This is a genomic window from Paraburkholderia sp. J8-2 (genome assembly GCF_905220195.1).
GTDB lineage: Bacteria > Pseudomonadota > Gammaproteobacteria > Burkholderiales > Burkholderiaceae > Paraburkholderia.
In genome coordinates this window covers 57672-113364 of record NZ_CAJMZA010000023.1, presented here as the reverse complement: position 1 = coordinate 113364, position 55693 = coordinate 57672, and the positions used below count along the sequence as shown (strand labels likewise).

Annotated in this window: 54 protein-coding genes and 1 pseudogene (2 of these 55 only partly in view); 33 read left to right on the top strand and 22 right to left on the bottom strand. The window is 64.2% G+C overall.

The features are described 5' to 3' along the window. Positions 1 to 910, bottom strand: partial view of a LysR family transcriptional regulator gene (locus tag U5A52_RS32470; RefSeq protein WP_321937983.1) — the 5' portion only. It extends 26 nt beyond the left edge of the window; only the first 910 of its 936 coding nucleotides appear in the window; its start codon is at positions 908 to 910; the stop codon falls past the left edge of the window. 87 nt (positions 911 to 997) lie between these two features. Between U5A52_RS32470 and U5A52_RS32465 the strand changes: the two genes are divergently transcribed. The 9 genes from U5A52_RS32465 (at position 998) to U5A52_RS32425 (ending at position 10269) form a co-directional block, all read left to right on the top strand. Then, on the top strand, positions 998 to 1834 hold the full coding sequence (locus U5A52_RS32465) for an MFS transporter (protein ID WP_321937981.1): 837 nt from the start codon (positions 998 to 1000) through the stop codon (positions 1832 to 1834). A gap of 49 nt (positions 1835 to 1883) precedes the next feature. Further along, positions 1884 to 2429: a hypothetical protein gene (locus U5A52_RS32460; protein ID WP_321937980.1), complete on the top strand. Its 546-nt coding sequence runs from the start codon at positions 1884 to 1886 to the stop codon at positions 2427 to 2429. Positions 2430 to 2545: 116 nt separating this feature from the next. Continuing rightward, positions 2546 to 2974, top strand: a complete 429-nt coding sequence (locus U5A52_RS32455) for a YybH family protein (protein ID WP_321937977.1) — start codon at positions 2546 to 2548, stop codon at positions 2972 to 2974. 528 nt (positions 2975 to 3502) lie between these two features. Further along, the gene (locus U5A52_RS32450) at positions 3503 to 4471 is read left to right on the top strand and encodes an AraC family transcriptional regulator (protein ID WP_321937974.1); all 969 of its coding nucleotides are present in this window, start codon (positions 3503 to 3505) and stop codon (positions 4469 to 4471) included. Between the two features lie 131 nt (positions 4472 to 4602). Then, positions 4603 to 5661: a sugar ABC transporter substrate-binding protein gene (locus U5A52_RS32445; RefSeq protein ID WP_321913643.1), complete on the top strand. Its 1059-nt coding sequence runs from the start codon at positions 4603 to 4605 to the stop codon at positions 5659 to 5661. Positions 5662 to 5721: 60 nt separating this feature from the next. Next, on the top strand, positions 5722 to 6552 hold the full coding sequence (locus U5A52_RS32440; RefSeq protein WP_321913642.1) for an ATP-binding cassette domain-containing protein: 831 nt from the start codon (positions 5722 to 5724) through the stop codon (positions 6550 to 6552). Positions 6553 to 6563: 11 nt separating this feature from the next. After that, on the top strand, positions 6564 to 7847 hold the full coding sequence (locus U5A52_RS32435) for an ABC transporter permease subunit (protein ID WP_321913641.1): 1284 nt from the start codon (positions 6564 to 6566) through the stop codon (positions 7845 to 7847). Positions 7848 to 7893: 46 nt separating this feature from the next. Then, a complete protein-coding gene (locus U5A52_RS32430) occupies positions 7894 to 8622 on the top strand; it encodes an SDR family oxidoreductase (protein WP_321937973.1) in 729 nt (242 codons plus the stop codon). Between the two features lie 18 nt (positions 8623 to 8640). Next, positions 8641 to 10269: an FGGY-family carbohydrate kinase gene (locus U5A52_RS32425; RefSeq protein ID WP_321937970.1), complete on the top strand. Its 1629-nt coding sequence runs from the start codon at positions 8641 to 8643 to the stop codon at positions 10267 to 10269. Between the two features lie 16 nt (positions 10270 to 10285). Here the strand turns inward: U5A52_RS32425 and U5A52_RS32420 are convergent, their stop codons facing one another. Continuing rightward, positions 10286 to 11554 (bottom strand): multidrug effflux MFS transporter, encoded by a 1269-nt coding sequence (locus tag U5A52_RS32420; RefSeq protein WP_321937968.1) that lies wholly within the window; start codon positions 11552 to 11554, stop codon positions 10286 to 10288. 253 nt (positions 11555 to 11807) lie between these two features. Between U5A52_RS32420 and U5A52_RS32415 the strand changes: the two genes are divergently transcribed. From U5A52_RS32415 to U5A52_RS32405, 3 genes and pseudogenes are all read left to right on the top strand, one after another. Continuing rightward, positions 11808 to 12071 carry a DUF6723 family protein gene (locus tag U5A52_RS32415; RefSeq protein ID WP_321913637.1) on the top strand — a complete coding sequence of 88 codons (264 nt, stop codon included), beginning with the start codon at positions 11808 to 11810 and terminating at the stop codon, positions 12069 to 12071. Positions 12072 to 12247: 176 nt separating this feature from the next. Further along, positions 12248 to 13417 (top strand): annotated as a pseudogene (locus tag U5A52_RS32410) (cysteine desulfurase family protein); the annotation flags it as partial. Between the two features lie 52 nt (positions 13418 to 13469). Continuing rightward, on the top strand, positions 13470 to 14276 hold the full coding sequence (locus tag U5A52_RS32405; protein ID WP_321937966.1) for a sulfite exporter TauE/SafE family protein: 807 nt from the start codon (positions 13470 to 13472) through the stop codon (positions 14274 to 14276). Between the two features lie 18 nt (positions 14277 to 14294). On the opposite strand, the gene gcvA is transcribed toward U5A52_RS32405, so the two are convergent. Continuing rightward, positions 14295 to 15203 (bottom strand): transcriptional regulator GcvA, encoded by a 909-nt coding sequence (gene gcvA / locus U5A52_RS32400; protein WP_321937964.1) that lies wholly within the window; start codon positions 15201 to 15203, stop codon positions 14295 to 14297. A gap of 178 nt (positions 15204 to 15381) precedes the next feature. Here gcvA and U5A52_RS32395 point away from each other — a divergent pair, with 178 nt between their 5' ends. The 3 genes from U5A52_RS32395 (at position 15382) to U5A52_RS32385 (ending at position 17748) form a co-directional block, all read left to right on the top strand. Then, entirely contained in the window at positions 15382 to 16185 is an 804-nt protein-coding gene (locus tag U5A52_RS32395; protein WP_321937962.1) for a hypothetical protein, read from the top strand. 158 nt (positions 16186 to 16343) lie between these two features. Further along, a complete protein-coding gene (locus tag U5A52_RS32390) occupies positions 16344 to 16613 on the top strand; it encodes a MoaD/ThiS family protein (protein ID WP_321913633.1) in 270 nt (89 codons plus the stop codon). A 16-nt stretch (positions 16614 to 16629) separates the two neighbouring features. After that, positions 16630 to 17748 carry an exo-alpha-sialidase gene (locus U5A52_RS32385; RefSeq protein ID WP_321937960.1) on the top strand — a complete coding sequence of 373 codons (1119 nt, stop codon included), beginning with the start codon at positions 16630 to 16632 and terminating at the stop codon, positions 17746 to 17748. A gap of 43 nt (positions 17749 to 17791) precedes the next feature. Here U5A52_RS32385 and U5A52_RS32380 read toward each other — a convergent pair whose 3' ends face one another. After that, a complete protein-coding gene (locus tag U5A52_RS32380) occupies positions 17792 to 18709 on the bottom strand; it encodes a LysR family transcriptional regulator (RefSeq protein WP_321913631.1) in 918 nt (305 codons plus the stop codon). A 139-nt stretch (positions 18710 to 18848) separates the two neighbouring features. On the opposite strand from U5A52_RS32380, the gene U5A52_RS32375 reads away from it, so the two are divergent. From U5A52_RS32375 to U5A52_RS32350, 6 genes are all read left to right on the top strand, one after another. Next, complete coding sequence (locus tag U5A52_RS32375; RefSeq protein WP_321937959.1) at positions 18849 to 20138, top strand: MFS transporter; 1290 nt, start codon at positions 18849 to 18851, stop codon at positions 20136 to 20138. Between the two features lie 52 nt (positions 20139 to 20190). Continuing rightward, the gene (locus U5A52_RS32370; RefSeq protein WP_321937957.1) at positions 20191 to 21693 is read left to right on the top strand and encodes a M81 family metallopeptidase; all 1503 of its coding nucleotides are present in this window, start codon (positions 20191 to 20193) and stop codon (positions 21691 to 21693) included. 220 nt (positions 21694 to 21913) lie between these two features. Beyond that, the gene (locus U5A52_RS32365; protein WP_321937955.1) at positions 21914 to 22234 is read left to right on the top strand and encodes a DUF4148 domain-containing protein; all 321 of its coding nucleotides are present in this window, start codon (positions 21914 to 21916) and stop codon (positions 22232 to 22234) included. Between the two features lie 134 nt (positions 22235 to 22368). Next, positions 22369 to 22770: a PPC domain-containing DNA-binding protein gene (locus U5A52_RS32360; protein WP_321937953.1), complete on the top strand. Its 402-nt coding sequence runs from the start codon at positions 22369 to 22371 to the stop codon at positions 22768 to 22770. A gap of 175 nt (positions 22771 to 22945) precedes the next feature. Further along, entirely contained in the window at positions 22946 to 23389 is a 444-nt protein-coding gene (locus U5A52_RS32355) for a hypothetical protein (protein WP_321937951.1), read from the top strand. Positions 23390 to 23478: 89 nt separating this feature from the next. Continuing rightward, positions 23479 to 25602 (top strand): phosphocholine-specific phospholipase C, encoded by a 2124-nt coding sequence (locus U5A52_RS32350; RefSeq protein ID WP_321937949.1) that lies wholly within the window; start codon positions 23479 to 23481, stop codon positions 25600 to 25602. Positions 25603 to 25685: 83 nt separating this feature from the next. Here the strand turns inward: U5A52_RS32350 and U5A52_RS32345 are convergent, their stop codons facing one another. Next, the gene (locus U5A52_RS32345; RefSeq protein ID WP_158762576.1) at positions 25686 to 25976 is read right to left on the bottom strand and encodes a hypothetical protein; all 291 of its coding nucleotides are present in this window, start codon (positions 25974 to 25976) and stop codon (positions 25686 to 25688) included. Between the two features lie 46 nt (positions 25977 to 26022). After that, positions 26023 to 26505, bottom strand: coding sequence for a Spy/CpxP family protein refolding chaperone (locus U5A52_RS32340; RefSeq protein ID WP_321937946.1), 483 nt, complete (start codon positions 26503 to 26505; stop codon positions 26023 to 26025). A 162-nt stretch (positions 26506 to 26667) separates the two neighbouring features. On the opposite strand from U5A52_RS32340, the gene U5A52_RS32335 reads away from it, so the two are divergent. After that, positions 26668 to 28044, top strand: a complete 1377-nt coding sequence (locus U5A52_RS32335; protein ID WP_321937943.1) for a phospholipase A — start codon at positions 26668 to 26670, stop codon at positions 28042 to 28044. 43 nt (positions 28045 to 28087) lie between these two features. Here the strand turns inward: U5A52_RS32335 and U5A52_RS32330 are convergent, their stop codons facing one another. Beyond that, positions 28088 to 28228: a hypothetical protein gene (locus U5A52_RS32330; protein WP_321937942.1), complete on the bottom strand. Its 141-nt coding sequence runs from the start codon at positions 28226 to 28228 to the stop codon at positions 28088 to 28090. Between the two features lie 224 nt (positions 28229 to 28452). Here U5A52_RS32330 and U5A52_RS32325 point away from each other — a divergent pair, with 224 nt between their 5' ends. Then, positions 28453 to 28713 carry a DUF2934 domain-containing protein gene (locus tag U5A52_RS32325; protein WP_321913620.1) on the top strand — a complete coding sequence of 87 codons (261 nt, stop codon included), beginning with the start codon at positions 28453 to 28455 and terminating at the stop codon, positions 28711 to 28713. A gap of 50 nt (positions 28714 to 28763) precedes the next feature. Here U5A52_RS32325 and U5A52_RS32320 read toward each other — a convergent pair whose 3' ends face one another. Beyond that, the gene (locus U5A52_RS32320; RefSeq protein ID WP_321913619.1) at positions 28764 to 29027 is read right to left on the bottom strand and encodes a hypothetical protein; all 264 of its coding nucleotides are present in this window, start codon (positions 29025 to 29027) and stop codon (positions 28764 to 28766) included. Between the two features lie 274 nt (positions 29028 to 29301). Here U5A52_RS32320 and U5A52_RS32315 point away from each other — a divergent pair, with 274 nt between their 5' ends. Continuing rightward, a complete protein-coding gene (locus U5A52_RS32315) occupies positions 29302 to 30090 on the top strand; it encodes a hypothetical protein (protein ID WP_321913618.1) in 789 nt (262 codons plus the stop codon). 33 nt (positions 30091 to 30123) lie between these two features. On the opposite strand, the gene U5A52_RS32310 is transcribed toward U5A52_RS32315, so the two are convergent. The 4 genes from U5A52_RS32310 to U5A52_RS32295 form a co-directional block, all read right to left on the bottom strand. Further along, positions 30124 to 31794: a tannase/feruloyl esterase family alpha/beta hydrolase gene (locus U5A52_RS32310; protein ID WP_321937941.1), complete on the bottom strand. Its 1671-nt coding sequence runs from the start codon at positions 31792 to 31794 to the stop codon at positions 30124 to 30126. After that, positions 31791 to 32699: an OpgC domain-containing protein gene (opgC, locus tag U5A52_RS32305; RefSeq protein WP_415774085.1), complete on the bottom strand. Its 909-nt coding sequence runs from the start codon at positions 32697 to 32699 to the stop codon at positions 31791 to 31793. Before opgC ends, U5A52_RS32310 begins: the two co-directional genes overlap by 4 nt. Positions 32700 to 32717: 18 nt before the next feature. Next, positions 32718 to 33194 carry a VOC family protein gene (locus U5A52_RS32300; RefSeq protein ID WP_321913616.1) on the bottom strand — a complete coding sequence of 159 codons (477 nt, stop codon included), beginning with the start codon at positions 33192 to 33194 and terminating at the stop codon, positions 32718 to 32720. 77 nt (positions 33195 to 33271) lie between these two features. Then, the gene (locus U5A52_RS32295; protein WP_321937991.1) at positions 33272 to 34189 is read right to left on the bottom strand and encodes an AraC family transcriptional regulator; all 918 of its coding nucleotides are present in this window, start codon (positions 34187 to 34189) and stop codon (positions 33272 to 33274) included. 195 nt (positions 34190 to 34384) lie between these two features. Between U5A52_RS32295 and U5A52_RS32290 the strand changes: the two genes are divergently transcribed. The 4 genes from U5A52_RS32290 to U5A52_RS32275 all read left to right on the top strand — a co-directional run bounded on the left by U5A52_RS32290 (position 34385) and on the right by U5A52_RS32275 (position 38622). Then, positions 34385 to 35284: a DMT family transporter gene (locus U5A52_RS32290; RefSeq protein WP_321913615.1), complete on the top strand. Its 900-nt coding sequence runs from the start codon at positions 34385 to 34387 to the stop codon at positions 35282 to 35284. An 877-nt stretch (positions 35285 to 36161) separates the two neighbouring features. Continuing rightward, positions 36162 to 36551, top strand: coding sequence for a hypothetical protein (locus U5A52_RS32285; protein WP_321913614.1), 390 nt, complete (start codon positions 36162 to 36164; stop codon positions 36549 to 36551). Between the two features lie 199 nt (positions 36552 to 36750). After that, positions 36751 to 37257 carry a DUF2844 domain-containing protein gene (locus tag U5A52_RS32280; RefSeq protein ID WP_321913661.1) on the top strand — a complete coding sequence of 169 codons (507 nt, stop codon included), beginning with the start codon at positions 36751 to 36753 and terminating at the stop codon, positions 37255 to 37257. 21 nt (positions 37258 to 37278) lie between these two features. Continuing rightward, positions 37279 to 38622: a DUF3443 family protein gene (locus U5A52_RS32275; protein WP_321937939.1), complete on the top strand. Its 1344-nt coding sequence runs from the start codon at positions 37279 to 37281 to the stop codon at positions 38620 to 38622. Between the two features lie 111 nt (positions 38623 to 38733). Here U5A52_RS32275 and U5A52_RS32270 read toward each other — a convergent pair whose 3' ends face one another. Further along, the gene (locus U5A52_RS32270; RefSeq protein ID WP_321937937.1) at positions 38734 to 39606 is read right to left on the bottom strand and encodes a LysR family transcriptional regulator; all 873 of its coding nucleotides are present in this window, start codon (positions 39604 to 39606) and stop codon (positions 38734 to 38736) included. Positions 39607 to 39710: 104 nt separating this feature from the next. Between U5A52_RS32270 and U5A52_RS32265 the strand changes: the two genes are divergently transcribed. Beyond that, positions 39711 to 40784 carry an alkene reductase gene (locus tag U5A52_RS32265; RefSeq protein WP_321937936.1) on the top strand — a complete coding sequence of 358 codons (1074 nt, stop codon included), beginning with the start codon at positions 39711 to 39713 and terminating at the stop codon, positions 40782 to 40784. A gap of 79 nt (positions 40785 to 40863) precedes the next feature. Here the strand turns inward: U5A52_RS32265 and U5A52_RS32260 are convergent, their stop codons facing one another. The 7 genes from U5A52_RS32260 to U5A52_RS32230 all read right to left on the bottom strand — a co-directional run bounded on the left by U5A52_RS32260 (position 40864) and on the right by U5A52_RS32230 (position 48857). Then, positions 40864 to 42027, bottom strand: a complete 1164-nt coding sequence (locus U5A52_RS32260) for an aromatic ring-hydroxylating dioxygenase subunit alpha (RefSeq protein ID WP_321913507.1) — start codon at positions 42025 to 42027, stop codon at positions 40864 to 40866. Positions 42028 to 42036: 9 nt separating this feature from the next. After that, the gene (locus U5A52_RS32255) at positions 42037 to 42810 is read right to left on the bottom strand and encodes a siderophore ferric iron reductase (RefSeq protein ID WP_321913506.1); all 774 of its coding nucleotides are present in this window, start codon (positions 42808 to 42810) and stop codon (positions 42037 to 42039) included. Positions 42811 to 42812: 2 nt separating this feature from the next. Beyond that, positions 42813 to 44705, bottom strand: coding sequence for an IucA/IucC family protein (locus tag U5A52_RS32250; protein WP_415774084.1), 1893 nt, complete (start codon positions 44703 to 44705; stop codon positions 42813 to 42815). 21 nt (positions 44706 to 44726) lie between these two features. Continuing rightward, a complete protein-coding gene (locus U5A52_RS32245; protein WP_321937934.1) occupies positions 44727 to 45326 on the bottom strand; it encodes a GNAT family N-acetyltransferase in 600 nt (199 codons plus the stop codon). After that, positions 45316 to 46539, bottom strand: a complete 1224-nt coding sequence (locus U5A52_RS32240; RefSeq protein ID WP_321937932.1) for an MFS transporter — start codon at positions 46537 to 46539, stop codon at positions 45316 to 45318. Before U5A52_RS32240 ends, U5A52_RS32245 begins: the two co-directional genes overlap by 11 nt. After that, entirely contained in the window at positions 46536 to 47891 is a 1356-nt protein-coding gene (locus U5A52_RS32235; protein ID WP_321913503.1) for a lysine N(6)-hydroxylase/L-ornithine N(5)-oxygenase family protein, read from the bottom strand. The genes U5A52_RS32240 and U5A52_RS32235 overlap by 4 nt, the downstream gene beginning before the upstream one ends. A gap of 498 nt (positions 47892 to 48389) precedes the next feature. After that, positions 48390 to 48857, bottom strand: a complete 468-nt coding sequence (locus U5A52_RS32230; RefSeq protein ID WP_321937930.1) for a YaiI/YqxD family protein — start codon at positions 48855 to 48857, stop codon at positions 48390 to 48392. A gap of 186 nt (positions 48858 to 49043) precedes the next feature. On the opposite strand from U5A52_RS32230, the gene arcD reads away from it, so the two are divergent. Further along, the gene (gene arcD / locus U5A52_RS32225; protein WP_321913501.1) at positions 49044 to 50507 is read left to right on the top strand and encodes an arginine-ornithine antiporter; all 1464 of its coding nucleotides are present in this window, start codon (positions 49044 to 49046) and stop codon (positions 50505 to 50507) included. Positions 50508 to 50542: 35 nt separating this feature from the next. On the opposite strand, the gene U5A52_RS32220 is transcribed toward arcD, so the two are convergent. Both U5A52_RS32220 and U5A52_RS32215 read right to left on the bottom strand, forming a co-directional pair. Next, positions 50543 to 51133 (bottom strand): dimethylsulfonioproprionate lyase family protein, encoded by a 591-nt coding sequence (locus tag U5A52_RS32220; RefSeq protein ID WP_321937928.1) that lies wholly within the window; start codon positions 51131 to 51133, stop codon positions 50543 to 50545. A 36-nt stretch (positions 51134 to 51169) separates the two neighbouring features. Next, positions 51170 to 52096, bottom strand: coding sequence for a LysR substrate-binding domain-containing protein (locus U5A52_RS32215; protein ID WP_321913499.1), 927 nt, complete (start codon positions 52094 to 52096; stop codon positions 51170 to 51172). A 220-nt stretch (positions 52097 to 52316) separates the two neighbouring features. Here U5A52_RS32215 and U5A52_RS32210 point away from each other — a divergent pair, with 220 nt between their 5' ends. From U5A52_RS32210 to U5A52_RS32200, 3 genes are all read left to right on the top strand, one after another. Continuing rightward, positions 52317 to 53576, top strand: a complete 1260-nt coding sequence (locus U5A52_RS32210) for an aromatic ring-hydroxylating oxygenase subunit alpha (RefSeq protein ID WP_321937926.1) — start codon at positions 52317 to 52319, stop codon at positions 53574 to 53576. Positions 53577 to 53628: 52 nt separating this feature from the next. Beyond that, positions 53629 to 54720: a hybrid-cluster NAD(P)-dependent oxidoreductase gene (locus tag U5A52_RS32205; protein WP_321937924.1), complete on the top strand. Its 1092-nt coding sequence runs from the start codon at positions 53629 to 53631 to the stop codon at positions 54718 to 54720. A 550-nt stretch (positions 54721 to 55270) separates the two neighbouring features. Then, positions 55271 to 55693, top strand: the 5' portion of a protein-coding gene (locus U5A52_RS32200; protein ID WP_321913496.1) for a glycine betaine/L-proline ABC transporter ATP-binding protein. It continues 867 nt past the right edge of the window; 423 of the gene's 1290 nt are visible here — the first part of the coding sequence; its start codon is at positions 55271 to 55273; its stop codon lies beyond the right edge, outside the window.

Genomic DNA, 55693 nt, shown 5'->3' with positions numbered 1-55693 from the left:
CCGCCTTGCGGCTCTTCACATGGTCGATGAATGCGCGCAGCTTCGGCATGATCTGCCTGCGGCTGGGATAGCAGAGGAACACGCCGGGCAGCATGGGTGCATACGCGTCGAGCACGCGCACGAGTTTTCCCGCTTTCACTGCATCGGAAACCATCGGCTCGGGTAGCTGGGCGAGGCCTATGCCTTCCAGCGCCGCGCCCATCATGGTCGGAAAATCGCTCGCGATCAGCGGTCCGGAGACAGCGATCTCCAGGGAGTGGCCGTTGTCGTCGAATGACCATGAGGCCAGCGCGCCGGTGGAGCGGCGCCAGCGCAAGCAGGCGTGCTGACGCAGATCGTCCGTGTGGCGAGGCTTTTTTCTTCCGGAAAAATAGGCAGGGCTGCCGACCACAACGAGGCGAAACGGCGGTGTGAGCGGCACGGCCACCATGTCGGCGGCAACGAGCTGGCCTAGCCGGATGCCGGCGTCGAAGCCCTCCGCCGCGAGATCCACCACTTCCTTGCTCACGGCGATTTCCACCTCGACCTCGGGATAAGCCTGGCAGAACGAAGCGAGCAGGGGTTCCAGCAGAAGCGGGACGACCGCGCGCGGCACGGAAAGCCGCAATAAACCCGTGGGGCGCTGGCCGAGTTCGCGCGCCACTTCGCTTGCGGCGACCAGTTCTTCGAAGGCGGGCTTGGCGCGCGAAAGAAACCGTTCACCGGCCTCCGTCAGGCCGACGCTGCGGGTGGTGCGCACGAAAAGCGCCGCGCCAATGCGTTCTTCGAGTACGCGCACCGCCTGGCTGATGGCCGAAGGCGTCACCCCGAGGTCGGCCGCCGCCTTGCGAAAGCTGCGATGCCGGGCAACGCTCAGGAACGCCTCCACGCCATCGAGCGCACCCTGCCTGACTGTGAAGTTCTGCTTCATGGCGCATCAACATTGTGATGAATAGTCGCTCGCGGGAAACGATGGTACACCTAACGTGAAGCTCCCTCTTCATCTGGAGAACCGTTGATGAGCACACCCGCCGTTCCCGTTGGCATGACTCCACCGCGCCCGGCCTGGCGCAGCCTGCGCTGGATCGCACCGTTCACGCTCCTGTGGATTGCGGTGATTTACTGGTTGCCCGTGATCCCCGGTAGCGGCTTTCAAACCACCGCGCACCAGCTTGTCGCGCAGCTGTTCATGGCGGTCGGCTTGTGGCTCGGACTCGAACGTACGGACCTGACGCTTCGTCAGCGCCGCGCGACCTGGCTGGCAATGCTCGGTACGCATGCGCTTTGGTTTGCAGTCGTCTGGAGCGCGGCGATCCACGGCGTTTTTCGGCTGAGTGCCTCACCGCCGCCGTTGCCGTGGCTGCCGTTGGCGATTTTCCTTCCGGTGATCGCTGGCGCGCCGCTATTGCTGCTGTCGCGGCGGGTGGGGCTTGTGCTCGACGCGATGCCCGCCGCCTGGCTCATCGCGCTGCAGTTCTACCGCGTGTTCGGCAGCTGGGCGATCGCGGCGTGGCTGCACGGCGCGATGGCCGGCGTCGACGCGTTGCCCGCGGGAACGGGCGATTTGCTGACCGGCCTGTTCGCCGTTCCCGCGGCCATTGCAGTGGCGAGCGGCACGGCGCAGGGGCGCAAGGCCGCCATCGCCTGGAACGTTTTCGGGCTCGCCGATTTCGCCGTCGCGGTGACGTTGGGGATGATCACGGCGCCAGGCCGATTCCAGTTGATTGCTCCGGAGATGCCGAGCCTCAACGCAGGCACCTATCCCTATGTGCTGACGCCCGCGTTCGTCGTGCCCAGTTCGATCTTGCTGCACGCGTTGTCGCTGCGCCAGTTGTTCCGGCGTCGCGCCGGGTGAACGCTATTCATTCCATCCACACGTTGGAAAACACCTTGCAGGAGGCAACATGTCGCCGGAATCGATCTTCCGTTTGCATCTCGTTCTCGGGTATGTCGCGTGGCTTCTTTGTTTCACCGTGTACATCTGGCCCAGGCTCAAGGCGATGGACCCCTTCGACGCGCAACGCGCCATCGCCACGCTGCATAGCTTCCGCTTCTTCGGGCTAGTCTTCGTGCTGCCGGGCGTCGTGAGTCCCGACTTGCCCGCAAGTTTCGCCGTGCCTACGGCCTATGGCGACCTCGCCACCGGCGTGCTGGCCATGCTGGCGCTGCTCACGGCAAGAAAACGTCCGGTTTTCTGGTTCTTCGTCGTGGCGTTCAATCTCGTGGGCGCGGTGGACCTGATTCTCGCCTACTACCACGCTATCCAGGCCGGCGTTCCCGTGCATGCGGGAGAACTGGGGGCGACGTACGTGATTCCCGTGATCTATGTGCCGCTATTGGCGATTACGCACGGCGCCGCTTTCTATCTGTTGCTGCGTGCGCAGCGCAAGGTTGCCGCGCATAGCGATCGTGCCGCGAGCGACGCATTGTTTCGAAGGAGCGCCCGCTAAACCTTCGTTCACCTGAAAGGCATTTCGGGGCAATTTCACTGGACAGGGGCCGAGAGACGTTGCTTTAATAAGCAGCCGTTCATCCGCCAACGCAACCTGATTCGGGAGACAACACAGTGGACAAAGCCGCCGATCCGATCCTGCAGGTCTTGCACGACTATCAAGCCGCGGTATATGCGAAAGACGTCGATGCATTCGTCGCGCTATACGCCCCGGACATATTGGCTTTCGACATGTGGGGCGCCTGGACGTACGAGGGCATTGCGTCCTGGCGCAACATGGTGGAGGGCTGGTTCGGATCGCTGGGCGCCGAGCGCGTGGTGGTCGAATTCAGCGAAGCGCAGACTGCCATGTCACAGGACCTCGCTGTGCTGCACACCTTTGTGACGTACAAAGCGGTGACGGTGGACGGCGAGGAATTACGCTCGATGGACAATCGTATTACCGCAACGCTCAAACAAACGGGCGAGGGGTGGAAGATCTTCCACCAGCATTCTTCGTCGCCGATCGATCCTGCCACGACGAAGGTCATTTTCAAACGTTAGTCGCGGCAACGAAACATGAAGGGCCATCCAGGCCCTTCATGCCGTTACCGTTGGGCTTTCCCTGGCACCTGTTGCCCGCGCAACGAACATGCCATCGCGCTCGAGCGATCAAGTTGCTTCCGTCAATTTCCGGCTCCGACGTCATAGAACGCTTTCGCATCGGGACTTTCCCTGCATACGCATCGCGGCTGGCCGTGTCGGTGGCCGGCTTTGGCCGCTCTGACCGTTATTGGGCTGCGTGGCTGTGCGGTCGTCGGCAACATTTGCCGTTTTTCCGGCGATCCAGGTGTTTCGGGGCGCGCTCACGAAAACTGTTGCTATGCACAAAAGTTGACTTCTGGCACGCAGGAATGGGCCCAGGACTAACCCGAATGCAAGAAAGTATCAGTCTGCGGTCTGATTTTCAGTGGTGGATCCGTGCCGCGCCTGGTACTTTTCAGTCATGGCGGCGCGGCCGTTGAGCCAGGTGCAGCGTAGGCGCGAGCAGCCGTCGCAGAACAAGAAAAGATCCGTGCAGGAGGAGTCGAGATGCAAACCCTTGGGGCAGCCACGGCGCGCGCAGGTGCGCCACGCGCCACACATTCCCAGCCTGACCTCGAACTGGTCGCCGTACCGCGCGACGAGTCGTTCAAGGTCTGGTCGCACGGCTATCCCTATCGGACGGTGCGCTGGCACTTCCATCCCGAGTACGAAATCCACCTCATCACCGCGACCACGGGCAAGTATTTCGTGGGCGATTTCATTGGCAGCTTCGCGCCCGGCAATCTCGTGATGATCGGCCCGAACCTGCCGCACAACTGGGTGAGCAGTGTGCCGCACGACGAACCGGTGGACGAACGCTGCCTCGTTCTGCAGTTCGATGCGGATTTCATCGCGCGCGCGATCGAGGCGTTTCCCGAATTCCGGCGTGTGGAGCCGCTGCTCGACGCGTCGCGCTGGGGGCTGCTGTTCACGCCGGAAACCGGCGCGGCGGCCGAGCCGATCCTGCGCGAGATGCTGGGCGCGCAAGGCATGCGCCGAGTCACGCTCTTTATCGACTTGCTCGACCTGCTCGTGCAAAGCGACGAACCTGCGGCGCTCGCGAGCGAGGCGTACCGTGCCGATCCCGCCCGCTATGCAGGCACGCGGATCAACCACGTGCTGGCCTTCATCGGCAAGAATCTCTCGCAGGAACTGCGCGAAACGGAGCTGGCGGAACTGGCCGGGCAGAGCGTGAGCGCGTTCTCGCGCTACTTCCGCCGTCATACGGGCGTGTCGTTCGTGCGCTACGTGAACCAGCTGCGCATCAATCTGGCGTGCCAGCTGCTGATGTCAGGTGAACTGAATATCACGGACATCTGCTATCAGGTGGGCTTCAACAACCTCTCGAATTTCAACCGCCAGTTCCTGCTGCTCAAGGAAATGTCGCCTTCGCGCTGGCGGTCGTATCAACGGCTCAATGCCGCGAGCGCGGCCAGCAAGAACGAAGCCGTGTACGGCGTGCCAGCGATCGGCTAGCGGATCGTTCCCGGATGGAATCAAACGCAGTGCTCGTAGCGGGTATTGCGGAGGCAGAACTCGCACTTTCACAAGGCAGCACGGCAGCACCGGCAACCACCAGGCATTCAACCAAAAAGCGGAGACACGCAATGACCCGAGTTCACACCCAACTGATCGGCGCCGCCGCACTCAGTCTCGCCCTCGCGGGCATCACGTCGGCGCATGCCGCGCCGAGCGGCACGGTCGCGTTCCTGATGCCCGACCAGGCCTCTACGCGCTACGAGCAGCACGACTTCCCCGGCTTCAAGGCCGAAATGAGCAAGCTCTGCCCCGACTGCAAGGTGCTCTACCAGAATGCGAACGCCGATGCTTCGCAGCAGCAGCAACAGTTCAACTCGGTGATCGCGCAGGGCGCGAAGGTCATCGTGCTCGACCCGGTGGATTCCACGGCAGCGGCTTCGCTCGTGCATATGGCGCAGAGCCAGGGCATCAAGGTCATTGCGTATGACCGGCCCGTGCCTTCCACGCCCGCCGACTACTACGTCTCGTTCGACAACGAGGAAATCGGCAAGTCCATCGCGCAATCGCTCGTCGAGCACCTGAAGGCGTCGGGCGTTGCCGGGAGCAAGGGCGGCGTGCTCGAAGTGAACGGCTCGCCGACCGACGCCGCCGCCGGGCTCATCAAGAAGGGCATTCACGAAGGGTTGCAGGGCAGCGGCTACAAGACGCTCTCCGAGTTCGACACGCCCGAGTGGGCGCCGCCGAAGGCGCAGCAGTGGGTGAGCGGGCAGATCACGCGCTTCGGGCCGCAGATCGTCGGCGTCGTGGCCGCCAACGACGGCACGGCCGGCGGCACCATCGCGGCCTTCAAGGCGGCGGGCGTGAACCCGGTTCCGCCGGTGACGGGCAACGACGCGACGACTGCGGGCCTGCAACTCATCATCGCGGGCGACCAGTACAACACGATCCTCAAGCCGAGCGAGATCGTGGCGGGCGCGGCGGCGAAGGTGGCCGTGGGCTTCCTCGACGGCAAGCCCGTGAAGGGCGAGACGACGCTCTTCAAGACGCCTTCGCAACTCTTCAAGCCGGCCGTCATCACGCAGCAGAACATCAAGGCCGAAGTGGTGGACAAGGGCTTCGCGAACGCGAAGGACCTGTGCACGGGCCGTTACGCCGACGGCTGCAAGAAGCTCGGCATTGGCGGCTGATAGCGGTGGTCGGGCCCGGCACGCGCCGGGCCCCGAGCGTAACGAAGAGGTACCCATTTCATGACTGACGAATTGACGAACCGCGCTACGGACCACGCGACGACACGCAGCGCGCCCGGCGAGCTGGTGCTGAGCCTGCGCGGCATCTCGAAGCACTTCGGCGCAGTGTCGGCCCTCACGGATATCGAGCTCGATGTGCATGCGGGCGAGGTGGTCGCCCTCGTTGGCGACAACGGCGCGGGCAAATCGACGCTCGTGAAGATTCTTGCGGGCGTGCACCAGCCGAGCGCCGGGACGATCACGTTCCGCGGCCAGCCGGTGAATCTGTCCGATCCGGGCACGGCGCTCGATCTGGGCATCGCGACGGTGTTCCAGGACCTCGCGCTGTGCGAGAACCTCGACGTCGTGGCGAACATCTTCCTTGGCCGCGAGTTGAGCCCGTACCGGCTCGACGAGGTCACGATGGAAGTGAAGGCCTGGACGCTGCTCAACGAGCTTTCGGCGCGCATTCCCAGCGTGCGCGACGTGGTCGCCTCGCTCTCGGGCGGCCAGCGCCAGACGGTGGCGATCGCACGCTCGCTGCTGCTCGACCCGAAGCTCATCATGCTCGACGAGCCCACCGCCGCACTCGGCGTGGCCCAGACGGCCGAGGTGCTGAACCTGATCGAGCGCGTGCGCGACCGCGGGCACGCGGTCATCATGATCAGCCACAACATGGAAGACGTGCGCGCGGTGGCGGACCGCATTGTCGTGCTGCGTCTGGGCCGCAACAACGGGATCTTCTATCCCGACTCGTCCAATGCCGAACTCGTGGCGGCGATCACCGGCGCAACGGAAAACGCGGTGTCGCGCCGCGCCGGCCGCCGCCAGGCGCAACAGGACGTCCAATGAAAGGAACGATCATGAGCAAGACTATCCATGGCGCTCCGCAGCCTGAAAGCAACGACGCCTCCAAGCCCGCCACCTTGCTCGACCGCAGCGACGTGCGCGTGAAGCATGCGAGCGGCATCGGCGAAAGCGTTTCGGCCTTCGTCGATCGCGTGCGTTCGGGCGACCTGGGGTCGCTGCCGGTCATCGCAGGGCTCGTCATCATCTGGACGGTGTTCACGAGCCTGAACCCGGTGTTTCTCTCCGCCGACAACCTCGTGAACATGCTGTTCGACTGCTCGACGGTCGGTGTGATTTCGCTGGGCATCGTCTGCGTGTTGATGCTCGGGCAGATCGATCTCTCGGTCGGTTCGATGAGCGGCTTCGCTTCGGCGCTCGTCGGCACGCTGTGGGTCAACGACGGCTGGCCGGTGCTGCTCGCCATCGTCGCCGCCATTGCGGTGGGCGCGGTGATCGGCGCGCTGTATGCGCTGCTGCTGAACTGGATCGGCATGCCCAGTTTCGTTTCCACGCTCGCGGGCCTGCTCGCCATTCTCGGCATGCAGCTCTACGTGCTCGGTTCGACGGGTTCGATCAATTTGCCCTACGGCTCGACGATGGTGAATTTCGGACAGCTGATGGTCATTCCGCCAATCGTCTCGCATGGGATCGCGTTGCTGCCGGGTATCGTGCTCCTGCTGCTCGGCATGCGCACGCGTACGCGCCGCCATGCGGCCAGGCTTTCCGCACCGTCGATGGCAAGCCTGCTCGTACGCGCGGTGGCGCTGACCGTGTTCCTCGAAATCGTCGTGGCCTATCTGAACCGCGGGCGCGGCGTGCCGCTGATGTTCGGCCTCTTTCTCGGGCTCGCGGTCGTCATGCAATACGCGCTCACGCGCACGCGCTGGGGCCGCTCGATGCATGCCGTGGGCGGCAATCATGAGGCTGCCAGGCGTGCGGGTATCAAGGTCGGCGCGATCTATACGAGCGCTTTCGTGCTGTGCGCGAGCCTCGCCGCCATTGGCGGCGTGCTGACTGCGGCGCGCCTCGCCTCGGCGAGCCAGCAGGCCGGCACAGGCGACGTGAACCTCAACGCCATCGCGGCAGCCGTGATCGGCGGCACGAGCCTGTTCGGCGGGCGCGGCAGCGCATGGTCGGCAGTGCTTGGCATTATCGTGATCCAGTCGATTGCGAGCGGCCTCACGCTGCTGAACCTGTCGTCGTCGCTGCGCTTCATGATTACCGGCGCCGTGCTGGCCATTGCGGTGATCGTCGACTCGCTCGCCCGCCAGTCGCGCGTTTCGCATGGCCGCGCTTAAGGCCGCACTTAGAGCGCTGGAACCTGACTCAAGGAGAAAGTCACCCATGTCTGAATCGATCAAGGGAAAGGTCGCCGCCATTACGGGCGCGGCGTCCGGCATCGGCTTCGCGTGTGCGCGCGCGTTCGTGGAGGAAGGCGCGAAAGTCGTGCTGATCGACCGTGCGCAGGACCGGCTCGCGAAATGTTGCGCGGAGCTGGGCCCCAATGCGCTACCGCTCGCGATGGATCTGCTCAACCCTGCGGACTATGCGGGCATGTTGCCCAGAATTCTCGATCTCGCGGGCGGGCTCGACATCTTTCACGCCAATGCGGGCGCCTATATCGGCGGCGAGGTGGCGAACGGCAATCCCGACGAGTGGGACCGCATGCTCAACCTGAACATCAACGCCGCGTTTCGCTCCGTGCATGCGGTGCTGCCGCACATGATCGCGCAGAAGTCGGGCGATATCATTTTCACGAGTTCGGTGGCGGGTGTCGTGCCGGTGGTGTGGGAGCCCATTTATACGGCTTCGAAGTTCGCGGTGCAGGCCTTCGCGCATACCGTGCGCCGCCAGGTTTCGAAGCACGGCGTGCGTGTGGGCGCGGTGCTGCCGGGCCCCGTGGTCACGGCGTTGCTGGACGACTGGCCCAAGGCGAAGATGGACGAAGCGCTGGCCCAAGGCAGTCTCATGCAGCCGAAGGAAGTGGCCGATTCCGTGGTATTCATGCTCACGCGGCCGCGCAATGTCACCATACGCGACCTCGTGATCCTGCCTAACAGTGTCGATCTGTAAATCCACAGTCAACGAGCCATGACTTCAATTCAGCAGGCTGGCGGCGCGCGCCATACCGTCGGCGTCGATGTGGGCACGGGCAGCGCCCGCGCCGGTATTTTCGATTCCACCGGACGCATGGTGGCGTCGGCAAAACACGACATCACCGTGTTTCATGAGAGCGGCGCGATTGTCGAGCAATCGAGCACGCAGATCTGGAACGCCGTGTGCCACGCCGTGAAGGAAGCGCTGGCGCAGGCCGCGATCTCGCCGGAGAGCATCGCGGGCATCGGCTTCGACGCCACCTGTTCGCTCGTCGTGCTGGGCGAGGGCGGCGAGCCGCTGCCCGTCGGGCCGTCTGAAGTGGCGGAGCGCGACATTATCGTATGGATGGATCATCGTGCCGTGGAGCAGGCCGAGCGCATCAACGCCACGGGCCACGACGTGCTGCGCTTCGTGGGCGGCAAGATCTCGCCCGAGATGGAAACGCCCAAGCTGCTGTGGCTGCTCGAAAACCGGCCGAAGGTGTTTGCCGCCGCCTGGCAGTTCTTCGACCTGACCGACTTCCTCACGTGGCGCGCCACGGGCGACCTGGCGCGCTCCACCTGTACCGTCACCTGCAAGTGGACCTATCTCGCCCACGAGCAGCGCTGGGACGAGAGTTACTTCCGCACCGTGGGCCTGGGCGTACTCGCCGACGAAGGCTTCGCGCGCATCGGTCAGACGATCGTCGAGCCGGGCACGCCGCTTGGCAACGGGCTCACGCCGCAGGCCGCCGCGCAGCTCGGCCTGCGCGCGGGCACGCCGGTGGCGACCGGCGTGATCGACGCGCACGCGGGCGGCATCGGCACGGTGGGCGCGCAAGGGCAGCCCGAGGCGTGCCTCGCGTACGTGTTCGGCACCTCGTCATGCACGATGACGACCACGCGCGACCCCGTGTTCGTGCCGGGTGTGTGGGGCCCGTACTACTCGGCGATGGTGCCCGAGGCCTGGCTCAACGAGGGTGGGCAGTCGGTGGCGGGCGCGGCGATCGAGCGCCTCCTCACGCTGCATCCGCTTGGCACGGAAGCCGCGCGCCGCGCGGCGAGCGAGGGCCAGTCGCTGCCGACGATGCTCGCCGGGCTGGCGGCCCAGGCTTCGGACGGCCTCTCCGGCGCGGTGCGCCTCGCGCACGATCAGGGTCTGCACGTCGTGCCGGAATTTCTCGGCAACCGCGCGCCGTTTGCCGATCCGCACGCGCGGGCGGTCATCGCGGGACTCGGCATGGAGACGGACATGGAGAGCCTGGTCGCGCTCTATGTCGCGGGCATTTGCAGCATCGGCTATGGGCTGCGGCAGATTATCGAGGTGCAGGCCCAGGCGGGCGCGCCGATCGAGCAGGTCGTGATCAGCGGCGGCGCGGGGAGGCTTGACCTCGTGCGCCAATTGCTTGCGGACGCAACGGGTAAGCCGGTGCTCGCCACCCACGCGGACGAGCCCGTATTGCTGGGCGCAGCGATGCTGGGCGCCGTGGCAGGCGGCTTACACGAAAACGCGCGCGAGGCGATGGCCGCGATGTCGCAGATCAGCAAGGTCTACGCATCGGCCACGGGCGAGATCGCAGCGCTGCACGAGGCGCGTTACCGCGCCTTCACGCAGTTGCAGGAGGTGGCGCGCGCGATCAGGTAGTCGCGGCGGCAGCGGTTCAGGCCGCTTCGCCGCTGCGCTGCGCGAGCGCGGCAGCGGCCGCCTGACTCTGTGCGAGGTGGCGCAGCAGCTTCGTCACCATCAATACAACGGTGAACGCGAGCACCACGAAGAACACCGCGAGCGGCGTGAGCACGTGCACGGAGACAAAGCCGGCCAGCCCCATCATTGCCGACGAAACGAGCAGCAGCGCGCAGCCCAGAATCGCGCTCGTCAAACCCGCAATGTGCGGGAACAGCGAATTGCCCTTCGCCATCAGCGTGGGGTACATCGCCCCCGCGCACAGACCCATCACGAGCACAGGAATGGCGAGCGTCGACACGCGCAGGCCCACCGTGAGCGCGAGCACGAGCATGACGATCGACGCCCCCGCCATCACCCGCGCGCCAATGCGCAGCCGTTGTTCCGGAGTGGGCAGGCGCGGGCCGTGCACCCGGTTCGAGAGGCCGCCGAGGAAATACATCAAGCCAATGCCGAGCGCGAGGTAGCCGAAGAACGTAGGCGGCTTGTGCAGCGTGTTCTGCACCATGAACGGCCCGACGATGTTGAACACCAGCAAGATGCTGTAGCACAGGCCCTGGGCGAGAAAGCAGCTCTGGAACACGGGGCTCGCGAGCACCTTGCCCGCGTTCGCGATGAGCGTGCGCGGCTCCAGATGCACCGGCTGCCGCAAGGTCTCGCGAAAGCGCCACAAGAGCGCCCACATCACCAGCGAATAGACGAGCAGGAACACGAGGCACGACTTCCAGCCGAACAATTCCTGCAAGTGCGCGCCGATCACGGGCGCGACGATCGGTGCGAGCCCCCATGTGATCGACATATAGGTGAACGCGTGCATGAGCGCGGTGCCCACGAACGTGTCGGTGATGATCGCCTTGGCGAGCAGGTTGGTGGCGGCAATGCCGAAGCCCTGCAGGCAGCGTGCGAGCACGAACGTTTCCAGGTTCGGCGCGGCGAGCGAAAGCAGGCAGCCGATCGTGTAGACGACGAGGCCGAAGCCCAGCACGGGTTTGCGTCCGAGGGCGTCGGAGATCGGCCCGAAGATGAGCTGGCCGAGCGCGTACGCCGCCATATAGACCGACACGCTCGACTGGATCGCTTGCGGCGAGGTCGCGAAGTAGCGGGCCATGGCCGGCAGCGCGGGCACATAAATGTCGATGGCAAGCTGTCCCGCGGAGGCGAACAGGCAGATCAGGAACAGCAGGAAGCGCGGCGAGTTCGCCGGGCGTGCGGCGATGGCTGGACGTTCGGGCAGATCGTGAGTCATGACAGCGTGAAAAGGGCGGATTGCGGTGCGGCGGCGCGGGGGCGTTCGAGCAAAGCATGTTCCAACAGCGCGTTCGAATCACGAACACAGCGTCCGGCGCGGCGGCGTAGGCGCGTATTGTGCCCGTTATCGCCGATTTCCGTGCAACGCCGCATCGAGGGGGCGCAGCAGGCGCGCGACGGCAGTGGCGTGCCGGGCGCGGCGTTTGCTGGATCTCCGCCTATCTCGCACTGAATATTCGCGGAGTGCCGACATGCCAGAGAAAAGGCCGAATCCGGCCATGCGCCGCCCGACCACTGCGCAAGACTACGAAGTCTTCTGCGGCGAGCAGATCGACGGCGCGGGCCGCTACTACGGATTGCTGCGGATTCGCCGCAAGACCGATGGGCGGCTTATTTATCCGTTCGACGGCTGCCCGCGTCCGGGGCCCTGCGCGACGGGTCCGCTGGCGCGGCAACAGGCGCTCACGCTCGCAGACGAGCTGATCCGCGCGGACATCGCAACACCCGAAGAGTGACGAGGCCTTACGCCCTCAAAGCCGCTTGGCCGGGGCGTGCCGAGAATTTCATTTCGCGAAAGACTCATGGCGTAGAAATGAATACTCCTCGCTTTGGAGAATCCGCTTAATTTTGGAATCATTTTTTAGTGCCCGACGCGTAGCATTTTCGAAATTCCGTTGTGCGAGAAACGAAAATGAGCGAGAAGGGCGATTTGCATTACTTTGACTATGCCGCGACCACCCCGGCGGACCCGCGGGTGATCGAGGCGATGTTCGGCTGTCTGGGCATGGAAGGCGACTTCGGCAATCCGGCGTCCAGCTCGCATGGCGCGGGCCAGCGGGCGCGGCGGCTCGTCGAGCAGGCGCGCAAGGACGTGGCGGCGCTGATCGGCGCCGATGCCGAAGAGATCGTCTGGACTTCCGGCGCGACCGAGTCGAACAATCTCGCGCTCAAGGGCTATGCGGATCGCGCGACGCAAAAGCGCCACCTCATCACGAGCCAGCTCGAGCACAAGGCCATTCTCGATACGATGACGAGCCTCGAAGCGCGCGGCATGGCCGTCACGCGCCTCGCACCGAACGCGCACGGCGAGATCACGGCCGAAGCCGTGGCCGCTGCGCTGACGCCCGACACCGGGCTTGTCTCGCTCATGCTGGTCAACAACGAACTGGGCACGCTCACCGACGTCGCGGCGATTGCGCGCGTGGTGCATGCCGCGGGCGCACTGCTGCACGTCGATGCGGCGCAGGCGCTCGGCAAGACGCCCATCGACGTGAAAGCGATGGGCATCGACCTGCTCTCGATGTCGGCGCACAAGGTGTATGGGCCGAAGGGCATTGGCGCCATCTACGTGAGCCGCGAGGCGTTCGAGCGCATCGCGCCGCAAATGCACGGCGGCGGTCACGAGCGCGGTTTGCGCTCGGGCACGCTCGCCACGCACCAGATCGTCGGCATGGGCGTGGCGTGTGTGATTGCGCGCGAGGCGCTGCAAGCGGACAGCGAGCGCATTGCCGCGCTCGGCGAGCGTCTTTTGGCCGAAGTGCTCGCGCTGCCGGGCGTCACGCTCAATGCGGCGCGCGCGAAGCGCATTCCGCACACACTGAGCCTCACGATCGATCTGCCGGGCTTTTTCCCGTTCCTGCTGACCGGCGACCTCGCGATCTCCTCGACCTCGGCCTGCAACTCGGCGGCGGGCACGCCTTCGCATGTGCTCACGGCCATCGGGGTGGGCGAGGAAGCGGCGAACCGCACGGTGCGTTTGAGCTTCGGGCGCTTTACGAAGCCGGAAGACGTCGACTTCGCGGTGGACTGCATCCGCCGCGCGGTGGCGCCGTGCCTGCCGGCCGCGGTGACCGAGGCGACCGAAGCGACCGCTTGAGCTTGCCGTTCAACGTCACGCTGACCATCGACCCGCGATGATCGTTTCACTCGTTCTCGGCGCCATGATCGGCGCACTGCTGGGACTCACGGGCGCCGGCGGCGGCATTCTCGCCGTGCCGGCCATCGTGGTGGGCATGGGCTGGCCCATGCAGCAGGCCACGCCGGTCGCCTTGATCGCCGTGGCGAGCAGCGCGGGAATCGGCGCGCTCGAAGCGTTCAGAAAGCGCCTCGTGCGCTATCGCGCGGCGTTCTGCATGGCGCTGGCGGGCGTGCCGACCACGTGGCTCGGCGTGCGCCTCGCGCAAGCCATGCCGCAACGCCTGCTGCTCGCGCTCTTCGCCGGCGTGATGCTGTTCGTGGCCGTGCGGCTGCTGCGCCAAACCATCGGGAAAAAGCGCGCGCTGCAGGAAGCGTCGCCGCTTTGCGTGGGTCGCATCAATCCCGACACGGGCCGCCTCGTCTGGTCGAGAACCACAGCGCTTGCGCTCGCCTCGACCGGCGCGTTGACGGGCCTGATGACGGGGCTGCTCGGCGTGGGCGGCGGCTTCATCATCGTGCCCATGCTGCGCAAGCTCACCAACATTTCCATGCACGGCATTGTTGCGACGTCGCTGATGGTCATCGCGCTCGTGGGCTCCGGCGGTGTGGTGGCCACAGTGCTGCACGGCGTGCCGCTGCGGCTCGACCTCACGCTCTGGTTCAGCGTCGCGACCGTCGCGGGCATGATGCTGGGCCGTCACGTTTCGCATCGCGTCTCGGCGCGCCATACGCAGATGGGTTTTGCCGCCATCCTCGTGTGCGTGGCGTGCGGCATGCTCGCCAAGGTGACGCTCGGCTACTGACCGGAGCGCTGTTTGGCTTTAGCCAGCCTCAGCCAGGAAGATCGAGATTTCGTCGGCGAGCCAGTCGCGCACGGCGCGCACTTTGGGATCGTCGCGGCCGCCAATGCGATAGACGAGGTCATGGCCGCGCTCGGACTCGAGCCGCAATTGCGGGAACGGCGCGACCAGGCGCCCCGCCGCGATGTCGTCCGCCACGATCACGCTGCGCCCCAGCGCCACACCTTCGCCGCGTATCGCCGCTTCGATGGCGAGACTCCCATGGCTGTACGCCGTGCCGCGATCGCTGCGCACGCCGCTCAAGCCTGCCAGCGCCAGCCATTGTTCCCAGTTCGCGAGCATGCCGCCTTCGTGCAGCAAGGTGCAGCGCGCGAGGCTTTCAACCGAGGCCATGCCGCCCATCTTCGCCCGATAATCAGCACTGCAAACTGGCGTCACGGTCTCGTCGAGAATACGCTCGGCCAGCACGCGCGGGTAGCGCCCGCTGCCGTAGCGAATCGCGACATCGACGTCCGAGTCGTTGAGATCGACGTATTTGTCGGTCACGTCGAGGTGCACGTCCAGTTCCGGATGGCGGGCCTTGAGGCGATGGAGGCGCGGCGCGAGCCAGCGGTTCGCGAAGGACACGCTGGCGTTGATCTTCAGGCGCGTGACGCTGTCGTGCGTGCGCAGGCGCTCGGACTCCTTGGTCAATTCAGCGAGCGCGTGGTTCACGGCCAGCAGGAATTCGGCGCCCGCCTCGGTCAGAACGATGCGCCGCGTGAGGCGCTGGAACAGCGCCACGCCCAGATGGCTTTCGAGCGTCTTGATGTGGCGGCTCACGGCGCCATGCGTGACGTGCAGTTCCTGCGCCGCCAGCGTCATGCTGAGCAGCCGCCCGGTGGCTTCGAAGGCGCGCAGGGTTTGCAGCGGGGGAAGGCGGTCGAACATGGAGCGGGATGCGTGCGGTATGTGTGAGTTTTGCTCACGCATTATATGACGACAAATGGTTTGTCAGCCACGTTGGCGCCCTTCAATATGGGCGCAAAGCCGCCGGACGTAAGCGAACTCGTGCTACCCCGGCCGCGCATTCCTGAAGGTTGGCATTCTCCGCTTTGCGTCGCTCATCATGGATCTTCTGCTTTTCAAGCTCGTCGTTACGCCGTTGTTGCTGTTGGCCGCCAGTCTTGCCGCTCGCCGCTGGGGCGAAGCGGTTGGCGGGTTGCTCGTGGGGCTGCCGCTCACCTCGGGGCCGGTTTCGGTTTTTCTCGCGCTGGAGCACGGACCGGCGTTTGCGGCGCAAGCGACGTCGGGCTCGCTCGTCGCAACGGCTGCTCAGGCGGCGTTCTGCGTTGCCTATTGCAAGGTTGCCGCGCGCGGGTGGAAGGTGGCCCTCGCGGCGGGCGGCGCGACGTTTGCCCTCGTGGCCCTCGTGCTGCAATGGAGCGAACTGCCGGCCCACGGTCTTTATCTCTTCGCCATTCTGGCCATCGCGCTTGCGCTGAACCTCATCCCCAACAAACCGGCGAGAACCGCGCGGCTCACGCCGCCGTGGTGGGATTTGCCTTCGCGCATGATGCTCATTGCCGGTCTCGTCGTGAGCGTGACGCTGATCGCGCCTTACGTCGGCCCCGAGGCGAGCGGCGTGCTCGCGTCGCTGCCGTTCATGGCGATCATCCTCGCCGTGTTCGCGCATCGCATGATCGGCCATGAAGCGGCGCAGCAACTCATGCGCGGCATGACCACGGGACTGCTGGGCTTCGCCTCGTTCTTCTTCGTGCTGAGCCTCACGCTCACGCACTGGAACCTGCTGGCCGCCTACGGCACTGCGATTCTTTGCGTGCTCACGATCCAGGCGATTTCCCTGTATCGCATGCGCTTGCCGGCACCTTGCCTGCACGCCAAATCCAAACCGGAAGGCAGCGCGCCGTAACGACGGGTATTGCAACCGGCGGGCTCGGGCGCGTGTGCTGCGCTGCATCGCGGGAAAGGGGCTTCGGGCGACGGCAACGGCAACGCCTCGAAGCTCATGGCGGATGACCTACACTACAGAACCAGCGGGCGCGGCCACTTCCGCGCCGCCGGCCCGCCATGGCGCACCTCTTCTTCGCAGCTTCCATTCAGCGGCACGTCGCGACGCCCGAGCGCGAGATCGACGCGCGCACGCTGCGCGAAGCGTTCGATGCCGTGTTTGCCGAACAGCCGCGATTGCGCGGCTATATCCTCGACGATCAGGGCGCGCTGCGAAAGCATCTGGCGGTGTTCGTGGACGGCGTGCGGCTACGCGATCGCGAGCATCTGAGCGATGTGCTTGGCGATGCGAGTCGGGTGTATGTCGTGCAGGCGCTGTCGGGCGGATGACCAGAGGGCACGCGAGATGAGCGATCGATTGCTAGTCGCAACCCGCAAGGGGCTGTTCGTTATGCAAGCCGATGGAGAGGGCGGCTGGACAATCGGCGAACCCGAGTTCTTCGGCGAGCCGGTGAGCATGGTGATGCGCGACGCGCGCGACGGGTCGCTCTATGCCGCGCTCAATCTCGGCCACTTCGGCGTGAAACTGCATCGCAGGCGCGCGGGCAGGGCGGACTGGGAGGAGTGCGCGGTGCCCGTCTATCCGCCCCAGCCTGCCGGGGACATTCAGGTCAACGAACCAGACGCATTGGGGCGTTTGCCCGCGCCGTGGTCGCTGCAACAGATCTGGTCGCTCGAGCCCGGCGGCGCGGACGAGCCTGGCGTGCTGTGGGCGGGCACGATACCGGGCGGCCTGTTCCGTTCCGCCGACGGCGGCGACACCTGGGAACTGAACCGCCCGTTATGGGACCGCCCGGAGCGGCGCGAATGGGCAGGCGGCGGCTACGACGCGCCGGGCATCCATTCGGTCATGGTCGATCCGCGCGACAGCCAGCACGTCACGGTGGGCGTGTCGTGTGGCGGCGTCTGGCAAACGGGCGATGGCGGCGCGACCTGGCGCCTCACCGCCGAGGGCATGGAAGCCGATTACATGCCGCCCGAACGCCGCGGCGAGCCCAACGCGCAGGACCCGCACCGCGTGGTGCAATGCGCGGCGAATCCGGACGTGCTGTGGACGCAGCATCACTGCGCGATCTTCCGCTCGACCGATGGCGCGGCGCACTGGCGGCGTATCGAAGCGCAGCCGTCGAGCTTCGGCTTCGCGGTCGTGGTGCATCCGCGCGAGCCCGACACCGCGTGGTTCGTGCCGGCTCAAAAAGACCAGTATCGCGTTCCCGTAGATGGCCAGTTCGTCGTGACGCGCACGCGCGATGGCGGGCGCACGTTCGAACAATTCTCGAGCGGGCTGCCGGCTGCGCCCGCGTACGACATCGTGTACCGGCATGGGCTCGACATCGACGACTCCGGCGAGCGGCTTGCGATGGGGTCGACCACGGGCGCGCTATGGACTTCGGACGACGGCGGCGAACACTGGCGGCTCGTTTCGGCGCATTTGCCGCCGGTGTATTGCGTGCGGTTTGGGTGAGGGCGCGGGGCCGCGAGCATAACGGGGCCGACGTGGGCACGCTCTACGCCGCCGCCTGAAACATCGTCATCCGTCGCAGGATCCACTCAAGCAACTCATGCGCCGCCGCAACCAGCGGCCGCCCTGACTTCACGAGCACGCGCGCTTTCGTGCCTTGAAAGAGCGCATGATCGATCGGCAAGGTCACGAGCTCGCCCGCTTCGATCTCGCGCGAGGCGGCGAACTCGCCAATCAGCGTCGCGAAATTTTCGGCGGCGACAAAACGCTTGAGGGCGGTAAGCGAATTCGTGGTGAGCGTCGCGCGTATCTCGACGTTCTCCGCGAATGCCAGCATTTTCGCGAGATGCCCGATGCCGAACGTGCTGGGCATCAATGCGAGCGGCCACGCCAGCAGGTCGTCGATCGTGACGGGTGTGCCGCGCAGCGCGAGTGGATGGTCGCGGCGCACGAGCAACACGACGGGCTGCGCCGAACTCGCGCGATATTCGATGCGCTCATGCGGCGGCGGGTTGAAGGCAAGCCCGATATGCGCACGGCTTTCGGCAACCTCGCCCAGCACGTCGTCCACCGGCAGCATCGTGAGGCTCACATCGAGCTTCGGATAGCGCGCGCAGAACGGCGTGATGACCTCGGCAACGAGCGCATCCACGTAGCCTTCGCTCACGGCCAGATCCACGCGGCCTTGCTGGAGCCCGCGCAACGCGTGCAACTGGTCCTCGAACTTCTCCTGCTGCGCGCGATAGCCGCGCCAGAACTCCAGCAGATGCGCCGCCGCCTCGGTGGGCTTCACGCCGCGCGCCTGGCGCTCGAACAGTTGCGCGCCCAGTTCGTCCTCCAGCAGCTTGATTTGCCGCGTGATGACCGAGGGCGAGGTGTTCAGGCTGTCCGCGGCGCCGCGGATCGTGCCGTGCGTGAGCACCTCGTGGAAATAACGCAGCCGCTGCTGATTGATCTCGCGCATCGCGCCCTCGTTCGCATAGGTAAAGTAAGGGGACTGTTGCCTGAAAAAGAACGATGTGTGAACTTTGTTGCTCTTGCTGGCGAATTATGCCCTGGCCAGGATGGTATTGCGCACGACGCCCACCACCAGGAGACAGGACATGGCCGCCATTCTTCCCCGCCCGAGAAGCCTTGACGCTTCCGCGCTCTACAGCAGGATCAACGCGCGATTGCTGCCGTTTCTGCTGATCTGCTACTTGTTTGCTTACCTCGACCGCGTGAACGTCGGATTCGCAAAGCTGCAGATGCAGACCGACCTCGGCTTCTCCGATGCCGCCTATGGCGTGGGTGCGGGCATTTTCTTCATCGGCTATGTGCTGTTCGAATTGCCGAGCAACCTGTTGCTGCCCAAAATCGGCGCGCGCAAGACCTTCGGGCGCATTCTCGTGCTGTGGGGCATCACGTCGGCGTGCATGCTGTTCGTGCGCAGCGTTCCCGCGTTCTACGCCATGCGCTTTTTGCTAGGCGTGTTCGAGGCCGGTTTCGCGCCGGGCATGATCTTCTATCTTTCGCGCTGGTATGGTCCCTCGCGCATGGCGCGCGCCATTGCGATGGTGTTCCTCGCCGGTCCGATTGGCGGCATTGTCGGCGGGCCCGTTTCGGCGGCCATCATGAGTACGCTGGCGGGGAAGGCGGGGCTCGCAGGCTGGCAATGGATGTTTCTCGTGGAAGGCTTGCCGTGCATCGTGCTCGGCATTGCGACCTTCCTCTATCTGCCCGACCGCCCGGCCGACGCCGCATGGCTGAGCGACGACGAAAAGCGCCAGATCGAAGCCGATGTCGGCGCGCCCGAGGCGCACGCGACTTCGTTTAGAAGCGTGCTGCGCGATCGCAAGGTCTATGTGCTGGCATTCGCGTACTTCTGCATCATTGCGTCGATTTACGCCATCAGCTTCTGGCTGCCCGCCATTCTCAAGGCGCAGGGCGTGAGCAGTCTGATCACGCTGGGCTGGTACACGTCGATCCCGTATGTCGCGGCGGCGGTGGGCATGCTCTATATGGGCCGCCGTTCCGACCGGCTCGGCGAGCGGCGTTTTCACTGCGCGGTGCCCGCAGCGGCCGCCGCGCTGCTGTTCGCGCTGTGCGCGGCCACGGGCAATCATCTGGCGCCCACGCTTGCGCTGCTCACGCTCGTGACAACGGCGCTGTGGATGGCCTACACGGTCTTCTGGGCGATTCCGCCCGAGTACATCAAGGGGCCGGCTGCTGCGGGCGGCATTGCGCTCATCAACACCATCGGGCTTTCCGGCGGATTCTGGGGGCCTGCGGCGATCGGCTGGATCAAGACGGCGGCGGGCAGTTTGCAGCCAGCGCTGCTCGCCATGGCGGGCGTGTCGCTCGTCGGCGCCGTGCTGATCTTTTCCGTCCGGCTCGCGAGCGCGGAGCACTGAACGCGAGTAGCCGGTTTGCTAAGTCATCCTATGCAACTGAGGTAAAGGAAAAATGAAGATTCTCATCGCGGGCTTCCAGCACGAAACCAACACGTTCGCCCCAACGAAGGCCAGCTATCAAAGTTTCGTTCAGGGGGAGGGCTTTCCGCCGCTCACGCGCGGCGCCGACGTGCTCTCGCTGCGCGACGTAAACGTGCCCGCTGGCGGCTTCATCCAGGCGGCGGAAGCGGCGGGCCATACGCTCGTTCCGGTCATCTGGGCGGGGGCGAGCGCTTCCGCGCATGTGACCGAAGAGGCGTTCGAGCGCATTGCCGGCGAAATCGTCGATGCCGTGCGGCGCGGCGGCTTCGACGCCATCTATCTCGACCTGCACGGCGCGATGGTCACCGAGCATCTGGACGACGGCGAAGGCGCGCTGCTCGCGCGTGTGCGGGCCGTCGTGGGTAGCGATATGCCGTTGGTGGTTTCGCTCGATCTGCACGCTAACGTGACCGAGCAGATGTTCACGCACGCCGACGCCATGGTTGCGTATCGCACCTATCCGCACGTCGACATGGCCGAAACCGGCGCGCGCGCCGCACACATCCTCATGCGCCTCGTGGCGCAACCCGAGCGCCGGCTCAAGCGCTACGTGCGCCGCATTCCGTTCCTGATTCCCGTGAACGGCATGTGCACGCTCGCGGAGCCGGCGCGCGGCACGTATGCGCATCTCGCGCAGCTGGAAGACGATTCGGTCGTATCGCTTTCGTTCGCGCCGGGTTTTCCGGCCTCCGATTTCCCCGAATGCGGCGCGGCCGTGTGGGGTTACGGCTTCGACGAAGCCGCCGTGGTGACGGCGGTGAACACGCTGGCTTCGGCCATCGTGGCGCAGGAGCGAGACTGGGAAGTGCGCTTTCTCGACCCCGACGCCGCCGTGCGCGAAGCCATGCGTCTGGCCGAGCACGCCACGCAGCCGGTCGTCATCGCCGACACGCAGGACAACCCGGGCGTGGGCGGCGACTCGAACACCATGGGCCTCGTGCGTGCGCTGCTGCGCCAGGGCGCGCGCGACGCCGCCGTAGGCCTGATCTGGGACCCGCAGGCGGCGGCCAAGGCGCACGAGGCGGGCGTGGGCGCGACGATCGAACTGGCGCTCGCGGGCGGCACGGGCGTGCCCGGCGACGCGCCGCTCGCCGGGCGCTTCGTCGTGGAGCATCTCGCCGATGGGCGGGTGCGCTTCGACGGCCCGATGATGAACGGCATGTGGACCGAGATCGGGCCGGTGGCGTGCCTGCGCATCGACGGCGTGAGGATCGCGGTCAGCTCGGTGAAGATGCAGATATTCGACCGTAATCTGTATCGCGCGGCGGGTATCGAGCCGGAGCGTATGAAGATTCTCGTCAACAAGAGTTCGGTCCACTATCGCGCCGATTTCGACGCCATCGCCTCCGCGCATCTCGTGGCGAAGGCGCCTGGCCCCATGGCGGCCGACCCTGCCGATTTGCCGTGGCAGCGCATCGATACGCGCTTGCGTCTGCGCCCGAACGGCGTGTCGCTGAGCGAGATGCGGGAGTAGGGCGGCATAACGGCGGGGTTTTCGTATCGTTGTGTATCCACCGCGGCAATGGACAAGGAGGCTTGCAAAAGCAGGGGTTCGTGGAAACAAGCGGGATACGTGCGGGCGTTCAAATACACCCATGCCAGTCAGCGACGTCGCCAGGCAGACATCGAAAAGACTGGACGCACGCGCCACGCCAACGTGGACCGAACCAACTCATTGCTTACAGGTGGATACCATGAACCTCATCAAGTCGCTGATCGTTGCCGCTGTGGTCGCTGTTCCCGTTGTCTCCTTCGCGCAGTCGGCCGAGCCGCTCACGCGCGCTCAGGTCCGCGCCGAACTGGTGCAACTCGAAAAGGCGGGCTACAACCCGGCCGCCGACTACAACGACTATCCGCAGCACATCGAAGCGGCCGAAGCGAAGGTGAGTGCGCAGAACGGCGCGGTGGCATCGGCGTTCGGCGGCGTGGCGAATGGTTCGTCGGCAGCGGGTGCGGCTGTGGCTTCGGTGCCTCAGGACATTCCCGGCCTGGGTCCGATCTACGCGCATCAGTGATGGGCGATTGAAGGTGCGAGTGCAAATGCGGCCCGCTTTGAGCGGGCCGTTGCACATCATGCGACTTGCCTCATTCGCCGACCCGGCCTAACCTGTGCCGAATGCGACAAACCGGCGGCAACCCCGAGCCCAGCATGCAAATCCATCCCGTACGACTGTCTCCCGGCGACGACCTGCGCGCCGCGGTCGAGGGCCTGCTCAGCCAGCACGCCTCGCATGCGGCGTTCGTCATCCAGGGCATCGGCAGCTTGAGCGTCGCGCAGTTGCGATTCGCTGGGATCGAAACGCCGACCGAATTGCGCGGCGACCTCGAAATCCTCACGCTCGCGGGCTCCGTATCGCCCGATGGCGCGCATCTGCACATGTCCGTATCCGACGCGCAAGGCCGCGTGTTCGGCGGCCACGTCGCGCGTGGCTGCACGGTACGCACCACGGCCGAACTGCTGCTGGTGCTGCTGCCCGGCCATCGCTTCTCGCGCGAACTCGATTCGTCGACCGGATACGCGGAACTGCAGATCCGCAACGCGCGAGACTAATGCTCCAGCGCCGCCATTCGAGCGGCCTCACGCACCGTCACAAAACTTAAAAGCGGCTTCGCTATGCTTCGGCGTTGCCTTGCCGCTGCCTGCGCTGTTGCGTGAGTGATGCGCGAGGCCCCGCTCGGGCCGCTCCTCGAGCCGTTGTTGTGCCTCTATCTGGACGGAGACTTCGATGACGGTCGAATCCGCGCCGGCGCGCTTGCTTTTGCCAGGCGCGTCGCGCAAACGTTTGAGCCTGCCCGCTGCATTCACCACAATGCGCGCGCCCGCCATGCTGCTTGCATGCGCAGCCGCGCTCGCGACGTTAAGCGCATGCAGCGCACGCGATAGCGACACGCGCGCCGCGCTCACTGCGAACGCCGCGCGCGAACTCGCGCAAGCGCAGCCAGGCAGCCATTCGCAAAGCCCGCAGCTTGCCAACGCATTCACGCTGGCGTCGGACGCGCCTGCAGCGAATCTCCCAGATAGTGCGAACCATGCGGCAAACGCAGGCGTAGCCTTGCCCGCGAACGCCGTACGCTCGCCGGCCAGGCCACCCGCTGGCGGGAGCGCGCAAGACGCGCAGTCTGCGCAAATCGAACCGCTTGTCACACCTGTCATTCACACCGCCGATTGACGTACCCGGCCGCGCGGCCTTGCCGCCTGCCGCCCGTCAAGGCGGCGTGCCGTGCGTGCCTTTCTCAACCTGAAGATGGAAACCACAAGATGACATCGAGAAGCCGCCGTGACTTTCTCCGCACCGCCGCGATGAGCGCCGGTTCGGCCACCGCCCTGACGATGCTGCCGCAGGGCATCCGCAACGCGCTCGCGATTCCCGCGAACAATCGCACGGGGAGCCTCCGCGATGTCGAGCACATCGTGATCCTCATGCAGGAGAACCGTTCGTTCGACCATTACTTCGGCACGCTGCGCGGCGTGCGCGGCTTCGGCGACACGCGCACGATCACGCTGCCCACCGGCAAGCCTGTATGGAACCAGCCGCTCGCAGCCGGTGCGGGCGAAGTGCTGCCGTTCCACCCCACGGCGGCCAACCTCGGCCTGCAGTTCATCCAGGATCTGCCGCACGACTGGACCACGACGCACGCGGCCTGGAACGGCGGCCGCTACGACCAGTGGGTGCCCGCCAAGGGCACGACGACGATGGCGTACCTCACGCGCGACGACATCCCGTTTCACTACCAGCTCGCCGACGCCTTCACGATTTGCGACGCGTACCACTGCTCGACGATGACCGCGACCGACCCGAACCGCTACTACATGTGGACGGGCTGGGTGGGCAACGACGGCAGCGGCGGCGGCCCGGTCATCGACAACGCGGAAGCGGGCTATGGCTGGTCCACGTATCCCGAAGTGCTGCAAACCGCGGGCATTACGTGGAAGATCTATCAGGACGTGGGCGAAGGCCTCGACGCCAAGGGCTCATGGGGCTGGACGGGCGATAACCCGTACATCGGCAATTACGGCGACAACTCGCTGCTGTACTTCCATCAGTACCAGAACGCGCAGCCCGGCAATCCGCTGTACGACCGCGCCCGCACGGGCACGAACGTGCTCGCCGGCGGCGGCTATTTCGATGTGCTGAAGCAGGACGTGGCGAACAACGCACTGCCGCAGGTCTCGTGGATCGTTGCGCCCGAAGCGTATTCGGAACATCCGAACTGGCCCGCGAACTACGGCGCGTGGTACGTCGACCAGGTGCTGCAGATTCTCACGTCGAACCCGGACCTGTGGAGCAAGACCGTGCTGCTCGTGAACTACGACGAGAACGACGGCTTCTTCGATCACCTCGCGCCTCCGTTTCCGCCGGCTTCGAGCGCGAACGGCCTCTCGACCGTCGACACCACTAATGAAATTTTTCCGGGCAGCAGCAAGTACGCCGCGGGGCCGTATGGCCTCGGGCCGCGCGTGCCGATGCTCGTGGTCTCGCCGTGGTCGCGCGGCGGCTGGGTGTGCTCGGAAACGTTCGACCATACCTCTGTGATCCGCTTCATCGAGAAGCGCTTCGGTCTGCATCACGATCTGCGCGAGCCGAATATCACGCCGTGGCGCCGCGCCGTGTGCGGCGACCTCACGTCGGCATTCAACTTCGCCACGCCTAACGCGGCGATTCCCGCGCTGCCTTCCACGACGGGCTATGCCCCGCCCGACAAGCTGCGTCACCCCGACTACGTGCCGGTCCCGCCGGTCGTGGGCAGCGTGCCGAAGCAGGAGGCGGGCGTGCGCAACGCGCGCGCGCTGCCGTATGAGTTGTTCGTGCGCTTCGATGCGAACGCCGGCTCGGGCGACGTTGCGGCGCGCTTCGTCAATTCGGGCCGTGCCGGCGCGGTATTTCTCGTCTATACGGCGGGCAGCACCGACGCGCCGCGCACCTATACGGTCGAAGCGGGCAAGCATCTGGAGGACAAGTTCGCGATTGGCGCGAGCGGCGCGTACGACTTCAGCGTGCATGGACCGAACGGCTTTCTGCGCCGCTTCGCGGGCACGCAGGTCAAGCCGGGCGGGTTGGGCTGGCTGGGCGGCAAAGAAACGGCGCGCCCCGAAGTGTCCGAGGGCTACGATGTGGCGAACGGCAACCTGCAACTGCGCCTGGAAAACAAGGGCGGCGCGCGTTGCCAGTTCACGATCGTCAACGCGTATGACCCGGGTGCGAAGATCCAGCGCACCGTGCCCGGCGGCGACACCGAGCCGCTCTATCTCGACCTGCGCAACGCGTACGGCTGGTACGACCTGACGATTACGGTCGATAGCGATGCGACCTTCGTGCGCCGCATTGCGGGCCACGTCGAAACGGGGCGCCCGAGCTATAGCGATCCCGCGCTCGGCGCCTGATTGCAGGCTTGAGACGTAAGTTGAGCCACGGCTATCGCTAGCCGTGGTTTTTTTGTTTACCGAAAATTACTGCACGTCCGCCTCTAGCGCCAGCGCGGTGGCGGCGGTCCCCAGCCCGGATGCCGGACGTGTCTCGGACCCCTGAAATGCGGGGGATGGTGCCACGGAGAAAAGCCGTGGCGCGAATACACGACCGGCGGCGGCCACATGGGCGCGGGATGCATGAAGAGAACGGGCGGCGGCGGCGCGTAGAACGCCCCCGGAATACCAATGCCCACGCCCACATTGACGTTCACGCGCGCCTGTGCGGTTTGCATCGCGCACAGCGTTGGCGCGATACAAAGGAATGCAAACTTCAACACACGGAGTTTCATCGTCGATCCTCCGTCGCGAGCGCGCATTGCCGGCGCTCGCGGCTGGTTATTTCGTGTGAGCTTGCTCGGGCCGGAAAGCGGCGTCCGCAAGCTTCTTCTGCGCATCGGGCATGTCCGCGTATAGCGCCGAGAAGGCATCGAGCATCGCCTTGCTGCCATCGGCATTCGCCTGGGCGATCTCATTCCACGATTGAAGGTTCTCCACCGCGGTTTGCTGCTGCGCGTTATCGTGCCGCTGCTGGATTAGATCGTCGACCGTTTTGGCGTTATTACGCATGACGTCGGCCACTTTCGCCCACTTGTCCTCTTCGGCGGGAGTAATCTTCAGTTCGGCATGCAATTCTTTCACGCGGTCGTCGACGGTTTCAGTGTGATGCTGATGCGACGATGCAGCCGGAGCGCTGGCCTGCGCCCAGCATGTGGAAGCGCCGAGCAGGGCTAGTGCAAGCAGGACAGGTTTCATTGTCAGTCCTCGCAAAAAGCGTTCGCTGGTCATTGCCGGCGACCCGGAACGAACCTTTTCGATCATAGCAGCGCAGGCAAACAATTCAATTTTGGCGGCCTGTCTGTAACACAAGGGAATAGGGCACGATTCCCGAAAGCACCACGCTTCACTCGTAGAACAGCATCGACTGGATTCGCTGCGCGGCGAATCGTTCTGGCGATACAAGGAGGCAACGTGGCGAATCGAATGGCAATTTGCAGGGAATCGGCTTTCCGTTCCGTACACGGTGTCCGGCAGCCATGGGGAAGGCTGGGGTGCCTCGCGCTGGCCGCGGCCACGCTCGCGGGCTATGTGCCGGCGAGCCACGCCGCCGTGTCCATCACGCGGCCGCCGCGCGAAGCCAGGTCCGACGAGCCGCTCGTGGTGACGATCGTCTATACCGGCGATGCGCCCTCCGGCACCTCGGTCGACGTGCCGCGCACGTTGAGCATTGCGCTCACCAATGGCGAGCAATTGCCGCGAGCGGTGCTGCTCACGCGCGATGCTGGCGCGCCCGAGCACGTGCGGCTCGCAGCCGGCGAAATGAAGGCGGTGAGCTATAGCGCGCCGTGGCCCGAGTGGGCGCGCGGCGCCGTGAGAGTGGACGTGCCAGGCGTGGACGTGTCGCCTTCGGTCGTTATTCTCACGCGCAAGCCGCGCGAGGCCACGGCGAATGCGGCCGCACCGGCACCAGCATCGGCACCGGCGGCGCCAGCGACGGCAGCGGTTGCGCCCGCATCGACCCCGCTCGCCATCGTGCCAGCCGAAGGGCCGATGGCGGGCAACGCGTCGCTCGCCTCGCAAATGCCGCCCTCCACAGTGAAGCCTTCGAATTCGCTCGTGCCCGATCTGACCACCATGATCTTGGGCCGCTTCTCGTTTTACCAGCCGAACTATTTCGCGGACGGCTTTGCCTCCAACGACTCGGATCTCGCGAAATTCCAGGTCAGCTTCAAATTCCGCTTTGTACTGCCGGATGACCCGCGCTCGCGAGGTTTCGTCGACAACCTTTATTTCGCGTATACGCAAACCTCACTGTGGGACATCAACGAGTATTCCGCGCCGTTCCGCGATACGAGCTACATGCCAGCGCTGTTCTATTACCTCGAGGACACCGGGTGGCGGTCGAAATGGTTCACCCGCATGGGGATCGAAGTGGGCTACGAGCACGATTCGAACGGCGAAGACGGACCGGAGTCGCGCGGCCTCGATTATTTCTACCTGAAGCCGATCTGGGACTTCGGCGATATCAATGCGAACCACCTGACCATCGCACCGAAGATCTATGGGTACACGCACATCGCAGGGGAAAACTCGAATATTGCCGACTATCGCGGCTACGTCGATTTGCTGATCAAGTACGGCAGCCCGGATGGCTGGCAACTCGCCACCACGCTGAGAAAGGGCACGAAATCGTGGTACGGCAGCGTCGACGCGCAATTCACATACCCGCTTGCCAAGCTGTTCGGCAATGCCTGGGGCGGGTACTTCTGGATCGGCTATTTCAACGGCTATGGCGAGGATCTTCTCGATTACAACCAGCACCGCTGGGCTGCGCGCATGGGTTTCGCCCTGTCGCGCTGAGTGAACGTGCGGATGTTATGAAACGCCTGCCATCGTGCGTGGCTCAGTCAATGGACTGACCCACGACGAACCGGTGGCCTTCCGGCTTGGCCACGGTGCATTCGCGCATCCTGTACGGTCGGTCACCCGGCGGCTGCAGGCCGATGGCCTCTTTCTGCGCGATTTCTTCGTGCAGCGCGTTCACGTCGTCGACTTCCAGATAGCCGAAATAGCTGTGATCGCCCGTCGCGCCGTAGCGTGCTCGTGCCGGTCATGAACGATCTTCCTCAACAGGGATTCGACGATGGTGGCGTGAGTATGATGCACGCAACGGGCACTGTGTTTGCTCGTTGCACAGGCAGCGCGCCAATCGCAGCCGGGGCTAGCCGGTTGCGACGCCGCTCGTGCGCGCACATCGGAGGAACGACCATGAATGACGAACGGGAAGAGCGCATCCGCAAACGCGCCTATCAGCTTTGGCAAGACGACGGCGCGCCCGAAGGACGGGCGGACGAATACTGGAGCCGCGCAGAGAAACAGATCGCCGCCGAATACGATGTGGAAGGAGACAGGCCGAATAACGCCAGCGATCAGGCCGGCAAGCGCCGGCTTGCCGGTGAACCTCTGCAGGAAAGCGACAGCTTGCCGCCGAACGAACTGGCGCGGGACAAGCGGCGCGGCGGAGTGTGAAAAACGCGAGTGCGCCGCGCTTCAGGCCATCGTGGCGATCTGTTCACGCATCAATGATGCGTGAACAGATCGTTGCGATCTTCGTGTGACATGAGTGCGGCATGGCGCGAGGTTTGCGCGAGAGAGGCGTTCGAGGTGCCTGAACTTTCCGTGCCGTAGCCGGAGTCGTCGGTGCGTTGCGTGTTGGCGTGCTGCGGAGCGGTCTGTTGCTGGATCTGCGGGCGTTGTATCGGATAGTCGCCACCCTGTGCGAAGGCGACGGGGGACAGGACAACGCCGAGCGAGAGAATGGCGGAAGCAATGGCAAGTTTCATGATGCTGACTCCAGACGGTAAAAAAAGATTTGGATTACTGAAGAATGGACGGAATTTTCAAAACCCGTTTGTGCAACCGCTCATTCAACATTGCGCCGTCCGATTATCACGACGCATGCCAGCAGACTACGCAGCGAACCTTAGAACTTGCTTATGCGCAAGCCATGGTGCGCGCTTTGCGCATATTGAGTCGTAGTTAAGGCTTAGTTAAGCAACGGCAGCATATAGTCCGAGGCTATATCGTTCCGCCCCTCATGCGGCGCAAGGAGTATTCATGTCTACCGTCACTCGAAGTTTCGTCGAAGAAGCGCTCAGCAAGGTTCCCGCCGTGACATTCGGCTTCTGGATCATCAAGATTGCTTGCACCACGCTCGGCGAAACCGGCGGCGACTGGGTGACGATGTCGCTGAATCTGGGCTATCTGGCCGGCACGCTCATTTTCTTCGCGTGCTTCGTCGTGCTGGTGTCGGCGCAGATCCGCGCACAGCGCTTCTATCCGTGGCTCTATTGGGCGACCATCGTCGCCACGACCACGCTCGGCACGACGCTTGCCGACTTCTGCGACCGTTCGCTCGGCGTGGGCTATCCCGGCGGCGTGTCGATCATTCTGCTGCTGCTCGTGGCGAGCCTCGCGATCTGGTATCGCGTAGAAGGCTCCGTGTCGATCGAGAGCGTCGCGACGCCGCGCGTCGAGTGGTTTTACTGGATTACGATCCTGTTTTCGCAAACGCTCGGCACGGCGCTGGGCGACTGGGTGGCGGGCGAGGACCGTGGCGGCCTCGGTGTGGGCTACGAAGTCGGCGCCGCGATCTTTGGCGCGAGCCTCGTGATCGTGGGCCTGATGTGGTTGTGGCCGCGCGTTTCGCGCACGGCGCTCTTCTGGTTCGCGTTCGTGCTCACGCGTCCGCTCGGCGCGACGCTGGGCGACCTGCTTGACAAGCCGCTAGCCGATGGCGGCCTGCAGTTCAGCCGGCTTTATGCATCCGTGCTGCTGATGATCTTTATCGTCGGCTGCATCGTGGTGCTGCCGCAACGTGCCGCGCGCCGGGAGCAGAACGCGTAGTGTGGGCCGTTGTGCGCCGTTGCATGTTTCCGGCTACGGCATCACGCACGTAAAATTGGCCGCGAGATTCGCGTTGCCCTTGCCCAAATAGCGCGGGAATGCCGGGTAACGGCACAGTGGCCGCGTGCGGCCGTTCGTGGCTTGCGCAATGTCGGTCGCGAACAGCGTTTCCGGCGCGCTGCCGTGCGTGACCCAGTCGTCGAGCGCGCCGAGCAGATCCACCGAGGGAATGAACGCGCCATTGCCGTGCTGGTAACCCGGCACCATGTAGAGGCGCATGAAACTGTCCACGCGCGCTTCGCCGTAACGCCCGATCAACGCCTGGTAATACGCGATCGTCTGGTTCGGGCTGATTACCTCGTCGGCGAGTCCCTGCAAGGTGATGAGTTTGCCGCCGCGCGCGAGGTAGCGCGAGACGTCCGGATTCATCGCGCCGATCGTGGCCGACAGCGTGAAAAGCTGTTCCCGGTAGCGGCCGGGATGCATCACGTCGAAATTCGTCGCATCGAACGTCGGGTCGTGCGTGATGAAATACTTGAGGTACGCGTCGCCCTGCGCGTACAGGTAGCCATTGGTGACGAACCCCGGTTGAGGCAACCGCTGCGGCGAATGCGCGAGGCCCAGCATGCTCGTGAAGCGCGTACCCTGGAAGACGTTGTAGCCGCGATAGCTGTCCGCCCCCCAGGCCAGCGCATAGGGCAGGCGCAGGCCGTCGCGCAGGCTCTCCAGCGTCGCGACCTGTGGCGGCGTGAGGCAGTCGTCTGCAGCGGCATGCTGGCGATCTGGCTGGTCCTGCGAGGAGCAGCGCAGCGCGTCGATGATCGCGGGCTCTTTCTCGCGGCAACTCTCGACGTCGCTGACGAGGCCGTCCGCAGCGCCGTCGAGTGCATCGCACGCCTGCATCACGCGCGCGTACACGTGCTCCAGCAGTTGCGGCGAAAGATAGCCGCCCGGCGTGCGGTATTCGTGCTGGCCCACCACAACGCCTGTCAAGCGCACGCCCGAAAAGTTCAGTGCGGGCGAATTTGCGATCACGCCGTCGTAGTCGTCGGGATAGCGCTGGATCACGGTGTAGCCTTCGCGGCCGCCTGTCGAGCCGCCTGCGAAATACATGTGTTCCGGCGACCGCCCGTAGCCGAGCGTGATCAGTGCGAGCGCAACGTCATGCGCCTTCTTCAAATGCGCGTAACCAAAGTTGGTCACGGCTTCTTCGAGCAGTCCGAAGTTCGCTTCCGACGACGTGCCGTTGTGGCCGGAGTCGTCGCCGAAGGTCGCATAGCCGCGCGCGAGCGGCGCGCGCTCCGGCGAGAAGGGCATCGGGCCGGTTCCCGTCACCACGACGCCGCTGTAGCCGCCACCGCCGAACTGCAGCGCGCGGCCGTTCCAGCGGCTCGGCAGGTTCACTTCGAAGCGGATGTCCGGCGTGCCGGCGCTCTGGGCGCGTATCACGCCGGTCAAGCGGCAGAAGTCGCCGTTGAGATTGCCCGTGGCGGTCGCAGGGATCATCGCGGCGCTTTGCACGAGCGCACCGTTGGTGGGCAAGCCGATGCTCGCGGCCGGCAACAGCGCGCCGGCAAGGTCGACGCAATGCAGCGGCAGCGCAGGCGTGTGCTGGGCGAAAGCGTGAGCGCTGGCGATGAGCGTGAGCGTGGCGACGGCGATCGCCTTGAGGGATTCGAGTGCGCGCTTGCCCCGTCGCATCATCCGCAGCGGGCTCCGTTGACCCTCGCACGGACCTTCTCCTTCTGGCGGCCGAGCGTGCCGCACCAAGCCTTGGCGAGCGTGAGCATCGCGCCGATCGAGACAATGTCGCCGGCCAGTGCGGCGCCGAGTGCCGCCACGCCGTGCAGCGCGTGCGGCGTGGCGGTGTCGACGATCACCGGGATCAGCGTGCCGCCGACGAAGCACACGAGCCCCGTGCGGCCCACGGTCACGACGGCGGGCAAGCGCGCGGCGATCCGAGCGACTGTCCCGCGATGAACGAAATACGCCGCCACCATGGCAATGCCGATAAAGTTGACGACGCGCGCGAAGGCGAGATGCTGTTTCATGTCTCCTGGCATGGGTTGAACCAGAACGAACCATTTAACCGCCGCGAACAGCGCCACGGCGGCGAACGCGAATCGCACCAGCCAGCGTGCGGTTTCCGAGGTCTTGAAAGCGGGCGGAACCGGGTGCAGCCGGCAGAGCATGCCGAATACGAACATCAACTGCCACGCAAACGGGTCGAACGGCCAGTTCGCGAACGTGCTCGCGCCGATGAGCGCGGCGAGCAGCGGCGCGAAGGCCCAGAGCAGCAAGCTGCAGACCAGCGTGCAGAGCGGCGCGCGGCGGGCGAAGGGCACCGCAGCGGACACGCACAGCGCAAATATGACATACATCGGCAGCACGCTCGACAGCCAGGGCTGGCGCGCGAGCAACACGACGTGCAATGTCTCGCGCACGGGATGCGAGGCGAACGACGCCCAGCCGCTCAAATCGGCGGCGGCAGGGTTCAGGTGCAACAGCGCGAGTAGCGCGCCAGAAACGAGCGTGAGCAGGGCGGTCAGCAGATAGGCACGGTAGATTTCCCAGCTGCGCCGCAGGAAGCGCCCTTGCGCCGCGCTCACGCCACGGTGCGCGGCCGCTTACTTCGCGGCAGCGGCGCGCTCGATCGCGGCGATGTCGATCTTGCGCATTTGCATCATCGCCTCCATGGCGCGCTTGCCGGCCTCGCGATCGGCGCCGAAGACGCATTCGAGCAGGCGCTTTGGCGTGATCTGCCATGAAAACCCCCAGCGGTCCTTGCACCAGCCGCAGTCCGATTCCTCGCCGCCGTTGCCGACGATGGCGTTCCAGTAGCGGTCGGTTTCTTCCTGGCTATGGGTCTCGACCATGAAACTCACCGCTTGATTCGCCTGGAAGTTGGGGCCGCCGTTCAGCCCCACGAAGCGCCGGCCGAGCACCGTGAATTCGACTATCAGCTCAGCCCCCGCGCCAATGCCCGGTATGGGGGAAACATGCGCCGCTTCGACATGGCTGTCCGGAAACGTCGCGGCGTAGAATTGCGCCGCTTCGCGCGCTCTGCCTTCATCGAACCACAGACAAGTCACAAGCTCCGCCATCACGCTCTCCTTCGGGAAATGCGCCTCGTTGCAGGCGCGCACCGATCATTGTGACAAAGCCTCGGCGGCGCGGGTGACTACTTCAGGAATGCTTGACGATAGACGTTCGGCGCGGCGCTGAACGCGTCGCGAAAGCGATGGCTGAAGTGGCTCGCGTTCGCGTACCCGCACTGCGCTGCAATCTGGGCGAGCGGCAGCGCGGTCGTGCGCAGCAGCAGGCGGGCGCGTTCGAGGCGCTGAGCCGCAATCCATGCATGCGGCGGTTGCCCGAACGAGGCGCGGAACATGCGCGCGAGATGGTATTCGGAAAGGCACGCCACATCGGCCAGCGCGCCGAGCGTGAGTGTCTCGCCCAAATGGGCTTCGATATAGTCGCGCAGGCGTCGCCTCGTCGACACGGCGAGACCGCCCTTGAGGGCCGCGCCCGGACGCCGCACGCCCTGACTGCGCAGCAGCAGGCTCAGCACGTCGTGCGCCGTTTCGTTGCTGCGCAGGAGTCCCTCCGGATCGGCCCAGTTCTCGTTGGCGAGCGCCTGGCAGAGAACGGCGATCCGCTCGTCTTCGAAATACGTGCGGTCGGCCAGCGTGAGTTCGCGCGGTTCCTGGTCGAGTTCGCGCACCGCCCGCCGTGTGAAGTGATCGGGCAGGAAATACAGATGCATGAAATGCATGTGGCCGCGCACCCACCAGCGCGATTCATGGTCGCCGGGAAGCGCGCAGAGCCGGCTTGGCGCGCCATACACGCCGGGCAGTTTCTGCCGCTCGGTGCGGTAGCCGCCGTCGAGATAGCACGACAGCGTGTGATGGCCCGGCCGATCGTAGACGGTCTCGGCCTCGCGCGTTTCCCGGGTCCAGACAGCGGCCGCAAACTGGTCGCCGAGCCAGGCAAAGCGCTCCAGCGTCGCATTGGCCGCGCTCAGCGTGCGGCACACCGAGTGCAGGCCAAAGGGCGTCTCAGTGGGCGAGGGCGTGGGAAGCGACACCTGGGCGTTCATGGTCGGGGCGGCGGCTTGCAAGTCGGTAATCGGGGCGTCGAAGCGGGTTGTCGAGATGGGTTTTCAAAGTATACTCGCGCGCCCCGCTGACTACCGGCCACGGCAGGGCGCAGGCAAGAAATGCGCAATCCTGGACAAGTCCGCGCCGCGCGTGTGCGCCATAGTCGGGGCATCGACTCGATGTTCTTTCCGGCTATGAATCTTCTACTCTACGTACTGACCGTCCTGATCTGGGGCACCACCTGGATCGCGATCAAGTGGCAGCTTGGCGTGGTGCCCGCGCCCGTTTCGATCGCCTGGCGTTTCGGGCTCGCGGCGCTCCTCGTGTTCGCGCTGCTGGCCGCGATGCGCCGCCCGATTTGGCCGCCGCGCGCGGCATGGCGCTATCTCGTCGCCCAGGGGCTGGCGCTTTTCTGCCTCAATTTCCTGTGCTTTTACTATGCCGAGAGCGTCGTGCCGAGCGGGCTCGTCGCCGTGGTGTTCTCGACCGCGCCGCTCCTGAATTCGATCAACGGGCGCATCTTCCTGGGCCGGCCGCTGCAACCCACGGCCGTGGGCGGGGCTGCACTTGGCCTGATCGGGATCGTGTGCCTCTTTCTGCAGCAGATGGCCGGCCATATCGGCGATCAGACGGTATGGCTCGGCCTCGCGGTGGCGTTTCTCGGCACGCTGTGTTTTTCCACGGGCAATTTGCTGTCGAGCCGCATGCAGTCGATGGGGCTCAACCCGCTCGTGACGAATGGCTGGGCCATGCTGATCGGCACCGCGGTGCTCGTGGCCGGCAGCGCCGTGGCCGGATTGCCGTTCAAGCTCGAACTGGATGCGCGCTACCTCGGCGCGCTGGCCTGGCTCGTCGTGGCAGGGTCGGTGATCGGTTTCACGGCCTATCTGACGCTGGTTGGCCGGATCGGTCCCGAGCGCGCGGCGTACTGCACGGTCTTGTTCCCGATCGTGGCGCTGGCGGTTTCGACGGTCTACGAGGGATACCGCTGGTCCTTGCTTGCGGTTGTGGGCCTTCTGCTGGTCGTCTCGGGCAACCTCGTTGCCTTCGACCTGACGCGGCGCCTGTTCACGCGGCGCGTGGCGGTATCGTGAGCGGCTTCAGCGGTCGAGGCTAGCCCTCACGGCCCTCGCGTAGCGCCGGTACAGCCAGGAGAAACACGGCGCGGCAAGACAGAGCGAGCTGAAGGCGGCGAGTGCGTTGGCAGTCGTGCCGAACAGTGTCAAGCAGTACGAATCGTATGGCATGCGTGATGAGGAGCGTAAATACGGCGCGCTCCATCCATGCGAACACGCCCAGCGGGACATAGGTGAAAAGCCTGGCCGCGGCATGCTGTTGGGGCGCAGAGCGTTCACGACGAACGTCGACAGCCACGCGTAGAGCACAAAGTGATCGACTCCATTCGAACCGCTTGCGCGCGTTGAGTGCCGCGCGCGCCTCGACCCGCCAGCCGGTCGTTTATGTGTTTTGCATCATCCAGCACTAGCCCGAGCGGCCGCGTCGGTCGTGACGAGGCGCGCTCAGCGCGCACTTGACTTAATCAACTGAATATCGAATGCCTTCATTTTTATTACAAAAAGGTGGCCGGCATAAATTCAGTAATTGCACTAAAGATTCATCTGAAGGTTGCCGATACCCTCGGATGAGCAGATAAATACGAATGCAAACGAGCGGCGTGCCAGCCGCTTTCGGGGTTACCGCGTCCGCCCGCGCCAGCGGGGATCGAAACGAATGCAAAGCCGATGGCCTGTCTACGTGTGCAGCACACGCCTGCGCGCGCCGTTCTCCCTCCTGGCGAGCGCGCTCCCCACAGCGCTGTTCAGTTTCGCCGCGGCAATCAAGCCCGATGGCACAGCCACGATTTCAGCGGGTGGATAAGGGTATGGCATGGCAGACACTGCGAAATCCGTCCAGCGCGTCGCGTGATCTGCGCCGGGGACAACGACAAGACAAAGACGGGAGAGGCCAGTAATGAAGGTTCACGCTAGTGCGCTCACGCTGCTGCATTGGCTCGCGCAGCGCGAAAGCGCGTCGGTCAGCGAAATGACCGCGTCGGGCTTGATGAGTTCGCGCGAAGCCTCCGATGTCGTTCGCTACGCCATGCGCAACGGCGCCGCCGAGCGCATCAATACCGGCGCGAGTGCGCGGGGATCGGCGCGCTACCGGTCGACCGGCGTGCCTCTGCCGGAGCCACGGACGTCGCCGGCCGGCGCATCGTTCGAGGGCTTGTTGAGTGCATGGGGAATCACCCAGCAGCCCCCCGAGCTTCCCGCGGTGCGTACGCGCGTGTATCAGATCGAAGATAACGGTCAGGACACTCGCGGCGCGAATCGCCTCGCCAAACAAAAGCTCAATGATTGAAAGTCGCTGAGTGCGATCTGGAAAGAAGACAAATCAATACACCGTGCGGCGGACCGCATGGACCGCGTGGCCTTCCCGTTTGTCCCCGGGGTACTTCGCGTGAAGTGAAGTCCGTTTTTCACCGTTGACGTTCGCAAGAATGGCAACGGCAAACCTGCGCCGAAGAGCGCGATAAAACCAACCATAAAAAGGTTCTCTCCTGATGTCGAATCAGATCATGCGCGCCGCGCTTTGCGCGGCGTTCAGCTGCGCCGCGCTGAGTGCGGCGGCGCCTGCCGCTGCGGCACTCGGCGGCACGCCCACGCCTGCACCGGCGGGGGCTGTCTCCAGTTCGTTCAATCCGGCCGTCGTCCATGCGGCATCGGGCGTGGCCAGCACCGCGAGCGCCGCCTCGTACACGGTGACGCAAACCACGTTCGCCACCGGCACGGTCGTGCGTGAGTACATCTCGGCGGCGGGAACGGTATTTGGCATCGCCTGGAGCGGGCCGATCATGCCGAACCTCTCCGCGCTGCTCGGTACGTACTTCACGGACTATGACGGCGCGCGCGTCGCGCAGCGCACGGCCAATCCGGGCCGTGGTCCGCTGAGTATCGAGCTTCCGGGTCTGGTCGTCCATTCGGGCGGCCATCCGGGTGCGTTCTCGGGGCAGGCCTACCTGCCGCAATCGTTGCCGGCTGGCGTGAGCGCCACCGACATCCAATAACGAACGAGAACGAGGCGAACCATGTTGAGTATCAATGGCAAAACTGCCCGAATGCTGGCTGCATTCGGCTTGGCGGCGTTTGTCGCGCTCGTCGCGGGGTGTGGCGGCGGTGGCGGATCGAGCAATGCCACTTCGAACACGTCGACCAGTAGCGGTGGGAGCACCGGCGGCACGGGGAGCACCAATGGCACCGCGGTCCTCACTGCGGGCACTCCGGTATCGAGCTTGCCCGCGACGCTGGCGACCAACCAGGTTGCGGTGACCGTGGCGGCGGGCGTGAAAAACGCGCCGAACATTCCGACGGTCAGCGTCACGATCTGCGAACACGGCACGAGCACTTGCCAAACGATCGACAACGTCCAGGTCGATACGGGGTCGTGGGGGCTGCGGGTCACGCTGGATGCGCTGAACAGCAACATGCAGACCGCGTTGCCGGTCGAGACGGCGAGCGGCAAATCGGTTGCCGAGTGCTTCGGTTTCGAAGACGGCAACGCCTGGGGCTCCGTTCGCACGGCGGATGTCACGATCGGCGGTGAAACGGCAACGAGCGTGCCCATCCACGTGATGGGCGACCTGCCGCAGTCGGCAGCGGGCGGCACGAACAACGGCTGCTCGGTCGGCTCGCTCAACGACACGTCGTCGTCAATCGCCGCTCACGGCATTCTCGGCATCGGCCCGGCGAAGTACGACTGCGGCAGCGGTTGCGCGACGACGCCGAACGGCGTCTACTACGGCTGCACGGGGTCGGGCAGTTCGACGAGCTGCACGGACCTGGCGGTAGCGGTCGGGCAGCAAGTGACGAATCCGGTCCGGATGTTCACTACCGACAACACCGGCGTGATCTTGAACATGCCGGCGGTAACGTCGTCGGGATCGACGAACGCGATGGGGTTCCTGACCTTCGGCATTGGCACGCAATCGAACAATGCGTTGCCGACTTCCGGCATTCAGAAGCTCACAACCGACCACTATGGCAACGTGCAAAGTGCTTCGCTGAGCGGTACGAGCGTAACAGGGGCATTCTTCGATACAGGCTCGAACGGGCTGTTCTTCCCCGACAGCGCGTTGACGCCGACGTTGTGCACGCGCGCGATCGGCTTCTACTGCCCCACGACGACGGTCTCGCGCACGCCTAGCGTCACCGGGTTCAACGGCACCACTGTTTCGCCTGCGCTTAGCATCGCCAATGCGCTGAACCTGTTCCTGGACGGTGGCTTCGCCTACTCGAACGTCGGCGGGATCATGACGGGCGTGAGCTTCGACTTCGGCATGCCGTTCTTCTATGGCCGCACGGTGTACGTCAACTACGATCCGAACACCGACGGCAATTCAGGCGTCGCAACGTCGGCCTACGTCGCGTTCTAACGCGTAGCGCCGTATGTGCCACGCATCTGCGAGCGGCCTCTCCGCCGCTCGCGGATGTTTCAGAGGCATTGCGGGCCCGCTCGGCCTGCGTCATAGCTCCTGTGCAGCTTGCTAACGCGCCAGCCGCTCCCGAAGAAACTCGATGAAGCGCTGCGTCTTCGCGGGCAGCAGACGCGTTTCCGTCATCGCGTAGACCGGCGTGGGCGCGCCATGCCACTGCGGCAAAATCCGCCGCAACGTCCCACTGGCCACTTCGTCCGCGACGATTTCCTGCGGCAACAACACGATGCCCATATCGAGGGTGGCAAGGCGGCGGATCATCCCGACGCTGTTGAGCGTGAACCGTCCACCCACTGCAACCGTGGCCGTGCGCTTTGCGTCATGCAGGGTCCACGTGCCTGTCTTCAGGATGCCCAGGCATTCGTGCTGCTCCAGATCGAGCGGTTTGACTGGCTCACCCGCGCGTTCGAGATAGCCCGGCGAGGCATACAGGTAAGGCGTGAGCGACGCCAGCAGACGCGCAACGAGTTGCGAGCTTTCGGACTCCCCCATGCGGATTTCCACGTCGAACGGGTCGCTCACCAGATCGACGCGTCGCGGGTTCAGTTCGAAATCGAACGTGATGGCGGGGTACAGAGCGGCGAATTCGGCGATCAAGGGCGCGAGGTAGGTGACGGCGAAATCGACCGGAAACGAGGCCCGCAGCACGCCGCTGGGCTGCGCGACCATGTCGCCCAGGTGCTCGTGCGCGAGGCGCGCTTCATCGACAATGCGCTTGCAGCGCTCGAAGTAGACCTGGCCCGCTTCGGTCAATTCGATCTTGCGCGTCGTGCGGTGCAAGAGGCGCAGGCCGATGGCTTTTTCCAGGCCGCTGATGCGGCGCGAGAGCGTGGAGTTCGGCATGCCCGTCGCCTCGGCGGCACTGCGAAACCCCTTGGCTTTGACGACCTCCACGAACAAGGCCATGTCGTTCAGTAGCTCCACCCTGAGTGCTCCATTTGTGGATCAATGTAATCCAAATTACCATATTTATCCCAATCGTGAAGCAGGCGATGATGCTCGCATCCAAACCAGTCGAGGTGATCATCATGAGCAAGCTTTTCGATTCCGTGCGCGTTGGGCGCTACACGCTGTCAAACCGCCTGGTCATGGCGCCCATGACGCGTTCGCGCGCGCAGGCCGACGGCACGCCCGGCGAACTGGCTGCCGAGTATTACGCACAGCGCGCGAGCGTTGGATTGATCGTGAGTGAAGGCACACAGCCTTCGGAAGACGGGCAGGGCTACCTCACCACCCCTGGCATTTATCACGACGCCCATACAGCCGGGTGGAAAAAGGTCACCTCGGCTGTCCATGCGCGAGGCGGCCATCTCTTCATTCAGTTGATGCACGCCGGCCGCATGTCGCATCCCGACAATACGCGGCATCATCGCGTGGGCGTCGCGCCTTCGGCAATCGCGCCGGGCACGGCCATGTTCACGGCGAGCGGCATGCAGGACATTCCTGTACCGCGTGCCCTGAGTACCACGGAAATCCGCCAGACGGTGCAGGACTTCCGCGCTGCGGCCCGCCGCGCGGTCGACGCCGGCGCCGACGGCGTCGAAATCCACGGTGCGAACGCTTATCTGGTTCAGCAGTTCTTCGCGCCGAGCGCCAATACGCGCACCGACGAATACGGCGGCTCGATTGAAAACCGGGCCCGTTTTGCGCTCGAGGTCGTGGCCGCCATTGCCGCGGAAATCGGCGCGGACCGCACGGCTATCCGGCTCTCGCCTGGCACGACCCTGTGGGGCATCGACGAAGGCCCGCAGGGCCCCGATCTCAACCGCTATCTGGTCGCCGAACTCGACAAGCTGGGTCTCGCTTATCTGCACATCGCGCATCAGGGCGACGAAGCGTTGCTGGCGGACATTCGCAAGCTGTGGAAGGGCACGTTGATCGTGAACCGGGCTGGCCGCCCGCGCGAGCAGATCGGCGCCGATGTAGCCAGTGGGCTCGCGGATCTGGAGTCCTACGGCCAGATGGTGCTGGCGAATCCGGATTTCGTGACCCGCCTGCAGCGCAACGCGGCGATGAACGCGGCGGATCGCAACGGCTTCTTCGGGGGCGCAGCGCAAGGCTATACGGATTATCCGAGCTTGAGCGAAACGGCTGACGCCTGACGCGGCGAGCAAGGCGGGGGCCAGCGAGTCATTGGCCGTGCCGGCGCGCAACCGCCTCCCTTGTGCGGTCTCGAATGGCTCACGCGAGCGGTCCCGCGAGGGCGCGCCGGTACCACGCATGGAAATGCCGCATGCCGTCCTCAAGCGGCGACTGATACGGCCCGGCGTCGCTGATGCCGCGCCGATTCAGCCGCAGACGTCCTGCGTCCATGCGCTCGGCGATCTCGTCGTCCTCGATCATCGTTTCCAGATACGCGGCGCGCTGCGCCTCGATGAATTCGCGCTCGAAGGCCGCGATCTCCTCGGGGTAGTAAAACTCCACCACGTTGAGCGTTTCCTGCGGGCCCTTCGGATAGAGCGTCGAGACCACGAGCACGTGCGGGTAAAGCTCGATCATCTGAGTGGGGAAATACGCGAGCCAGATGGCGCCGAACTCGGGCGCCGCGCCGCCGCGATACTCGAGCAGCCTGTCGTGCCACGCGCGATAGATCTCGGAACCCGGCTGCGCGAGCGCGGCGTGCACGCCCACGCGCTGCATGCTGTACGTATCGGCGAAATCCCAGTCGAGCGTGTCGCAGGTCACGAAGCGCCCGAGCCCAGGGTGGAACGGCGCAACGTGATAATCCTCCAGATACACTTCGATAAAGGTCTTCCAGTTGTACCGGCAGGTATGCGTTTCGACATGATCGAGCACGTAGCCGGAGAAGTCGAACTCCGGGCGCGCAAATACGCGCGCCATGTCGCGCGCGGGCTCGCGTGGACCCTCGTAGAGCAGCCCATGACAATTTCGGAGTTCGAAGCGTTCGAGATTACGGCACGGTTTGCGCTCGAATTCGGGTGCGCCGATCAGCTCGCCGCCAGGGGCGTAGGTCCAGCGATGCAAGGGACACACGATGTTGCCGCCGCTCGCGGCCAGATTGCCTTGAGCAGGGGTGCTGACATTGCCGGCCATCCCGCCCAGCATGAGCGCCTGCCGATGGCGGCACACATTCGAAAGCAATTGCACGCCGTGCTCACCGCGCACCAGCACGCGGCCGCCTTCGTCCTGCGGCAGGTGCCGCCAGTCGCCGCGCTCGGGCACTGACTGTTCGTGGCCCACGTATAGCGCCGAATGCGCGAAGATACGCGCCATCTCGCGCTCGAACAGCCCCTCGTCGAAATAGGCGCTCGCGGGCAACTGGTCGTGCGCCTCCTCCGTGTCGGGCGGCAGCGCGAGATGCGCGAGGTCACTGATATCGTTCATCGGTCGGTTTTATCCTGTTTCGTGTTGCGCATTCAGGCGCACGATGCGTTCATGCTTGTCCAGCCGCGGACAGGTGCTGCAGAGTTCGCCGTCGCGGCGGCGGTAGTGGTAGCAGCAGGTGCGGCGCTCGAGCGCGAGTGCACGCGCGCCGTTCGTGCGCGAGAACGGGAAATAGCCTGAGTGACCCTCCAGACCGAGCGCCGCGAGCCACTGCCGCCCATGCCTATCGACTTGCGCGTCGCTCCATTCGGGCCGGGCCTTGCGTGCCGCAAGGAGCGCGGCGAGCACGACATCGGCTTGCGTGCCGCGCACCGATGCCGGGTTCAGACGGATCACCGGCATCAGTTCGTCGTGCATCTGCTCGCAGCACGAGACGATTTCGCGCGCGGCGTGAGCGATCAACGCATGCGTGTCGCCTTGCGCCGGTTCGTGATCGCGGATGTGGACCGCGCCGGTCCAGCCGTCGGCGATGGGCTGCGCAATGTCTCGCAGTGACAGCGACACGCCCGAAGCATGCACGCCGATCACGCTCAAATAGAGCGGCTGCCAGATCAGAATGCCCCAGCAGCGCGACGACCAGTAAGGGCGGCCCGCCTCGGGGTAGGTGCCCGACCAGTAGTCAAGCATCGCTTCGAGGGCGGTGCGATTGGACTCGATGCCGCCCGACGCCGGGCGCGTATGCACGATCGCCTCTGCAGGGTGCGTTGCCACCACGCCCTGCAACCCCGGCACGAGCCGCGCGGCGCGATGCAGCATGTCGTCGAGCGCGCGGTTCGCCACCATGTTTACGCCGCGACCGCTTCGGCGCTCATGCCGTTGAGCTGTGCGGCGCTTTGCAGCGCGCCACGCCTGCCCGCGAGCGGATTGCGCAGATTGCCCGCCATCTTCAGGTTGCCCGCGGGATCGGCGAGATTGACCATCTGCAGGTTGTTGCCCAGTTGCAGACGGTTCAGGCACGAGTGGAGGAACTCGGGCGCGAAGAGGTCGTATTCGGCGTATTTCCCTGCCAGTTGCGGGTGCGCTTCCTGATAGCGCGCGACGCAGCGCGCCACCGTGTCCCAGAACACATCTTCCGTGCAGCAACCGTGCTCGACGAGTACCTGGTTCATATAGCGGAAAAAGCCGTCGAACACGTCGATGAAGATCGCGAGCAGCTTGACGCGTTCGGGCACGTCCACGGCGAGGCGCTTGACGTTTTCCGGCAGCTGCGCGTCCTTGTTGAGGATGGCCGACTCTTCGGCGATGTCCTTCATGATCGCGCGCACGGGCACATGGTTTTCGAGCACGAGGATGAGATTTTCGCCGTGCGGCATGAACACGAGATCGTGCGCGTAGAAGCAGTGAACGAGCGGCGCGAGATACGCCTCCATATATCGCTCGAGCCACGCCTGCGCCGAGAGCCCCGAAGCCTCGATCAGCGCGGGCAGCAGCGCCGCGCCGTGGCGGTCCGTATGCAGCAGCGCGGCCATGGTCATGAGCCGCTGGCCTTCTCCGGCGAGGTTCAGCGGATTCTCGCGCCAGAGCGCCGAGAACATCTTCTTGTAGGGGCTATCCGCCTGCACGGCCGCTTCGTAATAACGATTTCGAAAGCCGATGGACGCGACTTCACGCAGGATAGTGAACCCTTGGTCCTGCAGATACGGGTCGCTCGCTACCAGGCCCTTGATGTAGTCGTTGATGGCGGGCGTGCCCGACATGTAGTACGGCGAGAGGCCGCGCATGAAGCCCATGTTGAGAATCGAGAGTGACGTTTTCACATAGCGCTTCGAACGATCCGAGAGATTGAAAAACGTGCGGATCGACTGCTGGGCCGAATAACGGTCGTCGCCGTAGCCGAGGCAAATGATGCGATGGGTCGCGACATAGCTTGCGAACGCGATCGAAAGCTTGTTGAACCACTGCCATGGGTGCGCCGGCATCAGCCGATAGTCGTCGAAGTCCACGCCGCGCGCTTCGACCGTCGAGCGAAAGCGCGCGATGGTTTCCGTGCCCAGTTCTTCTTCCATCAGCTGTTCGTAATCGAGGTCGGCGGCGCTGTGGAACGCGGCGTTCTCTTTGTGCACGGCGAGCCAGACGACCTGGACCGGCGAGCCTGCCTCGGGAGCGAACGCGCGATAGTCGCCTGCGTCGAAGCCGAGCCGACCGTTATTGGCGACGAAGCCCGGATGGCCCTCGCTCATGGCGGTTTCGATCGCCTGGAAGTCGGCGTTCAGGAGATCGGGCGTGTTCGGGCCATCCTTCACGGCTTTGTAGGCCGCGCCATACAGCGTGCTGCTGATTTCATCAAGGTAGATGGGCAGCATTTCCTCTTTGATGCCAAGCCGCGCTTTCACGTCGAGAATGAAGGCGAGCGCGTCGAGCGGTTGAGGCGTGCCGTCCTGCGAACACACGATCGATTCGGCGCGAATGCTCCAGTGGCGCAGCGCGAGCAGGCGCGCGTCGAACGTATAGACACGCGTGCCGTCGTCGGATTCGAGCGCATAGCGGGCGTAGTGCTCGCCGGGGGCGTCGCCTACGCGCTGCGGCTCGACGATCAACTCGTGCGCGTACTCGGCAATGGCCTTGCGCACCAGCATGCGGTTTGCACGCTGCCAGACTTCGGGGGTGAGGTGGGCGGCGGCCTCGTGGGGCGTGAGGAGAATGTGCTGCATGGAAGCCTGAGCTGCGACGTGATTCATGATGCGATGTCCTTATTGAATTTAGTGATCCTGCGTAATGGCTGCGTAAAAATCAGCGCGCGTGCAAAACGCGAGCGAGGCGATCTTTTCGCGGAACGCGACGTCCTTCGTGTATACGAAGCCCATCGCACGATTCAGGGCGTGGATGCGCGCGTTGCGCGCATCGGGCTCGACAACGACGCGTTGGGCGCCAAGGCGCTCGAACAGGAACGCCATGAGCGTTTCGAACACGTGGCGCGTATAGCCGGACCTTCGTATGGCAGCGGGCCCGACGAACAGGTGCATGCCGAGGTCGCCCGTACGCACGTCGTAGTGATCGCCAATCTCTTCGTGCGCCGGGTCGTAGCTTTCAAACAGGAAGGCGGGCGCGCCATCGTGCAGCCCGAGCCAGGCGCGTGCGTGCCCCGAGTCCTCGATAGCCTGATAGAACGCGGCCACGTCCGCCACGCTCTTGTCGCGCATGTTCCAGAATGCCGCGCGTTCTTCGACGAACCAGCGGTGCAGCGTGGGCGCGTCGCGTTGCGCGTCGAGCGCCCGGATATGAAAGGCCTCCGGCCTCGCGATGCGTGCAGCCGCGACATGACGCAACGCGACTTCGTCGGCAGCGATTTCAGTTCGCACGAGCGGTGACTCCTGTTTCGGCAATCGGGTTGGAGAGGGCGGCGCCTTGGGCGCGTGGCAGTGCGAGCAGCCAGACGCTCGCGAGCGCCGTGACTATGAGGCCTGCTGAGGCCGCGAAGAACGGTGCGCGCAAGCCGGCTTCATCGACAATGGCGCCGGCCGCGAACGAGGCCAGCAGCACACCAAGGTTCTGGAAGAAGTTGATGACGCTGTAGTCGGCGGCATAGGAGGCGGGCGTGCTCAGTGCGAACATCGTCACGTCGAGCTTCACGACAATCTGGAATAACGCCCAGCCGAACATCACGCGACCCACGACGATCCACAGCGGCGCTTCCACGCCTTGCAGCAGCATGCCGGCGGTGCAGAGCAGCAGGTTCGCGAGCATGTGGTCGGGCACGCGCTTGCCCTGCGCGGCGAGCCGCCTGTTCAGGCGCAGCGCAACGAGCGCAACCATGCCGGGAATGGCGAACACGAGCCCCGGAACCAGCTCGCCGGGTGCATGGGTGACCGCCTGCCAGTACGACGCCATGAACGGGCGGATGAGATAGACACAGAAGTCGAAGGCGAGCATGAGCAGGGCGAGGCGCAGGATCGGCATGCGCGCACGCAGGCCCGGCTTTGACTGGGCATCAGCGGATTCGCCGGCAAACCGGCAGCGCCGCGCAATGCCATGCGTGCGGATCAGCGCAAAGCAGATCGCCATCTGCACGAAGTCGCCTGCGGCCATCGCGAAGATGCAGTGATGCGCGTCCCAGACCTGCATGACGAAGCCGCCCGCCACTGCACCCGCAATCGCGCCGAAATGCACGACCACGGAAAGCACGCCGATGGTATGCGCGTGCGATTCTTTCGCTTCGAGCCGCATCATGTACGGGTACATCAGCAGATAGCTGCTTTTGCACATGAACATGGCAAGCGAGAGCACCCAGAAGAGCGCCACCGTGGGCGCGAAATAGCTGGCCACCGAGAGCACGCCCGCGGCACATTGCGTGTAGACGAGCAGATGCATGGCGTCGAGCCGCTTCGCAATGCGCGCCCAGAGCGGCAGCGTGAGCATCACGACGATCGAGATGAACGCCACGTAAGCGCCCGCATGCACTGGGCTCGTCACGCCATAGCGCGCCGCGAAGAATTGCGGGTAGAACGGAATCAGGATTGCGTCGCTGATAACGGCAAAGGTCGTCATCAGGATGATCGTGCTGCGCAGCTTCATTGCGCCTCCAGCGGCACTTTCACGAACGCTTCCGTGTCGGGCACCGAGAAGTCCTGCAGCGCGATGCGCCGCTCGATCTTGTAGTGTTCGACACCGGTCAGCTCGCGCAGAATGCAGGAGTTGCGATAGCAGCTCATGCCAAGGTCGGGGTTGGTCAGCCCGTGGCTGTAGAGCCCCGCGTTTTGCACGAAGATCTCGCGCCCGCTCACGTCGATCGCATAGTTGCGCGAGAGGCGGTAGCGCCCTTTGTCGTCCCAGCGAATGCGGGCGCGAATGCCGTCGATGAAGCCGGGCACATTTTGCCCATAGCCGGTCGCGAAGATCGCACCGTCGGTGATATGCGTGTATTGCACGCCCTCGTCGCGCTGGACGAAGCGCAGGTGAAAGCGGTCGTCTACGCGGTCGTAGTGGCACGCGCTCAGCTCGGAATTGGTGATGAGGCGCGCGCTGTTGCTGCCGCGGCTGCGCCGGTCGTCGAGCAGGTCGTAGATCTGGTTGATGAGCGAGGCGTTGACGCCTTTGTAGAGACTGTCCTGCTTGGCGATGATGTTTTCGCGCACACCGACCGGCAGGTTGTAGAAGTAGTCGATGTAGTCGGGCGAGATCATTTCCAGCGTAAGCTTCGTGTTCTCCATCTGGAAGAAGCGTGGCGAGCGTGTGATCCACGTGAGCGAGTAGTCGTGCTCGTCGCTCTCCTTGAGCAGGTCGTAGAAGATCTCGGCGGCGCTCTGGCCGCTGCCGATCACGGCGATCGAACGCTTTTGCTGCAACTCGGTTTTGCGCGTGACGTAATGTGCGCTATGGATGCAGCGCTCATGCAGCTCGCCGCAACACGGCGGCAATTGCGGCACCGAACCCACGCCGATCACGAGACGCAACGCGCGATGCGTGAACGGCTGCCCGGTGCGCGTGTGCCGCCCGCTCACCACGTAGTAGCCGTGCTGGGCATCGTATTCAACATGCTCCACACTCGATCCGAACGCGATGCTCGAAAGCTGGCTGATGGCCCATTTGCAGTAACGGTTATATTCGGCGCGGCTCAGATAAAAGCGCTCGCGAATGTAATACGCATAGAGCTTGCCTTCCTGCTTGCAGTAGTTGAGAAAACTGAACTTGCTTTTGGGGTCGGCGAGACTCACGAGGTCGGCGAGAAACGGGTTTTGCAGCGTTGTGTCGTCGATCAGCATGCCCGGATGCCAGTCGAAATCCTCGTTGCGTTCGAGGAACAGGCCGCGCAGATCGCGGATCGGGTCGGCCAGGCAGGCGAGGCTCAGGTTGAACGGCCCGAGGCCGATCGCCACGAAGTCGAGCACGCGCGAGGACGGACCCGGCTGGATATTAGTTGTACTCATGATTGAACTTTCACCTGGTGCGGAAAGGACCATGTCGAGTTACCTCATCGAAGGACGAATACGGCGAGAAAGCTCACGAGACGCAACCGCGCAACCGTTTGCGCGGGCGGGTGGTGTTCCGGTGCGAATGAGAGTGATTCGCGTTTGAGGATCATAGGAAAGTCGCCGCCCAATGGCAAGCGCGAAACGCATCCGGTCAGGATTCCAAACTATCGTGTCTGCCCAATACGCATCGCGGCCGGCCTGTGCGATCGGCGGCAAAGTCAGGCTGCACCGAGGCGCGCGCCGAATCGGCTGCGGTAAGGAAAGCGTAGGCTCCGCCGCTCCGGCGCCCCATTTTTGGCGTCAAATCATCCTGCGAAAGACCCTGTGCGTTGCAGGGGTTACATGCGCGCGGGGAATATTTCGGCTCTAATCGCGCGCGGTTCGCCTGTGCGAGGCCACGAGCTTTGGGAAATCGTGATGCGATGATCTCAAACGTCCACGTGCGCTACGCGCTCACGCAGGTTTGCGCGGCGGCGGGCTATGCCGTGCGAGAAATCGATCGAGCTGCCCGGCGAACGTCTTGCTATCACGCGCGCTGAACGGCGCCGGACCGCCCGTTTCAATGCCTGCATTGCGCAGTTGATCCATCACGTCGCGCATCGTCAGCCGTTCCTGAATATTTTCGCGTGTGAACCAGTTGCCGCGCGGATCGAGTGCCTGTGCGCTTTTGTCGAGCACGGCGGCGGCAAGCGGTATGTCCGCCGTGATCACGAGGTCGCCCGGCTCGACCAGTTCGACAATGCGGGCATCGGCCGCGTCGAATCCCGCCGGCACCTGAACCGACTTGATGAAGGGCGACGGCGGTGTGCGCAGATATTGGTTTGCAACCAGCGTTACCTGGACTTCGGCACGCCGCGCGGCCCGAAACAGCATGTCCTTGATGACGGCGGGGCAGGCGTCAGCGTCGACCAGCACTTGCATAGAGGGATTCCCGGCATAGTAAAGCGCGATCATATCGCACTGCGGGAGATGCGCCGCGCATTGCGCGACGTGAACGGTAGCTTCGTGCGGCACTGCGTTTTCCTTGCAATTGCCTGCGTTCGTGCCAACAATGAGTTCGCAATGGAGCCGCATGCCCCGACCTGATACTGCGAAGACGGAGCGGATATGAGCGACGCTGCCCACGGATTCGATGCCGCTGGGGAACACAGGGACTCAAACGGGCTGCGGCTGGGCGCGCTTGTTGCCCTCGTCGTGGGGTCGATGATCGGCGGCGGCATATTTTCGTTGCCGCAGAATATGGCCGCTTCCGCAGGCGTGGGCGCCGTTCTGATTGGCTGGGTCATTACCGCCTTCGGCATGCTGGCGCTCGCGCTGGTGTTCCAGACACTCGCCAACCGCAAGCCGAATCTCGACGGCGGCGTCTACGCTTACGCCAAGGCCGGATTCGGCAATTACATGGGCTTCGCTTCGGCCTGGGGCTACTGGATCAGCGCGTGGCTTGGCAACGTTGGCTACTACGTGCTGCTCTTCAGCACGCTCGGGTATTTTTTCCCCGTATTCGGCGAGGGCAATACGCTGCCCGCTATCGCCTGCTCTTCAGTGCTGCTGTGGAGCGTGCATTTTCTGGTGCTGCGCGGCATCAAGGAAGCGAGTTTCATCAATCAGATCACGACGATTGCGAAGATCGTTCCGCTCGTTCTGTTCATTCTCATTTGCCTGCTTGCGTTCAGGCTGGATGTCTTCTCGGCGGATATCTGGGCAAGCACGAATCCGTCACTGGGCAGCGTGCTGGATCAGGTCCGCAACATGATGCTCGTCACGGTGTGGGTGTTCGTCGGCATAGAAGGGGCGACCGTTTTCTCGGCGCGCGCCGCGGACCGCAAGAGCGTTGGCAAGGCGACCGTCATCGGCTTTTTCATCGTTCTTCTTGTGCTGGTGCTCGTCAACGTGCTGGCACTCGGCATCATGAACCAGCGTCAACTCGCCGGACTGAAGAATCCGTCGATGGCAGGCGTGCTCGAACACGTTATCGGACATTGGGGCGTGGTGCTGGTGAGCGTGGGGCTGGCCATTTCGCTGGCCGGCGCGTTGCTGTCGTGGGTCATGCTGTGCGCGGAGATTTTGTTCTCGGCCGCGCGGGACCGCACGATGCCTGCGTTCCTGCGCAAGGAAAACGCGAGCCAGGTGCCGGCAAACGCGTTATGGCTCACCAACGGCATGGTGCAGGTGTTTTTGCTCATTACGCTGGTGTCGAAAGGCACGTACCTCTCGCTGATCTATCTCGCGACCTCGATGATTCTCGTGCCTTACTTCTGGTCGGCGATCTATGCGTTACTGCTCGCCATTCGTGGCGAGACCTACGAGCTGTCAAACAAGGACCGCCGCAGGGATTTGTTGATTGCCGCGGTTTCCGTGCTGTACGCGGCCTGGCTGCTGTATGCAGGCGGCGTGAAATACCTTCTGCTTTCGTCGCTGCTTTATGCGCCGAGCGTCATCTTGTTCGCCAAGGCGAGGCGCGAAGCCGGACAGCCAGTGTTTACTCATCTGGAGAAAGTCGTCTTTGCAGCCGTGCTCGTTGCCGCCGCCGTGGCCGGCTACGGTTTGTATCGCGGGCTGCTGAGTCTTTGATTGCCCGGCCGATAGCCGATACGCGCTTATACCGCTTACACCAGGAGACACCACAGCGCAAAGAGCGGGGTGGCCCCCGAACGCATGGCGTGCAGGCTGTTGGGTGTGTTGTGCAGGCCGCCGCCGATGCCCGGATCGAACCAGTCTCCTTCTCGTTGGCGGAATTCCCCCGCGCTGAGCAGCACATAGGCTTCTTCAGGGGGATGCCGATGATCGGGGTATCGCGTGTGAGGCGCGAGCAGCGAAAAGCCTAGCTGGACGTCGTAACGGCTCTCCATGCCACTCGGGCCGCAAATCACGCCGTGCACGTGTTTCTCGACATAGTCTTCGCTGCCATTCGATCCGGAAGTGCGCCGCTGCCAACCCATAGCGGGTTCGAGCAGCTTGATCGCGCGAGCCGCGTCGCCGAGTCCAGTGGTGTCGTCAAGCAGCGGCGCGAGCGCGGAGTCGAGGAGGGCACACGCGGGATAGCGTGTGCTGTTGCACCTGCCGTCGTCGGACGGCTGTTCAAGGCGCTCGAATACTTTCACGGCCAACTGGCGGCCCGCTTCCGGCAACGCTGCTGACTGAAACAGCGTTCGGGCAATGCGAATGAATTGCTCGAGGTTCTCATGTCGCTGATACACGGGGGCTCCTGTAATCTTTCGATAGTGCTTACAAGGTCAGCGCGGCGCCGGGTCGCCTCGCAGCCACTCAATGAGCTGCATGATGACCGGCGTGATGGTCCGGCCGTGAGGCACCACGACGAACCAGGCATCGCTGGGGCGCAATGTTGCGACGTCGATGCGGACCAGCTCTCCGGAACGAAGCAGATCGTCGACGAGGCGGTTCCAGCCCAGTGTAATGCCCTGTCCATAGCGCACTGCCTGAATCGCGTCGGTGTAGAGGCTGCACCGCAGCACCGTATTCAAACGCGTGGGCCGATACCCGACGGCGCGAAACCATTCGCTCCACACCATCCATCCTTCGGACGTTGCATCCGACTCCACGAGCGCCATCTTCGCCAGTTCGTCGAGCGAGCGGGGCATGCCGTACTCCTGAAGAAACTGCGGCGAGCAAACCGGAAAGACTTCTGCATCGAACAGCAAGGTCGAGGTCCCGTCCGGCCAGTTGCCGTCACCATAGCGCACGGCGACGTCGACCTCGACATGCCGAAGGTCGGCCGTAAACATCTCGGTCGACAACCGCAGCTGCAACGGGGGATCGAGCTTCTTCAGCTTTGCGAGCCGAGGCAAGAGCCGCAATTGCGAAAATGCGGCGGTCGATGCCAGCACCAGTTCTCTTTGCTCGGTTCCGCTCACCAGCCGATCGAACACGCCTGCGATCTTTTGCATGGACTCCGCGACGACCCGGTAGAGCGCTTCGCCTTCGCTCGTCAGATCGATCGAACGGTGCAGCCGGTGAAAGAGCGGCACGCCCAGTGTTGCTTCGAGGAACTTGACCTGTCTGCTCACGGCGGACTGCGTGACGCCCAGTTCGCTTGCCGCATAGGTGAAGCTCCCGAGCCGCGCTACGGCTTCGAACTCGACAAGGGCGGTCAGCGAGGGAACGATGCGGCGATAGCCTTTCGTAGCTTTGGTGGTTTTCATCCGCTCTCACATCTGTCGACGGGTAATCCTGGTCTGACAATTCGTGCCAAACGGCCCGCGAGGCGCATTGCGGGCACCTCGTTCCGGGCGCATTTTCGCATGATTTAAATGAATGTGAAGCAGCTTATAAAGCGCGTTGACGGTGGAATTCGGCGGTCCAATACTTCACGCCATACCAGCGTCCCACGCGCTACGAAGCGCGCTCATCATGAGGCTCACCATGTCCGAGGTTCAAGTTCAAACGCACCGTGAACTACTCAATAGCCGCAAGAAAGGGCACGGCATGCCCGGTGAATTGTTCGGGCGGCAGGACGTCTTCGAAACGGATGTCGAGGTGTTCTTTCACAAGCTGTGGATTCTGGTTGGCGTGACGGCCGACGTGCCGGAGCCGGGCGATGTTCACACGGTGGATATCGGCCGGGCGTCGATCATCATCGTGCGCGACGACGACGAGAACGTGCGTGCTTATCGCAACGTGTGCCGCCATCGCGGCTCGCGCATCATGAAGAAGGCGGGCAAGGCGAGCGTGGGTAGGCTCGTGTGTCCGTACCATCAGTGGACGTACGATCTCGACGGGAGCCTCATGCATTCGACGCACATGGGCAAGGACTTCGACTCAGGCTGTCACAGCCTGATTCCGGTCCATGTGAAGACGGTCGGCGCGCATGTTTTCGTTTGCCTCGCCGACGTGCCACCCGCCGACTTCGAAAAGCTCGAAGCGGTCATGACGCCGCGCTTCGCGCCGTACGACCTCACGCGCACGAAGATCGCCCATGAAATGGAGATCGTGGAAAACGGCAACTGGAAGCTCGTCATGGAAAACAACCGCGAGTGCTATCACTGTGCGGGCACGCATCCGGAATTGACGAACTCGTTTCTTGCGGAGGACTTCGGCTTTTGCCCGGACGGCCAGAGCGACGAATCGCTGCTGGCCTATGACGGTTACCTGAAGCGCAATTCGGCATGCCAGGAGAACTGGGAAAAGGCCGGCTATGTTTGCGGCACGGTCGAAGCGCTCGACGAAAGCGTGGATACCAATTTCCGGACTCAGCGCCTCGTCATCTCGGGCGCAAACGAATCGCAGACGCTCGACACGAAAGTCGCCTGCACGAAGCTGCTCGGTGACGTGCAACGGCGCGATCTCGGCGACGTGCACATGTGGGGCCATCATTCGTGGACGCACGTGATGAGCGACCATGCCGTGATTGCCTATGGCTTGCCGCTTGCGCCCGACAAGACGCTCGTGCGCACGGTCTGGTTAGTCCACGCCGACGCGGTTGAAGGCGTGGACTACGACCTGAAAAGGCTCACCGAAGTGTGGGTCGCAACGACGACCCAGGACGCCGAGCTCGTAGGGAACACGCATGCCGGAACGCAGGATCCTGCCTATATTCCGGGGCCTTTCTCGAACTTTACCGAGGCAGCGTTGGACCAGTTTTTGCGCTGGTACGACGCGAAGCTGAAGGCCCATGGAATTTGAGGTCGCCATGAGCGTAGCAGCAGATACCTGTTTCATCGCGCGGAGTGGGGAGATGCCCGATCGCTTTTGCAGTGCGAGCACGTGGGAGCGCGCAGACTCGCAGTGGCCGAGCCACGAGCAACGCACGCTCACGTGCGCGCGTGTGTCAGCCGAGACCCATGACGTGCGCACGTTCGTGTTCGGCACACAGGATGGCCGGCTTTTCAGCTTCGAGCCGGGGCAATTCATTACCGTGTCCGCCGAGATCGACGGCAAGGAGGTCAGCCGTTGCTACACGATCTCTTCGCCGCCTACACGGCCCTATACGCTTTCCATCACGGTCAAGCGGGTACCGGGCGGCGTCATGTCGAACTGGCTGCACGAGAACATGAGAGAGGGCGTCGAATTGAAGGCGTTCGGGCCGTCTGGCGTATTCACGCCTGCTTCGGGGCCGGCTGCCAGGAGTCTTTATCTTTCTGCGGGGTCGGGTGTCACGCCGTTGATGTCGATGACGCGAGCCGCGCTCGACCTGGGACTGAACCGCGACATCGTGTTCATTCATAGCGCGCGAACACCGGAGGACATTATCTTCCGCCACGAGCTTGCGCATTTGTGCGCGCTCTCGGACAAGCTGCGGGTCGTCCACGTGTGCGAGGCGCACGGGGGCGAGCCGGCCTGGTCGGGTCCTGTGGGGCGTCTCAGTCTCGATCTGCTGATCGACCATGTGCCGGACTATCGTGACCGCGAGGTGTTTGTCTGCGGCCCCGGCGGTTATATGGAAGCTTCCAGAAAGATGCTCGCGGAGGGTGGCCACGACCCCTCGCGCTACCACCAGGAAAGCTTCAACTTCGCGCAGACGGTGGAGTGCACTCAGGAGCCGGTTGCCGATCCGGCCGCTCAATCCGGCTTTACGGTGCAACTGGCGCGCTCGGGCCGCTCGTTCACCATGGACGCCTCGCAAACCGTGCTCGCCGCAGCGCGCAAGGCCGGCGTGCCCTTGCCGTCGTCATGCAGCCAGGGCATATGCGGGACCTGCAAGACGAAAGTGCTCGAAGGTGCCGTGGACATGAAACACAATGGCGGCATTCGCCCGCGCGAAATCGAGAAGGGTATGCGGTTAATGTGCTGCAGCCGCCCGACTTCAAACCTGGTTCTCGATTTGTAGCAGAAAGAGCGCGGTCTGAGCTGTTTCGACGGCTGCTTAGCCTGACCTGAAATGATCCTGTGCCCCGTAATGGGGCAATTCCTTTTTTGTCGTCTGAACTTTCGCGCCTTCCTCGCGGTTTTCGCGCATTTTCCTGGTAATTTCCCTGACTGAATCCCGCCAGGGCTTTCCCTTGTTCGACACGGTGGGCCCCGTCTGGCGAGGACTGGCCGGACGGCGCCGTTTCCGGCACTCAATTTCCTGCAAAGCCCCGGCCTATATGGCGAATGCGCACTACGTGCGTATTCGCCAAACATTTCATCGCCTTCTGCATGCCTCGCACGCATTACCAAAGGTATGGGAAAGGGTCGAAAAAATGTAGCTGGAGCGCGCAATTTGGATTGCTACGCTGCAATCACTGCATCAGCGACTGCGCCGGAACCGGAATCAACAAAGGATTGGATTCGACGCCAGGCAGACGTTAATGCGAGCTGAATCGCCGCGCTAGAACTTCTGGTCGTAACGGAGTTCGCCAGCATCAATTTTCTGAACCAGCCAGTTGGGATGACAAATGGCCCCTCATCTGACGTTCGCACCGGGCGACGCAATGCCGCCAGGCGCAATCAACACAGCGGGTACGCCTTCGGTGGCCCGGCCCATTGCCCTATCAGGCACTGACATTCTCACGGTCAAGAACCTGTCGAAGATCTTCGGTCCGAAGCCCGAGATTGCCGCGCAACTGGTCAAGCAGGGGCTGGGCCGCGATGAAGTCTTCAAGCGCACCGGCAACATGGTGGCGGTCAACAACGTCAGCCTCAACGTGAAGGCCGGCGAGATCTTCGTCATCATGGGCCTCTCGGGTTCCGGTAAATCGACGCTCGTGCGCCTGCTCAACCGGCTCATTGAACCGACGTCCGGCCAGGTCGTGCTCGAAGGCCGCGATATCGCGCCCATGTCCACGCCGGAGCTGCGTGAAGTGCGCCGCAAGAAGATG

Excerpts from the sequence above, each read along its gene's own strand:
- U5A52_RS32260 (WP_321913507.1), bottom strand. The coding sequence starts at position 42,027 with ATGAACGATATCAGTGACCTCGCGCATCTCGCGCTGCCGCCCGACACG.
- U5A52_RS32375 (WP_321937959.1), top strand. The coding sequence starts at position 18,849 with ATGGCCGCCATTCTTCCCCGCCCGAGAAGCCTTGACGCTTCCGCGCTC.
- U5A52_RS32335 (WP_321937943.1), top strand. The coding sequence starts at position 26,668 with ATGGCAATTTGCAGGGAATCGGCTTTCCGTTCCGTACACGGTGTCCGG.
- U5A52_RS32360 (WP_321937953.1), top strand. The coding sequence starts at position 22,369 with ATGCAAATCCATCCCGTACGACTGTCTCCCGGCGACGACCTGCGCGCC.
- gcvA (WP_321937964.1), bottom strand. The coding sequence starts at position 15,203 with ATGTTCGACCGCCTTCCCCCGCTGCAAACCCTGCGCGCCTTCGAAGCC.
- U5A52_RS32385 (WP_321937960.1), top strand. The coding sequence starts at position 16,630 with ATGAGCGATCGATTGCTAGTCGCAACCCGCAAGGGGCTGTTCGTTATG.
- U5A52_RS32390 (WP_321913633.1), top strand. The coding sequence starts at position 16,344 with ATGGCGCACCTCTTCTTCGCAGCTTCCATTCAGCGGCACGTCGCGACG.
- U5A52_RS32265 (WP_321937936.1), top strand. The coding sequence starts at position 39,711 with ATGAGCAAGCTTTTCGATTCCGTGCGCGTTGGGCGCTACACGCTGTCA.
- U5A52_RS32370 (WP_321937957.1), top strand. The coding sequence starts at position 20,191 with ATGAAGATTCTCATCGCGGGCTTCCAGCACGAAACCAACACGTTCGCC.
- U5A52_RS32235 (WP_321913503.1), bottom strand. The coding sequence starts at position 47,891 with ATGAGTACAACTAATATCCAGCCGGGTCCGTCCTCGCGCGTGCTCGAC.
- U5A52_RS32215 (WP_321913499.1), bottom strand. The coding sequence starts at position 52,096 with ATGAAAACCACCAAAGCTACGAAAGGCTATCGCCGCATCGTTCCCTCG.
- arcD (WP_321913501.1), top strand. The coding sequence starts at position 49,044 with ATGAGCGACGCTGCCCACGGATTCGATGCCGCTGGGGAACACAGGGAC.
- U5A52_RS32405 (WP_321937966.1), top strand. The coding sequence starts at position 13,470 with ATGATCGTTTCACTCGTTCTCGGCGCCATGATCGGCGCACTGCTGGGA.
- U5A52_RS32285 (WP_321913614.1), top strand. The coding sequence starts at position 36,162 with ATGAAGGTTCACGCTAGTGCGCTCACGCTGCTGCATTGGCTCGCGCAG.
- U5A52_RS32290 (WP_321913615.1), top strand. The coding sequence starts at position 34,385 with ATGAATCTTCTACTCTACGTACTGACCGTCCTGATCTGGGGCACCACC.
- U5A52_RS32460 (WP_321937980.1), top strand. The coding sequence starts at position 1,884 with ATGTCGCCGGAATCGATCTTCCGTTTGCATCTCGTTCTCGGGTATGTC.
- U5A52_RS32345 (WP_158762576.1), bottom strand. The coding sequence starts at position 25,976 with ATGAAACTCCGTGTGTTGAAGTTTGCATTCCTTTGTATCGCGCCAACG.
- U5A52_RS32465 (WP_321937981.1), top strand. The coding sequence starts at position 998 with ATGAGCACACCCGCCGTTCCCGTTGGCATGACTCCACCGCGCCCGGCC.
- U5A52_RS32210 (WP_321937926.1), top strand. The coding sequence starts at position 52,317 with ATGTCCGAGGTTCAAGTTCAAACGCACCGTGAACTACTCAATAGCCGC.
- U5A52_RS32230 (WP_321937930.1), bottom strand. The coding sequence starts at position 48,857 with ATGCAAGTGCTGGTCGACGCTGACGCCTGCCCCGCCGTCATCAAGGAC.
- U5A52_RS32365 (WP_321937955.1), top strand. The coding sequence starts at position 21,914 with ATGAACCTCATCAAGTCGCTGATCGTTGCCGCTGTGGTCGCTGTTCCC.
- U5A52_RS32450 (WP_321937974.1), top strand. The coding sequence starts at position 3,503 with ATGCAAACCCTTGGGGCAGCCACGGCGCGCGCAGGTGCGCCACGCGCC.
- U5A52_RS32240 (WP_321937932.1), bottom strand. The coding sequence starts at position 46,539 with ATGAAGCTGCGCAGCACGATCATCCTGATGACGACCTTTGCCGTTATC.
- U5A52_RS32325 (WP_321913620.1), top strand. The coding sequence starts at position 28,453 with ATGAATGACGAACGGGAAGAGCGCATCCGCAAACGCGCCTATCAGCTT.
- U5A52_RS32395 (WP_321937962.1), top strand. The coding sequence starts at position 15,382 with ATGGATCTTCTGCTTTTCAAGCTCGTCGTTACGCCGTTGTTGCTGTTG.
- U5A52_RS32300 (WP_321913616.1), bottom strand. The coding sequence starts at position 33,194 with ATGGCGGAGCTTGTGACTTGTCTGTGGTTCGATGAAGGCAGAGCGCGC.
- U5A52_RS32340 (WP_321937946.1), bottom strand. The coding sequence starts at position 26,505 with ATGATCGAAAAGGTTCGTTCCGGGTCGCCGGCAATGACCAGCGAACGC.
- U5A52_RS32310 (WP_321937941.1), bottom strand. The coding sequence starts at position 31,794 with ATGATGCGACGGGGCAAGCGCGCACTCGAATCCCTCAAGGCGATCGCC.
- U5A52_RS32250 (WP_415774084.1), bottom strand. The coding sequence starts at position 44,705 with ATGAATCACGTCGCAGCTCAGGCTTCCATGCAGCACATTCTCCTCACG.
- U5A52_RS32420 (WP_321937968.1), bottom strand. The coding sequence starts at position 11,554 with ATGACTCACGATCTGCCCGAACGTCCAGCCATCGCCGCACGCCCGGCG.
- U5A52_RS32315 (WP_321913618.1), top strand. The coding sequence starts at position 29,302 with ATGTCTACCGTCACTCGAAGTTTCGTCGAAGAAGCGCTCAGCAAGGTT.
- U5A52_RS32445 (WP_321913643.1), top strand. The coding sequence starts at position 4,603 with ATGACCCGAGTTCACACCCAACTGATCGGCGCCGCCGCACTCAGTCTC.
- U5A52_RS32320 (WP_321913619.1), bottom strand. The coding sequence starts at position 29,027 with ATGAAACTTGCCATTGCTTCCGCCATTCTCTCGCTCGGCGTTGTCCTG.
- U5A52_RS32355 (WP_321937951.1), top strand. The coding sequence starts at position 22,946 with ATGACGGTCGAATCCGCGCCGGCGCGCTTGCTTTTGCCAGGCGCGTCG.
- U5A52_RS32205 (WP_321937924.1), top strand. The coding sequence starts at position 53,629 with ATGCCCGATCGCTTTTGCAGTGCGAGCACGTGGGAGCGCGCAGACTCG.
- U5A52_RS32415 (WP_321913637.1), top strand. The coding sequence starts at position 11,808 with ATGCCAGAGAAAAGGCCGAATCCGGCCATGCGCCGCCCGACCACTGCG.
- U5A52_RS32255 (WP_321913506.1), bottom strand. The coding sequence starts at position 42,810 with ATGGTGGCGAACCGCGCGCTCGACGACATGCTGCATCGCGCCGCGCGG.
- U5A52_RS32425 (WP_321937970.1), top strand. The coding sequence starts at position 8,641 with ATGACTTCAATTCAGCAGGCTGGCGGCGCGCGCCATACCGTCGGCGTC.
- U5A52_RS32435 (WP_321913641.1), top strand. The coding sequence starts at position 6,564 with ATGAGCAAGACTATCCATGGCGCTCCGCAGCCTGAAAGCAACGACGCC.
- U5A52_RS32380 (WP_321913631.1), bottom strand. The coding sequence starts at position 18,709 with ATGCGCGAGATCAATCAGCAGCGGCTGCGTTATTTCCACGAGGTGCTC.
- U5A52_RS32440 (WP_321913642.1), top strand. The coding sequence starts at position 5,722 with ATGACTGACGAATTGACGAACCGCGCTACGGACCACGCGACGACACGC.
- U5A52_RS32295 (WP_321937991.1), bottom strand. The coding sequence starts at position 34,189 with ATGAACGCCCAGGTGTCGCTTCCCACGCCCTCGCCCACTGAGACGCCC.
- U5A52_RS32275 (WP_321937939.1), top strand. The coding sequence starts at position 37,279 with ATGTTGAGTATCAATGGCAAAACTGCCCGAATGCTGGCTGCATTCGGC.
- U5A52_RS32350 (WP_321937949.1), top strand. The coding sequence starts at position 23,479 with ATGACATCGAGAAGCCGCCGTGACTTTCTCCGCACCGCCGCGATGAGC.
- U5A52_RS32430 (WP_321937973.1), top strand. The coding sequence starts at position 7,894 with ATGTCTGAATCGATCAAGGGAAAGGTCGCCGCCATTACGGGCGCGGCG.